The sequence below is a fragment of the Photobacterium sp. GB-50 genome, assembly GCF_003026755.1.
Classification (GTDB): Bacteria; Pseudomonadota; Gammaproteobacteria; order Enterobacterales; family Vibrionaceae; genus Photobacterium.
On record NZ_PYNX01000001.1, the window covers coordinates 173,015 to 230,685 of the forward strand.

At 40.1% G+C, this 57,671-nt stretch carries 48 protein-coding genes and 1 other annotated feature (1 of these 49 cut by a window edge); of the genes, 27 read left to right on the forward strand and 21 right to left on the reverse strand.

Annotated features, from left to right (window positions below; genetic code table 11):
* The 3 genes from serC to C9J41_RS21765 all read right to left on the reverse strand — a co-directional run.
* A protein-coding gene (gene serC, locus C9J41_RS00770; RefSeq protein WP_107287025.1) for a 3-phosphoserine/phosphohydroxythreonine transaminase crosses the window boundary here: on the reverse strand, positions 1-337 show its 5' portion. It extends 746 nt beyond the left edge of the window; only the first 337 of its 1,083 coding nucleotides appear in the window; the start codon lies at positions 335-337; its stop codon lies beyond the left edge, outside the window.
* A 434-nt stretch (positions 338-771) separates the two neighbouring features.
* A complete protein-coding gene (gene gyrA, locus C9J41_RS00775) occupies positions 772-3,438 on the reverse strand; it encodes a DNA topoisomerase (ATP-hydrolyzing) subunit A (RefSeq protein WP_107294092.1) in 2,667 nt (888 codons plus the stop codon).
* Positions 3,439-3,883: 445 nt separating this feature from the next.
* Positions 3,884-4,030 (reverse strand): hypothetical protein, encoded by a 147-nt coding sequence (locus tag C9J41_RS21765; RefSeq protein WP_158259261.1) that lies wholly within the window; start codon positions 4,028-4,030, stop codon positions 3,884-3,886.
* Positions 4,031-4,201: 171 nt separating this feature from the next.
* Here C9J41_RS21765 and ubiG point away from each other — a divergent pair, with 171 nt between their 5' ends.
* From ubiG to yfaE, 4 genes are all read left to right on the forward strand, one after another.
* Positions 4,202-4,912, forward strand: a complete 711-nt coding sequence (ubiG, locus tag C9J41_RS00780) for a bifunctional 2-polyprenyl-6-hydroxyphenol methylase/3-demethylubiquinol 3-O-methyltransferase UbiG (RefSeq protein WP_107205692.1) — start codon at positions 4,202-4,204, stop codon at positions 4,910-4,912.
* Positions 4,913-5,464: 552 nt separating this feature from the next.
* Positions 5,465-7,732, forward strand: a complete 2,268-nt coding sequence (gene nrdA / locus C9J41_RS00785) for a class 1a ribonucleoside-diphosphate reductase subunit alpha (RefSeq protein ID WP_107205691.1) — start codon at positions 5,465-5,467, stop codon at positions 7,730-7,732.
* 45 nt (positions 7,733-7,777) lie between these two features.
* Positions 7,778-8,911: a class Ia ribonucleoside-diphosphate reductase subunit beta gene (gene nrdB, locus C9J41_RS00790; RefSeq protein WP_107294093.1), complete on the forward strand. Its 1,134-nt coding sequence runs from the start codon at positions 7,778-7,780 to the stop codon at positions 8,909-8,911.
* Positions 8,908-9,219, forward strand: coding sequence for a class I ribonucleotide reductase maintenance protein YfaE (gene yfaE / locus C9J41_RS00795; RefSeq protein WP_107294094.1), 312 nt, complete (start codon positions 8,908-8,910; stop codon positions 9,217-9,219). The genes nrdB and yfaE overlap by 4 nt, the downstream gene beginning before the upstream one ends.
* A gap of 35 nt (positions 9,220-9,254) precedes the next feature.
* Here the strand turns inward: yfaE and adiA are convergent, their stop codons facing one another.
* From adiA to C9J41_RS00815, 4 genes are all read right to left on the reverse strand, one after another.
* The gene (gene adiA, locus C9J41_RS00800) at positions 9,255-11,549 is read right to left on the reverse strand and encodes an arginine decarboxylase (RefSeq protein ID WP_107205688.1); all 2,295 of its coding nucleotides are present in this window, start codon (positions 11,547-11,549) and stop codon (positions 9,255-9,257) included.
* Between the two features lie 66 nt (positions 11,550-11,615).
* The gene (gene potE, locus C9J41_RS00805; RefSeq protein WP_107205687.1) at positions 11,616-12,932 is read right to left on the reverse strand and encodes a putrescine-ornithine antiporter; all 1,317 of its coding nucleotides are present in this window, start codon (positions 12,930-12,932) and stop codon (positions 11,616-11,618) included.
* A 292-nt stretch (positions 12,933-13,224) separates the two neighbouring features.
* On the reverse strand, positions 13,225-14,064 hold the full coding sequence (locus tag C9J41_RS00810) for an META domain-containing protein (RefSeq protein ID WP_107294095.1): 840 nt from the start codon (positions 14,062-14,064) through the stop codon (positions 13,225-13,227).
* 235 nt (positions 14,065-14,299) lie between these two features.
* The gene (locus C9J41_RS00815; protein ID WP_107245488.1) at positions 14,300-15,520 is read right to left on the reverse strand and encodes a CinA family nicotinamide mononucleotide deamidase-related protein; all 1,221 of its coding nucleotides are present in this window, start codon (positions 15,518-15,520) and stop codon (positions 14,300-14,302) included.
* 424 nt (positions 15,521-15,944) lie between these two features.
* Between C9J41_RS00815 and tyrP the strand changes: the two genes are divergently transcribed.
* Positions 15,945-17,159 carry a tyrosine transporter TyrP gene (tyrP, locus tag C9J41_RS00820; protein ID WP_107205684.1) on the forward strand — a complete coding sequence of 405 codons (1,215 nt, stop codon included), beginning with the start codon at positions 15,945-15,947 and terminating at the stop codon, positions 17,157-17,159.
* A gap of 259 nt (positions 17,160-17,418) precedes the next feature.
* Complete coding sequence (locus tag C9J41_RS00825) at positions 17,419-19,386, forward strand: bifunctional diguanylate cyclase/phosphodiesterase (protein ID WP_107294096.1); 1,968 nt, start codon at positions 17,419-17,421, stop codon at positions 19,384-19,386.
* Positions 19,387-19,438: 52 nt separating this feature from the next.
* Here the strand turns inward: C9J41_RS00825 and C9J41_RS00830 are convergent, their stop codons facing one another.
* Together C9J41_RS00830 and cysB are read right to left on the reverse strand one after the other, a co-directional pair.
* Positions 19,439-20,629: a methyltransferase gene (locus C9J41_RS00830; protein ID WP_107294097.1), complete on the reverse strand. Its 1,191-nt coding sequence runs from the start codon at positions 20,627-20,629 to the stop codon at positions 19,439-19,441.
* Positions 20,630-20,746: 117 nt separating this feature from the next.
* The gene (gene cysB / locus C9J41_RS00835; RefSeq protein ID WP_006647019.1) at positions 20,747-21,721 is read right to left on the reverse strand and encodes an HTH-type transcriptional regulator CysB; all 975 of its coding nucleotides are present in this window, start codon (positions 21,719-21,721) and stop codon (positions 20,747-20,749) included.
* A gap of 392 nt (positions 21,722-22,113) precedes the next feature.
* Here cysB and C9J41_RS00840 point away from each other — a divergent pair, with 392 nt between their 5' ends.
* Both C9J41_RS00840 and C9J41_RS00845 read left to right on the forward strand, forming a co-directional pair.
* A complete protein-coding gene (locus C9J41_RS00840) occupies positions 22,114-22,875 on the forward strand; it encodes a DNA repair protein (protein WP_107205681.1) in 762 nt (253 codons plus the stop codon).
* Between the two features lie 90 nt (positions 22,876-22,965).
* Positions 22,966-23,745 carry a tRNA isopentenyl-2-thiomethyl-A-37 hydroxylase MiaE gene (locus C9J41_RS00845; RefSeq protein WP_107259484.1) on the forward strand — a complete coding sequence of 260 codons (780 nt, stop codon included), beginning with the start codon at positions 22,966-22,968 and terminating at the stop codon, positions 23,743-23,745.
* A gap of 102 nt (positions 23,746-23,847) precedes the next feature.
* On the opposite strand, the gene topA is transcribed toward C9J41_RS00845, so the two are convergent.
* On the reverse strand, positions 23,848-26,502 hold the full coding sequence (gene topA, locus C9J41_RS00850) for a type I DNA topoisomerase (RefSeq protein WP_107205679.1): 2,655 nt from the start codon (positions 26,500-26,502) through the stop codon (positions 23,848-23,850).
* 623 nt (positions 26,503-27,125) lie between these two features.
* On the opposite strand from topA, the gene C9J41_RS00855 reads away from it, so the two are divergent.
* Positions 27,126-27,374 (forward strand): YciN family protein, encoded by a 249-nt coding sequence (locus C9J41_RS00855; protein WP_107205678.1) that lies wholly within the window; start codon positions 27,126-27,128, stop codon positions 27,372-27,374.
* Positions 27,375-27,433: 59 nt separating this feature from the next.
* On the opposite strand, the gene sohB is transcribed toward C9J41_RS00855, so the two are convergent.
* Entirely contained in the window at positions 27,434-28,495 is a 1,062-nt protein-coding gene (gene sohB / locus C9J41_RS00860; RefSeq protein WP_107205677.1) for a protease SohB, read from the reverse strand.
* A 268-nt stretch (positions 28,496-28,763) separates the two neighbouring features.
* On the opposite strand from sohB, the gene C9J41_RS00865 reads away from it, so the two are divergent.
* Positions 28,764-29,537 carry a YciK family oxidoreductase gene (locus tag C9J41_RS00865; protein ID WP_107294098.1) on the forward strand — a complete coding sequence of 258 codons (774 nt, stop codon included), beginning with the start codon at positions 28,764-28,766 and terminating at the stop codon, positions 29,535-29,537.
* Between the two features lie 69 nt (positions 29,538-29,606).
* Here C9J41_RS00865 and C9J41_RS00870 read toward each other — a convergent pair whose 3' ends face one another.
* The 4 genes from C9J41_RS00870 to C9J41_RS00885 all read right to left on the reverse strand — a co-directional run bounded on the left by C9J41_RS00870 (position 29,607) and on the right by C9J41_RS00885 (position 33,628).
* A complete protein-coding gene (locus C9J41_RS00870; protein ID WP_107290433.1) occupies positions 29,607-30,491 on the reverse strand; it encodes a DMT family transporter in 885 nt (294 codons plus the stop codon).
* A 173-nt stretch (positions 30,492-30,664) separates the two neighbouring features.
* Positions 30,665-31,777 (reverse strand): 23S rRNA pseudouridine(2605) synthase RluB, encoded by a 1,113-nt coding sequence (gene rluB, locus C9J41_RS00875; protein WP_107290434.1) that lies wholly within the window; start codon positions 31,775-31,777, stop codon positions 30,665-30,667.
* Positions 31,778-32,117: 340 nt separating this feature from the next.
* Positions 32,118-32,738, reverse strand: a complete 621-nt coding sequence (locus C9J41_RS00880; protein ID WP_005370802.1) for an L-threonylcarbamoyladenylate synthase — start codon at positions 32,736-32,738, stop codon at positions 32,118-32,120.
* Positions 32,738-33,628 carry a PHP domain-containing protein gene (locus tag C9J41_RS00885; protein WP_107205673.1) on the reverse strand — a complete coding sequence of 297 codons (891 nt, stop codon included), beginning with the start codon at positions 33,626-33,628 and terminating at the stop codon, positions 32,738-32,740. Before C9J41_RS00885 ends, C9J41_RS00880 begins: the two co-directional genes overlap by 1 nt.
* A 175-nt stretch (positions 33,629-33,803) precedes the next feature.
* Positions 33,804-33,898, forward strand: a sequence feature (Trp leader region).
* A 79-nt stretch (positions 33,899-33,977) separates the two neighbouring features.
* Between C9J41_RS00885 and aroF the strand changes: the two genes are divergently transcribed.
* The 12 genes from aroF to gspS2 all read left to right on the forward strand — a co-directional run bounded on the left by aroF (position 33,978) and on the right by gspS2 (position 45,631).
* A complete protein-coding gene (aroF, locus tag C9J41_RS00890; RefSeq protein ID WP_107205672.1) occupies positions 33,978-34,991 on the forward strand; it encodes a 3-deoxy-7-phosphoheptulonate synthase in 1,014 nt (337 codons plus the stop codon).
* A gap of 11 nt (positions 34,992-35,002) precedes the next feature.
* Positions 35,003-36,583 carry an anthranilate synthase component 1 gene (locus C9J41_RS00895; RefSeq protein ID WP_369917455.1) on the forward strand — a complete coding sequence of 527 codons (1,581 nt, stop codon included), beginning with the start codon at positions 35,003-35,005 and terminating at the stop codon, positions 36,581-36,583.
* Positions 36,584-36,594: 11 nt separating this feature from the next.
* Positions 36,595-37,203, forward strand: a complete 609-nt coding sequence (locus C9J41_RS00900; RefSeq protein WP_107294099.1) for an aminodeoxychorismate/anthranilate synthase component II — start codon at positions 36,595-36,597, stop codon at positions 37,201-37,203.
* 24 nt (positions 37,204-37,227) lie between these two features.
* Positions 37,228-38,238: an anthranilate phosphoribosyltransferase gene (gene trpD / locus C9J41_RS00905; RefSeq protein ID WP_107205669.1), complete on the forward strand. Its 1,011-nt coding sequence runs from the start codon at positions 37,228-37,230 to the stop codon at positions 38,236-38,238.
* 2 nt (positions 38,239-38,240) lie between these two features.
* Positions 38,241-39,641 (forward strand): bifunctional indole-3-glycerol-phosphate synthase TrpC/phosphoribosylanthranilate isomerase TrpF, encoded by a 1,401-nt coding sequence (gene trpCF / locus C9J41_RS00910; RefSeq protein ID WP_107294100.1) that lies wholly within the window; start codon positions 38,241-38,243, stop codon positions 39,639-39,641.
* Between the two features lie 2 nt (positions 39,642-39,643).
* A complete protein-coding gene (trpB, locus tag C9J41_RS00915; protein WP_107245502.1) occupies positions 39,644-40,834 on the forward strand; it encodes a tryptophan synthase subunit beta in 1,191 nt (396 codons plus the stop codon).
* The gene (gene trpA / locus C9J41_RS00920) at positions 40,834-41,637 is read left to right on the forward strand and encodes a tryptophan synthase subunit alpha (protein WP_107205666.1); all 804 of its coding nucleotides are present in this window, start codon (positions 40,834-40,836) and stop codon (positions 41,635-41,637) included. Before trpB ends, trpA begins: the two co-directional genes overlap by 1 nt.
* 821 nt (positions 41,638-42,458) lie before the next feature.
* Entirely contained in the window at positions 42,459-43,664 is a 1,206-nt protein-coding gene (locus C9J41_RS00925) for a dicarboxylate/amino acid:cation symporter (protein WP_199194423.1), read from the forward strand.
* Between the two features lie 132 nt (positions 43,665-43,796).
* Positions 43,797-44,336, forward strand: a complete 540-nt coding sequence (locus tag C9J41_RS00930; RefSeq protein WP_107245506.1) for a septation protein A — start codon at positions 43,797-43,799, stop codon at positions 44,334-44,336.
* An 11-nt stretch (positions 44,337-44,347) separates the two neighbouring features.
* Positions 44,348-44,746, forward strand: a complete 399-nt coding sequence (yciA, locus tag C9J41_RS00935; protein WP_107205663.1) for an acyl-CoA thioester hydrolase YciA — start codon at positions 44,348-44,350, stop codon at positions 44,744-44,746.
* A 164-nt stretch (positions 44,747-44,910) separates the two neighbouring features.
* Positions 44,911-45,210 (forward strand): YciI family protein, encoded by a 300-nt coding sequence (locus tag C9J41_RS00940; RefSeq protein WP_107294102.1) that lies wholly within the window; start codon positions 44,911-44,913, stop codon positions 45,208-45,210.
* A gap of 19 nt (positions 45,211-45,229) precedes the next feature.
* A complete protein-coding gene (gene gspS2, locus C9J41_RS00945; RefSeq protein WP_107205661.1) occupies positions 45,230-45,631 on the forward strand; it encodes a type II secretion system pilot lipoprotein GspS-beta in 402 nt (133 codons plus the stop codon).
* Positions 45,632-45,706: 75 nt separating this feature from the next.
* On the opposite strand, the gene sbmA is transcribed toward gspS2, so the two are convergent.
* The 4 genes from sbmA to C9J41_RS00965 form a co-directional block, all read right to left on the reverse strand.
* Complete coding sequence (sbmA, locus tag C9J41_RS00950) at positions 45,707-46,717, reverse strand: peptide antibiotic transporter SbmA (RefSeq protein ID WP_107294103.1); 1,011 nt, start codon at positions 46,715-46,717, stop codon at positions 45,707-45,709.
* A gap of 278 nt (positions 46,718-46,995) precedes the next feature.
* Entirely contained in the window at positions 46,996-47,934 is a 939-nt protein-coding gene (locus tag C9J41_RS00955; protein WP_107290449.1) for a class I SAM-dependent methyltransferase, read from the reverse strand.
* A gap of 80 nt (positions 47,935-48,014) precedes the next feature.
* Positions 48,015-48,284 (reverse strand): hypothetical protein, encoded by a 270-nt coding sequence (locus C9J41_RS00960; RefSeq protein ID WP_107205658.1) that lies wholly within the window; start codon positions 48,282-48,284, stop codon positions 48,015-48,017.
* A gap of 149 nt (positions 48,285-48,433) precedes the next feature.
* The gene (locus C9J41_RS00965) at positions 48,434-49,129 is read right to left on the reverse strand and encodes a TIGR01621 family pseudouridine synthase (RefSeq protein WP_107245509.1); all 696 of its coding nucleotides are present in this window, start codon (positions 49,127-49,129) and stop codon (positions 48,434-48,436) included.
* A 288-nt stretch (positions 49,130-49,417) separates the two neighbouring features.
* On the opposite strand from C9J41_RS00965, the gene cls reads away from it, so the two are divergent.
* Entirely contained in the window at positions 49,418-50,869 is a 1,452-nt protein-coding gene (cls, locus tag C9J41_RS00970) for a cardiolipin synthase (RefSeq protein ID WP_107245511.1), read from the forward strand.
* A gap of 81 nt (positions 50,870-50,950) precedes the next feature.
* Here the strand turns inward: cls and yiaY are convergent, their stop codons facing one another.
* Entirely contained in the window at positions 50,951-52,099 is a 1,149-nt protein-coding gene (gene yiaY / locus C9J41_RS00975) for an L-threonine dehydrogenase (protein ID WP_107259463.1), read from the reverse strand.
* 515 nt (positions 52,100-52,614) lie between these two features.
* On the opposite strand from yiaY, the gene C9J41_RS00980 reads away from it, so the two are divergent.
* Positions 52,615-53,409, forward strand: a complete 795-nt coding sequence (locus tag C9J41_RS00980; RefSeq protein ID WP_107205654.1) for a M48 family metallopeptidase — start codon at positions 52,615-52,617, stop codon at positions 53,407-53,409.
* 54 nt (positions 53,410-53,463) lie between these two features.
* Here C9J41_RS00980 and C9J41_RS00985 read toward each other — a convergent pair whose 3' ends face one another.
* The gene (locus C9J41_RS00985) at positions 53,464-54,330 is read right to left on the reverse strand and encodes a LysR family transcriptional regulator (RefSeq protein ID WP_107294177.1); all 867 of its coding nucleotides are present in this window, start codon (positions 54,328-54,330) and stop codon (positions 53,464-53,466) included.
* Positions 54,331-54,427: 97 nt separating this feature from the next.
* On the opposite strand from C9J41_RS00985, the gene C9J41_RS00990 reads away from it, so the two are divergent.
* The 3 genes from C9J41_RS00990 to C9J41_RS01000 all read left to right on the forward strand — a co-directional run bounded on the left by C9J41_RS00990 (position 54,428) and on the right by C9J41_RS01000 (position 57,622).
* Positions 54,428-55,039, forward strand: a complete 612-nt coding sequence (locus tag C9J41_RS00990; RefSeq protein WP_107294104.1) for a LysE family translocator — start codon at positions 54,428-54,430, stop codon at positions 55,037-55,039.
* 330 nt (positions 55,040-55,369) lie between these two features.
* Entirely contained in the window at positions 55,370-56,596 is a 1,227-nt protein-coding gene (locus tag C9J41_RS00995; protein WP_199187004.1) for an NRAMP family divalent metal transporter, read from the forward strand.
* Positions 56,597-56,812: 216 nt separating this feature from the next.
* A complete protein-coding gene (locus C9J41_RS01000; RefSeq protein ID WP_158259664.1) occupies positions 56,813-57,622 on the forward strand; it encodes a S9 family peptidase in 810 nt (269 codons plus the stop codon).
* Positions 57,623-57,671 lie beyond the last annotated feature (49 nt).

Here is a 57,671-nt window from a genome sequence, read left to right on the forward strand (position 1 = left end):
ATTTCTTTGCTTCTTCAATCGCACTGTGCGCCCAGAAGCCACCATCCATATAATCAGCGGTTTCTGCATCACCCAATAAATTTAACGGTACAGCGGCAAACTGTCCACGTGCACCACCATGGCAGAACAGCACATGGTAGTTAGCAGGAATATTCAAAAGATCGCGTAAATCTTGTTCTGATTGTGCAGCAACAGCAAGAAATTCTTTACTACGGTGGCTGACTTCCATCACAGAAGTACCTAAACCATTCCAGTTAATCAATTCTTGTTGAGCTTTAGCGAGAACATCTGCGGGGATCATTGCGGGTCCTGCGCAAAAGTTATAAACCTTATCCATAATTTTGACTTTGCTCCTGCTTGGGGAAATAAAATAAATGCCTATTGCTTCATAAAGCTAATAACACCAAACACATAACGTTTTTAGCATTATAAAACAACATAAGAGAAAACATTGCCACGACAGCAAATGTCAATCCTTTGTTTTTACACCTTTATTAAGCAACTTAAAAGTTTTTATTATAAATTGCTAGCTTGATGAATAAACAAAGTACAAAAAGCCTACCAACAAAAAAATGATGCGCAGATGAATATTTGGAATAATTGAATTTTCCTGAAATATTTCGAATACGACAACGTAGATTTATTCAAAAACTCACGTATTGAGCGTTTTAATAACTATATTGATACATTCTTAATAAAAGCAAAATACGAGATAAAAAAATGGCGACTACTCTAGGAGTAATCGCCATCTCATCAACAAGTTAAGATAACTTATTCTTGTTCAGTTGAATCATCAGAGCTGGTATCAGTTGCTGGCAGCTGCTGTGCATTTTCTACAGCTTCGCCTTTAACTAATTCCGCATCTTCAATTAATTCTTCTTCTGGTTCATCAATACGTTGAAGGCCAACAACTTTCTCGCCTTCAGAAGTACGAATAAGCGTTACACCTTGAGTGTTACGACCAACACGACTTACTTCAGAAACACGAGTACGAACTAGCGTACCAGCGTTAGTGATCATCATGAATTCATCGCCGTCTTCTGCTTGAATAGCACCAACAACGCTACCATTACGCTCAGAAACCTTAATCGATACAACACCTTGCGTTGCGCGGCTCTTCGCTGGGTATTCAGCCAGTTCTGTACGCTTACCGTAACCGTTTTCAGTTACTGTTAGTACATCACCATCGTTATGAGGAACGATAAGTGAAATCACTTTATCGCCTTCAGCAAGCTTGATACCACGAACACCTGCGGCAGTACGGCCCATACCTCGAACACCGCCTTTCGCGTTGCCTTCAGCATCAATCACAGGACTTTCGTAGAAGCGAACAACTTTACCAAATGCAGAGAACAGCATGATGTCGCAGTCACCGTCAGTAACATCAACACCGATCAATGAATCACCTTCACGTAGATTAACGGCAATAATACCGGCACTACGAGGACGACTAAAGTCAGTTAATGGTGTTTTCTTCACTGTACCGTCAGCGGTTGCCATAAAGACGAACTTGTCTTCTGTGTATTCACGTACTGGAAGAATAGCGGTGATACGCTCATTTTCTTCAAGAGGTAGAATGTTCACAATTGGCTTACCACGTGCAGTACGGCTTGCTAATGGTAATTGATATACCTTCAGCCAGTACATACGGCCACGACTAGAGAAACATAAAATCGTATCGTGAGTATTAGCAACTAACAGACGCTCAATGAAGTCTTCTTCCTTCATACGCGTTGCAGCTTTACCTTTACCACCACGACGCTGTGCTTCATAGTCGCTTAAAACTTGATACTTAACGTAACCTTCATGAGATAGCGTTACAACAACATCTTCTTGAGTGATTAAATCTTCTAAATCGATGTCGTGGCTAGCAGCAGTGATCTCAGTACGACGTTCATCGTTAAACTGCTCTTTAACTAGCTCTAGCTCTTCACGGATCACTTCCATCAAGCGCTCAGAGCTTGACAGGATGTACATTAGTTCCGCGATTTCATCAAGCAGTGCTTTGTACTCTTCTAAAATCTTCTCGTGCTCAAGCCCTGTTAGCTTGTGTAGACGAAGATCAAGAATCGCTTGTGCTTGCTGTTCAGTTAAGTAGTACTGATTATCACGAATACCGAATTGCTCTTCCAGCCACTCAGGACGTGCAGCATCTGTACCAGCACGCTCAAGCATTGCTGCTACATTACCAAGATCCCAGCCACGTGCAATTAAACCAGCTTTCGCTTCTGCAGGTGTTGGTGCACGGCGGATAAGCTCAATAATTTCATCAATGTTAGCCAAAGCAAGAGCAAGACCTTCAAGGATGTGTGCACGATCACGCGCTTTACGCAATTCGTAAATAGTACGACGTGTTACCACCTCACGGCGGTGATTCACGAAGCACTTCAGCATTTCTTTTAAGTTAAAGATTTTTGGCTGACCGTTATCCAGTGCAACCATGTTGATGCCGAATGTGGTTTGTAGCTGAGTTTGTGCATAAAGGTTGTTAAGTACAACTTCACCCACAGCATCACGCTTACATTCAATAACAATACGCATACCATCTTTATCAGATTCGTCACGTAGTGCACTAATGCCTTCAACTTTCTTATCTTTAACAAGCTCTGCAATCTTCTCGATTAAGCGAGCCTTGTTAACTTGGTACGGAATTTCGTGAACAACAATGGTTTCTTTACCATTCTTCTCAACTTCAATCTCCGCTTTGGCACGCATGTAAACTTTACCGCGGCCAGTATGATAAGCGTCAATAATCCCTTTACGACCGCTGATCATTGCAGCTGTCGGGAAATCTGGGCCTGGAATATATTCCATTAGCTGATCAATGGTGATGTCTTCATCATTGATGTAAGCCAAACAGCCATTGATCACTTCACCTAGATTGTGTGGCGGAATATTTGTTGCCATACCTACAGCAATACCAGAAGAGCCATTCACCAATAGGTTAGGGATCTTTGTTGGTAATACTGCAGGGATTTGCTCTGTACCATCGTAGTTTGGTACATAATCCACAGTTTCTTTATCTAGATCAGCAAGTAGTTCATGTGCGATTTTAGACATACGAACTTCGGTATAACGCATCGCAGCGGCTGAATCGCCGTCGATTGAACCAAAGTTACCCTGACCATCTACGAGCATGTAACGCAACGAGAATGGTTGGGCCATACGTACAATTGTATCGTACACAGCACTATCACCATGTGGGTGATATTTACCGATAACATCACCTACCACACGGGCAGATTTTTTATATGCTTTATTCCAGTCATTGCCTAGTACATTCATCGCGAATAAAACGCGGCGGTGTACTGGCTTAAGGCCATCACGCACATCAGGAAGAGCACGACCAACGATTACTGACATCGCATAGTCGAGGTAAGAGCTTTTCAGCTCATCTTCAATATTTATGGGCGTGATCTCTTTTGCAAGATCGCTCATGGAGCCAATATCCCTCAGGTAATTTCTGTCGTATTTTTATACGTGCAAGGCGTAAGAATATAGCATATTACAGCCCTAATAGGCACACCTTTCACGACTTATGTTGTGAGTAATTTAGCGGAAATGAAATAAAACAGAAATAAACGATGTCACAATTGTGAATTGAATATATGCACCTGTTTATAAATTACACACTATTGGAAGAACAACTCAAATCATAATGTAACTATTTTAACTTACCGAATATGTAACGATTTGTAAAAACTAGAGTGATAACTTAATTTTTTACTGTATGCGTTGCAATTGATTAATGAATCATAAGATTGAGAGTTGTCGCAACTTTTACGCCCCCAATACCCATTAAGATAGTGTGGTTACTAAACCAATATACACAATATACAATAGATAGGCAGGTTTTAGGTCAAAAATCTTATTATACGCCTACTTAATGGATGTATGAGGATACGCTGATGGGTACAGCAATAAATATAATTGGACTATCAATAGTCATTGGAAAATACATATTAATGGCAATACTCGCGACACTCACTTTTCTTGGTGGCTCTGTGAGCCCAGAGCTTATTCCTGCCACCTTAACCTCCTTTAATGATTAGTTTTGCTATCAATACATAATCAAATAGCCAAACACATCTCGTTTGGCTATTTCTTTTCTGAATCAATCACCCTTTATTTTACCGCTTTGCAACCATTCAATTATTTCGCATAATGCACAGTATCAATTAAGGAAAATGGCATCAATGTAATGAGCAAACCACTAAATGTTGATCCAGCAGAGATCAGTAAATTTGAAGATATGGCCTCTCGCTGGTGGGATCTAGAAGGTGAATTTAAACCTCTCCATCAAATTAATCCCCTTCGTCTAAATTACGTTATTGATCACGCTAATGGCCTCTTTGGCAAAAAGGTACTCGATGTCGGTTGTGGCGGTGGCATCTTAGCTGAAAGTATGGCAATTGAAGGTGCTGAAGTAACTGGTCTCGATATGGGCAAAGAACCATTAACTGTTGCTCGTTTACATGCATTAGAAACAGGGACAAAGTTAGACTACATTCAAGCAACAGCAGAAGAGCATGCTGATGAGCGTCATGGATATTATGATGTTATTACATGCATGGAAATGCTAGAGCATGTTCCTGATCCAGCATCAATAATTGCAGCCTGTGCGAGAATGGTTAAGCCGGGCGGCCACGTTTTCTTTTCAACCTTAAACCGTAATCTCAAATCTTACCTTTTTGCTATTGTTGGTGCTGAGCATGTGATGCGTATCGTTCCCAAGGGAACACATGATCATAATAAGTTCATTCGCCCTTCTGAATTAATAGCAATGATTGATAAAACAGAATTAGAAGAGCGTCATATTATCGGTTTACATTATAATCCTCTAACAAATGCTTATAGTTTAGGCTCCAATGTTGATGTGAACTATATTGTTCACACCCAAAAGCAAAGCTAACCTACATAAATGACGCTTTTAGCTTCAACATTGCGTATTCAATGTTGAAGCTCCGCTCTTGTTATTCCACCTTATGCATTTCAACTCTTCTATCAATAAACATCTCAATAACATTAGACCAATAAACTGTGTACATAGTCACTCAAAAATATCTTGTCATATCAAGGGTTACTTAGTATTTATTGATATCACTCACAACAATTTTTGAACTCCTAAAACCACTAAATTTCAACAAAAAAATATTTTTTTTCTCACTAAAATCTCACCATCCAATATTGCAATTTGCTATCTAATTGATGGCATTAGCGAGTTAAGTAAGTAGGCACTGACTTTTTTATAAAAATCCCCATCTTATCCACAGCTGGTCAAAAAATGTCATCTTGCAAAAAAAAGAAATCACCACTATCTTGTAATCACTTTGACAGCACACCCCAACATATAGTGTTTTTGTCTTACAAGAATTTTTATCAAAGATCACATTCTTTGCTAATCTACTTATAGAAAGTTGCAAAAAAAGCTCATATGCAAGGAAAACTGGGAAACTAACTAAAAATGACTCAACAACTAACAGTTACCAAGCGCGACGGCCGTACTGAAAATATCGATTTAGATAAAATCCACCGCGTAATTGAATGGGCTGCAGAAGGTTTAGAAAACGTTTCTGTATCTCAAGTAGAACTAAAGTCTCATATCCAGTTTTACGATGGTATCCGTACTGATGATATCCATGAAACAATCATCAAAGCTGCGGCGGATTTAATCTCTGAAGAGACTCCTGATTACCAATACCTTGCTGCACGCTTGGCGATTTTCCATCTACGCAAAAAAGCGTACGGTCAATTTGAGCCACCAAAGCTATATGAGCACGTTAAAAACCTTGTAGCTAAAGGTAAATACGACAGCCACTTGTTAGAAGATTACACCGCAGAAGAATTCGCAGTGATGGATACTTTTATCGATCACTGGCGCGATATGAACTTTTCATACGCAGCGGTTAAACAGCTTGAAGGTAAATACCTTGTTCAAAACCGTGTATCAGGTGAAATTTTTGAAAGTGCCCAATTCCTATACATCCTGATTGCAGCAGCTTTATTTAATAAGTATCCAAAAGAAACACGTCTTGATTACATTAAGCGTTTCTATGATGCATCATCACTATTTAAAATTTCACTACCAACACCAATTATGTCTGGTGTTCGTACGCCTACACGTCAATTTAGCTCTTGTGTACTGATTGAATGTGATGACAGCCTTGATTCTATCAATGCGACGGCAAGTTCTATTGTTCGTTACGTATCGCAGCGTGCAGGTATTGGTATTAATGCCGGCCGTATTCGTGCACTAGGCTCTGAAATTCGTGGTGGTGAAGCTTTCCATACAGGCTGTATTCCATTTTACAAATACTTCCAGACTGCTGTTAAATGCTGTTCTCAAGGCGGCGTGCGTGGTGGTGCAGCAACACTGTTCTACCCTATTTGGCACCGTGAAGTTGAATCACTGTTAGTGCTTAAAAATAACCGTGGTGTTGAAGAAAACCGTGTTCGTCATATGGATTACGGCGTTCAAATCAACAAACTGATGTACACCCGTTTGATCAAAGGCGAAAATATTTCTCTGTTTTCTCCTTCTGACGTACCAGGAATGTACGATGCATTCTTTGCTGATCAAGACGAGTTCGAGCGTTTATACCTAAAATATGAGCAAGATAGCAGCATTAAGCGTGAAACAATCAAGGCAATTGATTTGTTCTCACTACTGATGCAAGAGCGTGCGTCAACAGGTCGTATTTACATCCAAAACGTTGATCACTGTAATACACACAGCCCATTTGATCCGGCGGTTGCTCCTATTCGTCAATCTAACCTGTGTCTTGAAATCGCACTGCCGACTAAGCCACTGAACAACGTTGAAGATGAAAACGGTGAAATTGCACTGTGTACGCTGTCTGCATTTAACTTAGGTGCTATTGATAGCCTTGATGATTTAGAAGAGCTAGCAGAGCTAACTGTTCGTGCGCTTGATGCGTTATTGGATTACCAAGATTACCCACTTCCAGCAGCGCGTCGTTCAACGATGAACCGTCGTACATTAGGTGTGGGTGTGATTAACTTTGCTTACTACTTAGCGAAAAATGGTGTGCGTTACTCTGACGGCAGCGCAAATAACCTGACACACGAAGCCTTTGAAGCAATTCAATATTACTTATTGAAAGCATCTGTGAGTCTGGCTAAAGAGCAAGGTGCTTGCCCTGCCTTTAATGAGACAACCTATGCACAAGGCATTCTACCTATTGATACCTATAAAAAAGATATCAATAATATTTGTTCTGCTGAATTACGCTACGATTGGGAAACATTACGTGAAGAGATCAAAACACACGGTCTACGTAACTCAACCCTATCGGCATTAATGCCATCAGAAACATCGTCGCAAATTTCTAATGCGACAAATGGTATTGAGCCACCACGAGGTTTCGTTTCAGTTAAAGCGTCAAAAGATGGTATCCTGAAGCAAGTTGTTCCTGATTACGCTAAGTACAAAGATAACTACGAGCTACTATGGAATATCGGCAGTAACGATGGTTACCTACAACTTGTGGGTATCATGCAGAAATTTATCGACCAAGCGATCTCGGCTAACACCAATTATGATCCAAGTAAGCAAGCTGGCGGTAAAGTTCCAATGAAGCTGCTACTTAAGGATCTACTAAATGCTTACAAACTTGGTGTAAAAACCCTTTACTACCATAACACTCGTGATGGTGCCTCTGATAGTCAGGGTGATATGGCAGCGGACGATTGCACCAGTTGTAAAATTTAATTATTAAATGGGAGCCTCATGGCTCCCCTTTGATTTGAGGAAATCATGGCTTATAGTACTTTTTGTCAAACACGTAATGATCAATTAAAAGAGCCTATGTTCTTTGGTCAATCAGTGAATGTTGCTCGCTACGATCAACAAAAATTTGAAATTTTCGAAAAACTTATCGAAAAACAATTATCATTTTTCTGGCGTCCAGAAGAAGTGGACGTTTCTGGCGATCGTATTAATTACAATAACCTGCCAGATCATGAAAAGCATATTTTCATTAGTAATCTAAAATACCAAACATTACTTGATTCGATTCAAGGCCGTAGTCCTAACGTGGCACTATTACCGATTGTTTCTCTTCCTGAATTAGAAACATGGATTGAAACTTGGTCGTTCTCTGAAACAATTCACTCACGTTCTTATACGCATATTATCCGCAATATCGTTAACAACCCTTCAGTGGTTTTTGACGATATCGTCGAGAATGAGCATATTATTAAACGTGCTGGTGATATTTCTAGATACTATGATGATCTAATTACTGCTACGAATGACTACCACCGCTTTGGTGAAGGTAATCATTCTGCTAACGGTATACCATTCACAGTTAGCCTTCGTGAACTTAAGAAAAAGCTATACCTATGTCTAATGTCTGTGAACGCACTAGAAGCGATTCGTTTCTACGTAAGCTTCGCATGTTCATTTGCTTTCGCTGAACGCGAACTAATGGAAGGTAATGCAAAAATCATCAAGCTAATTGCACGTGATGAGGCGTTGCACCTAACTGGCACCCAGCACATTCTGAACTTACTACGTAATGGTCATGACGATCCTGAAATGGTCGAAATTGCTGCAGAGTGTGAGCAAGATTGCTTTGATCTTTTCAAAGCAGCAGCAGAACAAGAAAAGGAATGGGCGGACTATCTATTTAAAGATGGTTCAATGATAGGCTTAAATAAGCAAATCTTGTGTCAGTATGTAGAATATATTACCAATTTACGCATGGTTGCTGTGGGTTTACGCCCAGCCTATGAAGGCGCAACACAAAACCCAATTCCATGGATTAATTCTTGGTTATCTTCTGACAACGTACAAGTTGCACCACAAGAAGCTGAGATCAGTTCATACCTTGTGGGTCAAATTGACAACGATGTAAGTGCTGATGATCTTGGTGACTTCGAACTATGAGTCAATTAACCATTAAGGTTAATGGTGTGAAGGTTCATGGAAATACCCATGAGCCTTTACTCAAGCAACTAGAGCAAGCGGGGATTCAACCTGAATACCAGTGTCGAAATGGTATGTGTGGTGCTTGCCGTTGTAAGTTAAAACAAGGTGCTGTTGATCAACATGACGCACTCGCTTTTATTGCACCAAATGAAATATTAACCTGTCGGTCAGTCCCTAAATCAGATGTCGAAATAGAATTTGATTACCAAGTTACAACAAAGCAAGAAACAACAAAGCAAGAAACAACAAAAAAGGTAGCTCAATAATATAGAGCTACCTTTTCTTTTAGTGCTAAATCACGTTACTTATTTTTCACACACATTACGTGGTAAACACCGTCTTCAACTTCTGTCCCTTCTGTCTCATGCTCAAAGCCTGGGAATTCTTTGTCCCATACTTCAAGGCTATGAAGGTAACCAATCTGCGGGCTACTATCATCACCAAAGTTCTCACCTGACATCAACATTGGAATACCCGGTGGATATGGGATAACCGCATTGGCTGCAATACGACCTTGTAGCTTATCAGAAGGTACCATTTCAACATTATCATCAACTATCGCTTCAAACGCAGCGCGTGGCGTAATATCAGCCTTAGGTAAGGTTGAATAAGCCGCATTTAGCATTTCCGATGGCGTATGTTGTTTCAAATAGCCAAACATCTTATCACCAAGATCTTTTAAGCCTAAATGCCCATACACATCAGGATGAGCAGCAACAAGGTCCGGTAAAGCATTTTTCAGTGGCGTATTATTATCGTAGTGTGTTTTAAAGCTCAATAAGGTATTAACAAGCGTTGCCCACTTACCTTTAGTGATCCCCATTGAGAATAAGAACATAACTTGGAAGTCTGTCGTTCGAGTTGGCACTATGCCAAATCGAGTAAGATATTGTGTAACCAACGCTGCAGGTACACCTGTATCCAATAACTTACCATCATCTCCCATACCAGGTGCTAAGATGCTGACTTTAATTGGATCGAGCATACACCAATCAGCAGGCATATCTTCAAACCCATGCCATTTATCACCAGGCTTCATCACCCAGAAATCTTGATGCGTTGCTAAAAGCTCTGCCGGCGCATCTTCAAAATCATAGACTTTACCCGTATCAGGATCAGTGATCGTTTCTGCATTCCATGGTTTGAAGAACCACTCACCATCAGCAGCAAATTCTTTATGTAAACGCCCCATCGCCTGACGATAATCAATCGCTTCTTTAATTACTTCATGAGTTAAAGATTGACCTCGAGGACCATCCATTTGTGATACAGCGATATCGTTAGATGCACTAATTGCATATAACGGTGATGTTGTCGCATGCATCATGTAAGACTGATTAAAACGCTCAAAATTAATATGATCTTTACCATAGCGTACATGGATCCATGACGCCTGTGACAATGCGTTTAATAATTTATGCGTTGAGTGTGTCGCGAACACTGTTGGTGCATCAGGATCTTCTATTGGCTCACCACGCATCGCAAAGTGATCGGTATAAATAGGATTAAAACGCGCATAGCCATACCAGGCTTCATCAAAGTGAATACGATTACTACTTTCTGCTAATATATCTTGCGCACGCTTAGCGTTATAACACAAACCATCATAAGTACAGTTTGTCACCACTGCATAAGTTGCTTGTGTTCCGGCTTTAGCTTTCGTGAGTTCGCTACTTTCTGCTGATTTCTTTAAACCTTCTGGCGACATTTGATCTGGATAAATAGGACCAATAATACCGTAACGATTTCGAGTTGGTACCATGTAAACCGGTAATGCACCAGTAAGCATTAATCCCTGCTCAATAGATTTATGACAGTTTCGATCACAGATAGCGAGAGTATTTTCACGCATACAAATTTGCATAATGGTACGGTTTGCACCTGATGTACCAGTGACTAAAGAATAGGATTTATCTGCACCAAAAACTTTTGCCGCGTATTCTTCACTCTCACCAAACGCTCCCGTATGATCCAATAACGAGCCTAAAGAACCTCGCTCGATCCCCATATCAGAGCGGAATAGACCTTCCCCATAATAGTTATAGAATCGTTGACCCGCCGGTGTTTTACGGAAACCGACACCACCTTGGTGTCCAGGTGCGGCCCAAGAATACTCATGAATATCATCATATTTCATCATCGCAGATGCGAGTGGCGGCAGTAATTGCTCTCGATAACGTTCCATCGCCGCTATGGCACGACCAGCAATAAAGTCAGCCGTATCTTCTAATATCCACGCAAACTCATCAACCTGAGACATTAACTCGCGGTTAATAGTCAAGGTCACTTTTTTTCTTTCTGCCAGTAAAAATACGGGAACCCCTTCTTGGCGTTGATTTAATTTTTCAATCAACGAAAAGAACATATCGTTTTCTTCTTGTTGCTGCCCTGTCATACTTGAGGTCAGCATTAAGCAATCAATTGCTAAATTAACATTTAGAATAGAATAACAATCATCATAAGAAGAGGCGCTAAGAACGGTAATCGATTCATTTTTAAATTGTTCGACTAAACGATCAATTGCATTCGCAATAACCCCAGTTTTTTGCGAGTTATCAAAAATTAAAACTCTCTTATGTTTTCCGTAATTAAGCATATTCTGGTCCTGTTATAATAAAATTCATTTCGATAGATCATTTGTGTTTAAATTAAATGTCAACATTTATGTTTTATTAGGAACTGCATCTCGGCTAGCGATGAACCCATAGAAGAAATAACCAAATAATGTAATAACGGCGCCATAGAATACGGCTTCCTCACCTGTAGAGTACGCACCATAAATACTGTAAATAACAGCAACAGATCCGACTAATATGCCCGTGTTATATTCTTTCTGACTTACATTAGCCTGCTTCATAATTATACCAAGAGCTGTAAGTGATAGAATATATGGCACCATATTGATAAACACGGCTAAATTAACCAAGACGTTAAATTGTTTTAATAAGGTTGGGGAAATAGTCATCACAGCCAGCGATAATTCTAAAGCTAGCATAATCATCATGCCTTTAAACGGCGCATCATGCTTATTTACATCAGAGAAAATCTTTGGAAATAATCGCATATCAGCAGCAACTTTCGAGACTTGGGCATTGGTGAACTGCCAACCAAGCAGTGAACCAACACAGGCCAGAATTGCCATTGCAGTAATAATCTCCCCAACGAATGGGTTAAACATCTGAGCAAAAACAAGACCAAAAGGGGAATCTGATTTAGCTAAAATATCGTTAGGAATAATACCTTGAATAACAGTTGTAGACGCAATATAAGTTGCTGCAGAAAAAACGGTGGCGAGCATACAGGCAAGAGGCACATTACGTTTAGGGTTTTCAACAGTACCTGAGTTAGCCCCTGCTGATTCTATTCCTAAGAAAGCCCACAGCGTTAACGCCATACCAGAATAAACAGCACTACCGACCGAGACACCATGCGGGTTCCAAGCTTCCGAGAAAATTTTCGGGTCGAACCAGAACCAACCAATAAGTGATAAACCAAGTACGGGAATTATGATCCCCCATACAGTAACTGTAGATATTCGCCCTGTTATTCTTGCACCTCTAGCATTGGCAAACATAGTGATAATTAAAATAGCAATAACTCCAAAAAAAGTATGAATTGGAGTCTCTTTTAACCACGGGATAAAATACTCTAAATACCCGACACACGATACAGCAATCGCAACCGCACTAATAACTAAACACACATAGTAAGTATAAGAAGCAATAAAAAAACTGGATTTACCATGTGCTTTTTCAGCATATGCGGACATCCCGCCATCATCCGTACAATACATTCCACACTTTGCAAAAGCATAAGCAATTGCAAGTGCACCTAATGCTGTAACAACCCATGCTAATAGGGCTATACCTCCTGTTACAGCAAGACTTGATGGTAATAATATTATCCCGGATCCCATCATATTAACGGTGACAATGGTTGTTAAACCCATTAACCCCATTTTGTTACTGGTAGAACTCATAAAATAATCAACCTTCTAAGTTATTAATTATATTAAAATTTAAGTTTAAATTATTTATATAATCCTTTAATTAGTAATGAGTAAATTTAAGGTAGTACAAATAAACATAATAATAGAATAGATGTATATTCTTAGAATGCCTAAAAAAAATAATAAGTTTTTATTACAGTCTTACTTAGGATATATGACAGTGATTTATATCACATAATAAAAAAGCGCGTAAATGTAATTAGTAATTACAATTTACGCGCTCTATCAATCTATTAAGTTTTAATATTTATTATATTAAGTCTTACTTACCTTTTTTAAAGGTCGCAACCTGATTTCCTTGCTTATCTTTCACTGTAAGTACATTATCAACAATTACATAGCTTGCAAAACTAGGCATAGTTTCTAAAAATGACTTTTCTAGCTCCATACCATCCATACACATTTTACGTGTTGCAGCTGCAGGCCCCATCGTTAGTGTGCCATTAGATGTTTCAAATGAGCCTTGGAAGTTATTACAGCCAGAAAAACCATGAGCCGATTTATTATCCATATCAAATTGGATAAATGCCACATTACCACCAGCACCAGGTTTTACAGTTTCACCTTCAAGCGTCACTAAATCCCATTTATGACCAACTAACGGAGTATTCTCTGTTGTTTCATTTGGCTGATGAGCAACACGGTCTAATTTAATCTCTATAGGCTGTTTTACGTCTGCTGCAAATGGGTCAATGCTTGTTGTTGAAGTCATGACTAGCTTATCACCAACCTTAATGGTTGCACGTAAGCTATAGCGATGATTATTTTGAATTTTCGCAGCGTCATATTGAAGTGCTACAGGGTATGGCGGCGCACCGGCAACGTCCATTGATTCACTTGTAATTGTCGTTGAGGGCGCATCAGCAAGAGACACATCTTCTAATGCAACTTTTAACACAGCACCTGGTGGTAGCATACGGCGATCAAGGTAAATAACATTAACATCTAATGATTTCATCTCAGCTTTCTCTGTTTTAGCCGTTGATTCTGTTTGCTGCTGGTTGTGATTTGCCGCAGTGTCAGCATCATTACAAGCTTGTAGCATGAATGCAGAAAGTACAACTGAAGTGGCTAACGCTAGCTTTTTTAATTTAAAAGTCATTTATCTTCTATCCTTTGCGATTTTCAAATCATAACCATAGCAACGAAATATGTTACTCAGTTAACTTCACTATCAGAAAGATAGGATACTGATTTGCAATTATTTTCTCTTAATATAACCTAATAATACAGCATTCAAAATAAGGCGCAATCTTTATAACCTATGCCAATATTATGCTTGCATTTTACTTGTCAACGCTATGATTCATAAACTGTAATATAGGTTAACCTAGCAGTTATAGACTATGTTTTTTCAATCTTCTATTTAACGATTCATAGTGACCAAAAACGTTAATCCCTTCCAGTTGACGACGAAGCATATCAAGAAGCACTGTGGCAATAATCGCGCGTTGATCGTTATATGTGTATTCACGCTTAAACTGTAATTGTTGGATCCACCGACCTTCCAAAGTGATTATCCCTACAGTAAAACAATCTTCTACTATAGCGCCAGAATACAAGCCAATATCAACCTTTGAGTGGCTATAAATGAGAGACAGTTGCTTATCTATTTCACTCACTAACGTTTCTAAACTGTTCTCTTCTTTCATAGCATTATGGTTGACGGTGGCAGATACAATGTATTCGCTTAACTTACATTTTTGATTAAGCCAATTGACTACAAAACCGCCTGTTGAACACTCCGACAAACCCATTTTTTTCTGCTTTTTTTCAATGAGATATTCAAGGTTATCAAGTAAGCTCAAATTTTTTCCCACAATGTTATCGCCTAGCAATCGTTCCATTTTATTTAATAGTTCTAGTGCATAGCGATCATTTGATGGTGCGAATAGTTTCACCTCAATAAAGGGTAATGAAGAACGGTACCCCAATTCATAACCGTGCGGTAAAACGATATGCTTCAAGGTGTCACTTATTCCGGACTCTGACAAACCATAGGTAAATAATCGATGACAGTGCAACGATTGGATCTGAGGATAGTGTAATTGTAAATATGGCAGTATTTTCTCTTTAACCATAAACTTAAATTCACTGGGAACGCCTGGAGTAAAACATATCCAAGCACGATTTAATTTAATCGAAAAGCCACAGGCAGTGCCAACAGGGTTATCGATTAATTCAGCCCCTTCAGGTAGCATTGCTTGCTTCAAATTAGCCACAGGCATTTCTCGATTTAGCTTTTTATATTTTGCTTTCATCTCCGAAACCCAATGCTCAGATTGCTCCAAACCAACATCAGCAGCCATTGCCGCCGCGGCAGCACTTAAATCATCACTTGTAGGCCCTAGTCCACCATTAACAATAACAATATCGCTATTAAAACTGCATGACTCAATTTCTTTTGCTATTCGCTCACAATGATCACCAACAGTTATTCGACGTGTCATTGGAAAGCCATGTTGAAAAAAAAGACGAGATAACCACGTTGCATTAGTATCTGTTATATCACCCAGTAAGACCTCTTCACCGGTACTTATCATTGTAATTTCAAGCATCCTATCCCTCTGCATCATCCACCGAATATTGACTGTTATTAGTCTATGCTTTAGAACATTTGTTATACAGCCTTCCTTTCATCAATCACACAATTAATCTCCATACCAATCAGTGTAAATATTAATTTACATTAATTAAACTAATGTTGACAGAAGAGATATCTATCGTTAATGTGACCTTGTAGTGAAATACGCTATTAAAATCAACACACCCACTAGTAAAGAACAGTTAGAGCAAATTTAATGAAGTATACCTCGACAGCACATACCTATCGATAGCCACAGTGGCTATTATCAAGATGTAATCAAAACTTTACACTCATCTCGATACGCCTCTGTGGCCTCTATTTTCATAGTGAGCAACGATAGGTGATCAATAACGACCACCTCCCGATCTAATTATTTACCTCTGGGAGCAACACAAATGGCTTTAAATAAAACACTCGGCAGTATGCTTATTATTGCTGGTACAACTATTGGTGCAGGCATGTTAGCCCTTCCTCTCGCCTCTGCTGGACTTGGGTTTACCACCGCATTAGTTGCCATGTTCGGCATGTGGGCACTAATGACTTACACCGCTTTATTGATGATTGAAGTTCATCAACATTCAGATACCAATGCGACATTAAATACTTTGGCTCAACAACTTCTTGGTCGCAAAGGACAAATCATTGCTAATTTTGCCATGATCTTTCTGCTTTATTCTTTATGTGCAGCCTACATTGCAGGTGGTGGTGGTCAGTTAAGTGAGAAGTTAAGTGGCTGGTTTAATACATCCATTCCGCCACAATTAGGTGCATTATTATTTACACTTTTAATTGCCGCGATAGTTTCTGTTGGTACTCATACTGTTGATTTAGTAAACCGCTTACTTTTTGCTGCAAAAATTATTGCGCTAGCTGTCATGCTGGGGTTATTAGTTCCGCATGTTGAAGGACAACACCTTGTTGAAATGCCAGTACAAAAAGGCTTAATTTTATCAGCATTACCTGTTGTTTTTACCTCTTTTGGTTTCCACGGCAGTATTCCATCGATCGTGCGTTACATAGGCATTGATATAAAAACGTTAAAGAAAGTCATGATTATTGGCTCAGCACTGCCTCTTTTTATCTACGTTTTATGGCAATTAGCAAGTCAAGGTGTAATGAGCCAACCAGAGTTAATGGCAAGCACAACATTGGGCAGTTTTATTGCGAGTTTAAGCGATTTACTCCATAACCCTATGGTGAGCCAATCTGTCTCTATTTTCGCAGATCTTGCACTAGCAACATCTTTTTTAGGTGTGAGTTTAGGGTTATTTGACTTTATGGCAGATAGCTTGAAACGTTCAAGTAGTGCCAGTGGTCGAATGCAAACGGGCATGATCACCTTCTTACCTCCCCTTGCTTTTGCTATCTTTTACCCACAAGGCTTTATTATGGCGCTAGGATACGCAGCCATTGCTTTAGTTATTTTGGCGATATTTTTACCTGTCGCAATGGTTAGATCTCAGAGAAAAAAGCATAATATATCTAATGAAATTTCACCTTATAAAGTGAAGGGTGGTAATTTTGGCTTAATTATTGTGACAATGGCGGGTGTTTTAATTATATCTGCACAGGCCTTACAAATGGTCGGCTTAATTCCAGCTGTTGGATAATCACTAAATGAACTTGGATAATAAGAAAGTAATGTTGTTACTTTCTTATTCCTTTTCATTTAAAGAATATAATTAAACAGTAAAAACATTTTATTACAATAAGTTAAATCCGCCTAAAAGCGACTTATTTGTTATACAAAAGCTTGCATGCAAAGCATAATTTCGTGGAGTAATATCACGTATTTATAGAAAATTTTATATTCTGTTGTTTGTATGTCAGTTAAAATCACCTCACATAATAATTAAAAAGATATTGGTGATGGATATTTACTCGCCTTTTAATCATCTTCAAAGTCCTATTTGGATTTTTGATTTTGACCACAAACAAATCATTTGGGCTAACGACAAAGCACTTCCTTTATGGGAGTCTTCCTCTCACGACGAACTTCGATCGCGCGATCTTGGCAAAGATATGTCAGCCGCAGTAGAAGCAACATTAGAAGAGTACCGCGAAACATTTAAACAAAATAAAACAATCAAAACCTGGTGGCATTTAGATCCAAGAAAGGTAGGCAAAAACTTGCTTTGCATTTTCTCTGGTATCAATTTGCCTGATAAACGTATTGCAATGCTTGTGGAGGTGGTTGGTGATGAATCAAGTATTCGACGTGAACTTGCTTTTTCTGATTACTCTAATCTAGCGCTGCTATTTAATGAGCAAGGTAATTTGGTGAGTGCCAATACCGTGTTTACCAAAAACTATGGTTCAGATCTCAGTAACTTAGCATCCTTTGTTGGCGACATTGATATTGCCCAACAATGGATATCTGACGCAAAAAATAACCTAAACCTTAAACATAGCCGATTATGTTGGACAGGAAAAAGTCATATTTGGTTTAACATTGAAACTAAATGGCTATCTGATAAATCTCAACTCCTACTTCAAGTTGTTAATATTTCAAAAGAAAAAGAGAATTTACAGCGCGAACGTTATAATGCTGAGCACGATTTTTTAACTGGGCTGATGAATCGACGCGGTATTTCTACGGCACTAAAAGCTAGCCATCATTCTTCATTTCCGTACCATTTATTATTTCTTGATCTCGATAGCTTTAAACTGATTAACGATACTTATGGTCACGCTATTGGTGATAAGTTATTAAGAGCAGTTGCAATTAGGTTATTAGATACAATAAGAGGACGAGGGCTTGTCGCCCGTTTTGGTGGTGATGAATTTATAATCCAAGTTGAAGATCGATATATCCCTAATTTAGTTCAACTAACCCAAGAGATAATTTCGGCACTAAACAGCCCTTTCTATATCAAAAATATTGGTGAAATATCAATTGGATGCAGTATCGGTACTGCGCAATACCCTAAAGATGCCAATAGTTTTGAAACCTTAATTACTCAAGCTGATATGGCAATGCATTGTGCTAAAAAGCATGGTCGCAACTGTAGCTATCATTTCCAGCCGCATTTGGCAGAAACGCTGTATCGTAAAAATGCACTACGCCATCACTTATCTCAAGCACTTGAAATTAAAGACTTTGAATTGTATTACCAACCTATCATTGATCTTAATACAATGTTGTTAAAAGGTTTTGAAGCGCTTATTCGCTGGCATGACGACTCTTTAGGTCATGTCTCTCCTGCTGAATTTATTCCATTGGCAGAAGAAACTGGGCAAATTATCCCTATTGGCTCTTGGGTGCTGAGAAGCGCTTGTAAACAATTGGAAGAGTGGAATCAACAATACGATACCAAGTTAATCATGAGTATTAATTTATCTCGTGCACAACTAAAAATGTCTCTTTTAGATGAGCTAAAGTTAATTATTGAAGAGTATAATATAGACCCAGCTCAAGTAGCTTTAGAAATAACCGAATCTGCCATGCTGCAAGAATTCAGTGAGGCTATGTCGTGTTTAGATGCTATTGCTGCACTGGGCTTTGAGCTTTACCTTGATGATTTTGGAACTGGGTACTCATCGTTATCACAATTGCAAAACCTTCCAATCAGTACTGTTAAACTAGATCAAAGTTTTGTTCAAAATGAGCACGACAGTGGGAAAGCAATCGTTGAAGCAACAAAAGCCATTTGTAATAAGCTCAATCTTAAAGTGGTCGCTGAAGGGGTTGAAACGAAAGAGCAGCTAGAATATATCCAAAGCTGTAATTTCAATTATTGCCAAGGCTATTACTTTAATAAGCCCCTCTCTGTTAGCGAATTAGAGAAGGGAATTCTTTCGACTCTACTGACGAAAAAACAAACTCAGCTTCACTAATATCAGTAATACCACCGTGATTTCACGGTGGTATTATATTGCCCATAAAACATTAGCAACGTTCTGCGTGAATCAATAAATTTCTTGGTGTCATTTGTTTTTCGCAGAATGTCCCTAACGATACGTCATAGCCAAATTCTTCAAGATAGCAAACACGATCAAGCACTAACCATAATTCTAATGGTCGACGAAACAATTGACGGACTAGCTCCATCCGCTCTGTTATCGCAAAACGTTGTTCGCCCTGTTGCTGCCAATAATCGAAGTCAATGTTAGCGGGTAATACAATCCCTTTCTGATCTGCAGCCCAACAACAAAAAGATTTAAAACCTTCACCTAATAACGCTTTTTGTACATTAGGGACAGGTAAGTAAGTACTAGATTGATTAATTTTTCGCTGTAATAAATCAAACCCTAACCGAAAACTAACCTCAACAAACCGAAGTTGCTTAACGCGATTTCCTGCCGTTACTGTCTCTTGCAGCGGTAAACGTAAGTCATGCTTAGATAACTGTAGCTGGCTCGATTTTGCAACCGTTGATAACGGCTGATAATGTGAATCTTGGATCAAGTGATAGCAACACGGAGATAGGCTCACCGCCTTTCCTTTTTTTGCCACAACTTGTTTTATGAGCGACACATGCAAGTCACCACATGCATGCAGTGCAACAGCATGTTGCTGCTCTTTAATATATTGCTGGCTGCTTACATCAAACGCATCGCCTTGAACAAAATGGATATCTAAGCCCAATTGTTTCGCCGCAGCTTCACCATCTACACATAATTGCGGTTGCCATTCTAAACTAGTGACAGGCTGTTGGTGGGTAATTGATAATACGCGCCCTAGAAAGCCTTTTCCCGCGCACCATTCAAGCCACGGTACATTCAGGCGTGGCAATACATGATTAAATGCGGTGATTTGTTGCCATTTACGCCCAGGAATACCTGTATCAAAATTTTTAGGGTACGCATATTCTGTTTTTAGTAACGACGGCGTTTTCGCTAAATCCGCTAAAATTTTGGCATCAGGGATCCAGGGGGCAAACGCTGCTAATAGTGCGTCATGATCTTGATTTAACTGCTGCAAACTTTGATCATCAATAAACTGTAACCATTGACAAAATTCAGGGTGTTGCTGTTGCCATGTAAACCCCTCATCAGCAAAAGGAACAAACTGCCAATATTGTCTATTTTTCGTCAATAACGTATCTAATTGGTGAAAAGTGTTGGCATAGCAAGTCATAAAGTAACAACTTCAAGGTACATAAAAACAAGGGGCGTTAGTGTATACCTAAATACGCCTTCCCATAAACAACAAAACCGCCAAGAGTGGCGGTTTTAAAAATAGATAACAAAAAAGTTATCTTACTGGTAAGTCAAAAGAAGCAAACATTGCTTCAATTTCACCATTAGTCTTTAATGCTATTGCTTGATCAACCACATTACGTGTCAAGTGAGGTGCAAAACGTTCCATAAAGTCATACATATAGGTACGCAAGAATGTACCTTTCTTAAAGCCTATCTTGGTCGTACTCGCTTCAAAAATATGACTGGCATCAATGGCAACTAAATCTTTATCTGTTTCAGGGTCCATTGCCATGCTGGCGATGACACCAACACCAATGCCTAAACGTACGTAAGTTTTAATGACATCCGCATCTGTTGCCGTAAATACAATCTTAGGCGTCAAGCCTGAACGATTAAACGCACTATCAAGCTCTGAGCGTCCAGTAAAACCAAAAACATACGTCACAAGAGAATAAGCGGCTAAATCGTGAATAGTAATATTTGTTTTGGTTGCTAATGGATGATCACTACGAACCACGATTGAACGATTCCAGTGATAACATGGCAACATGATCATATCTTGATATAAATGCAGCGCTTCTGTCGCAATCGCAAAATCTGAACGACCTTTACCAACGGCATCAGCAATTTGAGATGGCGTTCCTTGATGCATATGTAATGATACTTTCGGGTATCGTGCTGTAAAACCTTGAATCACCGATGGCAAAGCATAACGTGCTTGGGTATGGGTTGTCGCGATGTTTAGCGTTCCCATTTCAGGGTGAGTATGTTCACCGGCTACCGCTTTGATACTTTCCACTCTTGATAGAATATCACGTGAAATACGAACAATTTCTTCACCAGCAGGTGTTACTTGGGTTAAATGCTTACCACTTCGTTCGAAAATCTGAATGCCAAGTTCATCTTCGAGCAATCGAACTTGTTTACTAATACCGGGCTGAGAAGTATATAAACTCTCAGCCGTCGATGAAACGTTAAGGTTGTGATTAACCACCTCAACAATATAGCGTAGCTGTTGTAATTTCATGGTACCGCCTGCCTACTCAATAATCCGTTACCTTTCACACCACATCCATCAAGCCCTTATGGTATTTAATGAGACAGGTATAAGAATGCAACCATGTAATTAACATTTTATATATTGAAACCAGTTAATTTCATAGCATTTGTTTGTTTTTTAGTTACCTAACTCAATGTTTTGACAATAAATCAAGGCTGGTAAAATATCTCAACATTTCAACAAGCACACATAATAAGCAACTTTCGGGAAATTTTGTTACGCCTAAATTTGCCGCACAGCACAAATTACATATCGATTTGAACAAAGCTCCTATTTAATAATCATCTCACTAGGCTGTTTTTTAGAGATAGTGTATCCTGCAATATTCAAGATTAATGCATGGAAGATAGATATATCTTATGAGTATTCCTTTAGTTATAGGCCTTGTTGGTCTGTTACTTGCGCTTATTGTTGGCTACAACGTTATTATTCAATATCGCCAGCGTTTAGAGTCGATCAAGCAACAAGAATTGGCTAAGCATATTGCGATTATTGATGCGACTGAAGAGTTAATCGGTAATGCGCATCATCTGCCTTACAGCAAAGAATTATTGGTCTGCTTAAACCAACGTATTGTTGATGCTTTACAACAAATGTCTGAAGCATCACCTAATGATCGCTCTTTGACTCACCGTATAAAAAATGTCAGTGAGCAAATTACCCATTTAGAAGCTAACTACAGTAATGCCGACATTACCCCTTTTAAAGTGCCGAATACGGACAAACAAGCGATTGGTATGCTACAGCTTGTCAAACGTTTGAAGACAGTGATCAAAAGTGAGCACAGTAAGGGGCGTATGGGTACTCAGGCATTTGTTAATGAGAATGCCCGTTTAGAGTCGATTCAACTGCGTATTAATATTGAAAATGTCGTTAAGCGCGCGAATGAAGCACGAATTAAAGGACAAATTGGTACAGCAAAGCAATTACTTAAGAAAGGCATTGATGTACTTTCAGCTAAAAATGACAACTATGCTAACCAAGCACGAGAAAAACTGCAGCTGATGCTTGATGAAATTGATAACAAGCAATCAATGAACTATGAGCAAGAACGTCAACAACAGCTCGATAAAGACCAAGACGATCTCGATGTCTTATTCCAGCCAAAGCGTAAATGGTGATTTGATTTACTTTGGCTTAAAATAGCTTCATCTACCAAGGTCGCAGTAGCGGCCTTTTTTACGTCTTATAACAATAAAAAGATACGCCTTATGGATAACACACAACAGATGATCAATGAGCTACTAACGCCCATTAAACAATTTCTTCAATGTGAAACGCCTGATAGCTGGATTGAAGAGGCACGTAAACCAGAAAACCTAACGGCATTGTTAGTCGATCACTGTAACTGTGAACTAAAAGCCAGCCAAACGGCGATGTTCATGGTACGTAAATACGCAGTTGATAAAGCCAGTGGTGAAGTACTACTTGCATGGGCAAAGCCTTATGAAGATTTCGTTTACGGCGGTGCAAATCGCTCTACTGCGCTATTTCATAGCAAAAAAAATGGCTTGTCTGCACCATTGATCGCGCGTCCTGACTTTCCTTATGGTGAAGAACTGATTGAAAAAATGGTGCGGTTAATTAAAGAAGAATTTCACCATTTTGAGCAAGTGTTAGAGATCATGGAAAAACGTGATATTCCCTACTCTAACTTGCATGCGGGGCGTTACGCCAAAGGTTTAATGAAAGCAGTACGTACCCATGAACCAGCAACATTAATCGATAAGCTCATCGTTGGTGCGTACATTGAAGCGCGCTCTTGTGAACGTTTTGCCAAATTAGCGCCTTATTTAGACCCTGAACTCAAAAAGTTTTATATCTCGCTATTGCGCTCAGAAGCTCGCCATTATCAAGATTATTTAACGCTTGCTGAAAAAATTGCAGGTCAGGATATCAATGAGCGTGTCAATGCGATTGGCGCAAAAGAAGCAGAGCTCATTCAAGCGCCTGATAACACTTTCCGTTTCCACAGTGGCGTACCTGAATAAGCTTATATTTACACTCATCACCACTATTTGATGTTTTGTTCGCTAAAAACAAAAACGCGATCAGCTTTCACTGATGGCGTTTTTATTAGCGAGAAATAAAGATTACTTTGTCTCTTTTTCTGCTTTCTCTTTCTTTGGCTTTTTACGCTTGTCCGTGATTTCCCACTTACCATCGACGTAAAGTGCAGTCCAACCTGAAGGCTTACCGTCAATCTCAGAACGCACGTAGTTTTCTTTACTCTTACGAGCAAAACGAACCACAGTTGGTAGACCATCTGGATCGGCCACTGGCGCTTCAGTTAGGTAAGTAAACTTAGGCGATAGACGATCTTTAAAACGTACTAGCTCTTCCACTAACGGCGCACGTGTTTCACGTGATTTAGGGAACGTACTTGCTGCCATAAACAAACCAGACGCACCGTCACGAAGTACAAAGTAAGCATCAGTATCTTGCGTGCAAGGTATTTCTGGAAGATGTACTGGATCTTCTTTCGGTGGCGCAACTTCACCATTTTTCAGGATCTTACGCGTATTCTTACAGCTTTCGTTAGTACAGCCCATGTATTTACCGAAGCGACCGTTTTTCAGTTCCATATCAGAACCACACTTGTCACATTCGATAACAGGACCTTCATAGCCTTTAAGCTTGAACTCACCTTTTTCAACAATGTAACCTTCACAGCTTGGGTTATTACCACAAACGTGTAGTTTACGATCTTTGTCGATCAGGTAGGCGTCCATTGCGGTACTACAAATCGGACAACGTTTTTTGGCACGTAATGCCGCTGTTTCAACATCTTCTTCAAGAACGTTAACAATGCCGTCTTCGTTACCTAAATTGATCGTTGTTTTACAACGCTCTTTAGGTGGTAGCGCATAACCTGAACAACCAAGGAATACACCCGTTGATGCGGTACGAATACCCATTGGGCGAGAACACGTTGGACATTCAATATCGGTTAATACGATATTGTTAGGCTTCATGCCGCCTTCTGATTCATCAAGCTCAGCTTTTTCAAGCTCAGTGGTGAAATCAGAGAAGAACTCATCAAGCACTTTCTTCCAGTTTTTCTCACCTTCAGCGATTTTATCGAGATTACCTTCCATACGGGCAGTAAAATCGAAATCCATCAAATCAGGGAAACTACCATCTAAGCGATCAGAAACAATCTCACCCATCTTCTCAGCATAAAAACGACGCTGATCAACACGCACATAACCACGATCTTGAATCGTTGAAATAATAGATGCGTAAGTTGATGGTCGACCAATGCCACGCTTTTCTAGCTCTTTAACCAATGCTGCTTCTGTAAAGCGCGCTGGCGGCTTAGTAAAGTGTTGCTTAGGCTCGAGTTGTTCTAGTTTCAATACGTCGCCCACGTTAACCATAGGCAGCGTAGTGTCTTCATTTTTACCCGATGGACGCTGTACTAGTGTCCAACCTGCAAAACGTAACGTACGACCTTTCGCTTTTAAGCTAAAGTCACCCGCTTTTACCGTAATCGTGCTCGAATCGTATTTCGCTGGCACCATCTGACATGATACGAATTGACGCCAAATTAAGTCGTATAACTTAACCGCATCAGCTTCCATACCTTCAAGGTTTTCAGCTTTCATTTCTACATGAGAAGGACGAATCGCTTCGTGCGCTTCTTGGGCATTTTTCTTACTGCCATAAACATTGGCCGCTTTTGGCAAATATTCATCGCCATACTCACTACCAATAAACTCACGTGCTGATTCAACCGCTTCTTTAGAAAGGTTGGTTGAGTCGGTACGCATGTAGGTAATGTGACCCGCTTCATATAAACGTTGCGCTAAGCCCATTGTACGCTTAACACCATAACCTAAGCGCGTACTCGCCGCTTGTTGCAGTGTTGAGGTAATGTATGGCGCTGATGGTTTACTGCTAGTTGGACGATCTTCACGATCAATCACTTCGTACGCTGCTTTTTCAAGTAACGCTTTTGCAGCCATGGTGTCTTTTTCATTAACAGGACGGAATGTTTTACCCGCCTGTTGAGCCACCATTAAACGTAACGCATCTTTACCAACTGTTAGTGTGTCAGCGTGGATATCCCAAAACTCTTCAGGATCAAAAGCATTAATTTCGCGTTCACGTTCAACGATTAATTTCACCGCTACAGACTGAACACGACCTGCAGATAAACCACGAGCGACTTTTTTCCACAATAATGGTGAAACCATAAAGCCAACAACACGGTCTAAGAAACGACGTGCTTGCTGTGCGTTTACACCATCAATATTAAGTTCACCAGGCTCTTCAAAGGCCTGCTGAATTGCATTCTTCGTAATTTCGTTGAACACAACGCGCTTATAGCGTGCATCATCGCCACCGATGATCTCACGAAGGTGCCACGCAATGGCTTCTCCTTCGCGGTCCAAATCGGTTGCGAGATAAACATAGTCAGCATCTGCTGCTAGTTTTTGTAATTCACTAACGACTTTTTCTTTACCCGGAAGCACTTCGTAATGCGCGTTCCAATCATCATAAGGATCAACCCCCATTTTACTGATCAGCGCTTTACGGTCTTTCTCTTGCTTGATGCGTGCTTTTTCTTCAACACTCAACCCTTTGGTCGATGTTGCCGCGGCTTTCTTGCCATTACTACGTGCACCTGTTGGTAAATCACGAACGTGACCAACACTTGACTTAACAATGAAATCCTTACCCAAGTACTTATTAATCGTTTTAGCCTTGGCGGGGGACTCCACGATAACGAGAGATTTACCCATAATGACTCTATTACGTCCTCGTGCTCGCTAAATATAAAAATAAAAAATTGCTACTGTATTACGGAGTAATTCAGCAACATTCAACCAATCTCATTAAGTCACTAATCATAAAAAGATAGGAGCAGTGAATTAATATGATTGCCTATGATCTTTTTCGTAATCAAACATTTTTGCAATGAAAAATTTCATTGCCGCTACGTAAAATTCTATTTACATATTGGGCTAGAATACAAGAAGGTCAACTGCTTTTTAACGAAATCTGTCTGTTTGGTTGCACCTTCCCCAATTGTTAACAAAATGTGTAACGTAAATGCAATGTAACAAACTGTCAAATAACAGTTTGATTTAAAACGATATAGTCGAATAATAATGTTGTTTTACAAAAGCAATTCGCTACCACAAAATAAATTGGGTATGAATTTACGCAGATCATTACCATTTATCTAATATCACTGACTAGCGTAAAAAAATTTTTTATGTCTTTGGTCACACAATTAAAGACATTAAAACAAAACAAACCTTAATATTGATTAAATAATAAACACTCTACACTTTTGTTTATTTGTTTTATTCAATTAAGTTAAATAGACTATGCAGGCTATTCGATTGTTTGAGACTTTACTATGAGTGATAAAAAACCAATTTCATCAACTGATTTACTAATGATTGCTAACCAAATCATTCAAGATCAAGAGTCTTATATTGACGGGATGCGTGCAACTTCTGTAGAAGAGCGCGATGGTGTATTAATTTTCAAAGGTGAATATTTCCTTGATGATGAAGGATTACCAACACCAAACACCACTGTTGTTTTCAATATGTTCAAAATGCTCGCACACAAACTCTCTCCTCAGTTTACGCTAGCAAGCTAAAACGGATGAGAATAAAAAAACCCGCATCAAGCGGGTTTTTAATCTACGAATATAAATACTTACATAAATGGACGCTGACCGCGCGCAACCCACTTCATCAGTAAACTATCCGCAGCTTCGCTTGATGCGCCTGCTAGTTTCTCGGTAAGCTTCTTACGACGTACGTATTTTACTTTAAGTACTTCACGGTCTTTACATGCTTCAGTGATCAAATCATCACTGGTTGAGATCTGATCAACCAAGCCTAATTCAAATGCTTGTTGGCCGAACCAATGCTCGCCCGTTGCCACTTTTTCAAGATCGAGATCTGGGCGGTGAGCGGCAATAAAATTCTTAAATAAGCCATGAGTTTCTTCGATTTCCATCTGGAATTTTTCACGTGCTTTATCAGTATTCTCACCAAACATAGTTAATGTACGTTTAAACTCACCAGCTGTGATTTGCTCGTAGTCAATATCGTTCTTTTTCAATACCTTATTAAAGTTAGGTAATTGAGCGATCACGCCAATTGAGCCAACAATTGCAAACGGTGCTGAAACAATTTTATCAGCAACACATGCCATCATATAGCCACCACTTGCTGCTACTTTATCAACTGCAATAGTCAGCTTAATACCAGCCGCTTTTAAACGATCAAGTTGAGATGATGCTAAACCATAACCATGTACCATACCGCCGCCCGTTTCTAAGCGTAATAGCACTTCATCACCTTCGATAGCAACCGCCAGAATTGCCGTGATCTCTTCACGTAATGACGATACTTCACGCGCATCAATACTACCGTGGAAATCAATAACAAATAAACGAGGATCACGTGATGTTTCTAAGCTGCCATTTTTAGCCGCTTGTTTCACTTCTTGTTGGCGTGCTTTATCTTTTTCTTTCTCTGATTTCTTATCCGCTTTATCGCGAGCTTTTAATAACGCTTTATCAAATAAGTGAGATTCAAGTTGGTTTACAGTGTCTTTGTATTGTTCTGTCAGATCGCTCACTTCCAGTTCACCTTTCTGCGAACCATGACGACCATTCAATGCTTTTACTAGTACCAATACACCAACAATCGCAACAACCACTGTCGCGATTTTGGCGAAAAATAGTCCATAATCAAATAAAAATTCCAATATCCAATCCTCTTTGTTGGCAGTAAAAAGTGCCAACCGTTATTGTAACTGTGTTATCACGTTTATCGCTATCTTCTCTTTCAGAAAAATGTAATGAATCGGTTTATAGATCACGTCTTAAGATGAAAGGAAATTTAATCAGCGAGTAAATTCTGATATGTTTTGTTTAGTAGTAATCTATATTGTTACCAAGCTCAATACTTGGTGGGGTTCTTCGGCGAAAAATCAGCCAAAAAACAAGAAAAATCAACATTAGAAGGATGCTAACGTGGAATACCATAATGCTGCTGATTCTCTTAAAGATCGTGTCATTTTAGTAACAGGTGCCGGTGATGGCATTGGACGCGAAGCCGCTATTCAATATTCAGCCCATGGTGCAACGGTTATTTTACTCGGTAGAACAGTCGCAAAACTTGAAGCTGTTTATGATGAAATTGAAACTCTGGGCTACACAAAGCCAGCGATTATCCCTTTAGATTTAATGGGTGCGACTAAACAACACTATCTCGATATGGTGGATACCATCGAGCAACAATTTGGTCGCCTAGATGGTGTATTACATAACGCAGGGATCTTGGGCGTACTTAGCCCACTAGAACAAATTGAAGAATCGACCTTTGATGATGTCATGCAAGTCAATGTGAAAGCCCAGTTTTTATTAACTCAAGCTGTTATTCCGCTTATCAAGAAATCGTCCGATGGCAGAATTATTTTCACAACATCAACCGTTGGTCATAGTGGTCGTGCATTTTGGGGAAGTTATGCTATTTCAAAATTTGCAACCGAGGGCATGATGCAAGTCCTTGCTGATGAATTAAGCAACACCAATGTAAAGGTAAATGCGATTAATCCTGGCGGAACAAGAACAGGAATGCGAGCCAAAGCCTTCCCAGCAGAAGATGCAAAGCAGCTTAAAACACCAAAAGATATCATACCGCTATATGTATATCTAATGGGCCCAGAAAGCCACCATGTTTCTGGTAAATGTATCGATGCTCAGCCTAAGCGAACATCGTCTTACAGTCATTGTGAAGAAGAATAAATCTGCTCATTGATGATATAAACAAAAAAGCCGACGCAATTGTCGGCTTTTTTACAGCTAAATCTAGTGTTAGTGACTTTGTATTTTAAGTTGTTTTCGCCACTGCCAAGCAAATAAACAAGACAAGGTCAGTACCACAACCGCTGAGCCTAATAACACATTGTCTGTCGGTGTTTCACCAATGATCAACCATACCAACAACGGACCAAAAAGCACTTCCAGTAACAAGATCAAACTGGTTTCAGCTGCGGGTAAATAACGTGGCCCATGTGCAATCAAATAGAAAGACAATGGGATCACAACACCACCGAGTAAGAACATATAAATAGCATGTTGCATATCCAGTGCGAACGGTTTAGCGCCAACAGAAAGCGAAATAATCGATGTAAATACACCAGCCAGAATTATATAAATCGAGCCTAATTGCCCTTGGGTCTTACGAAGTGCTACAAGATAGACAGCTATCGCAACAGCAGAAACCAAAGCAAGCGAATCGCCTCTCAACTCGTCAACGGTGGGATGATAGCCGAACACTAACCCTATCCCACCCACAGCAATAATGATCGCAAAGATCGTTGCCTTATCTAACTTCTCTTTTAAGAAGAAGAAACCAATCACAGCCGTAAATAAAGGTGCTGTATTGGTAATAACTAACGTACTGGCCACTTGGGTATTATTCAGTGACAACACAAAACAAATGGTCGATGCGCTAAATAGTCCAGCAGTAATTAAAGTTAAAAGCGATGGACGCAGTAAATGTTGCGTGATCAGTTTTTTATCTGAAAACCACTGCACAATAAACAACATGGCAGCAGGTAAGAAGCCACGCCAGAAAATTAATGTCCATTCATTACTATCAATTAAACGCACAAGTAGCGTATCAAAACTTAATACCATCACGCCAAAGACCGTGATCAATCGTCCCCGTTGTTGCTCTTTCAATGCATCTAACATTGCTATACTCACTGGCTATTCGTTATATGTTTAGCATCCCTTCACAGAAAAGTGCACCACAGCAATATTCACACTTTTTACTCCGTTGCTCTTTGAGTTATACCACGTCATTTACCGGATACAAAAAAACCGACACTAGGTCGGCTTTTAATTATTCATTTAGTCTAAACCAATTACTTACGAGTACGTGGCTTAGCAGGCTTATTGGCTAAAGGATTACGGCGATTTGCTGCATTTCCTGAAGGCTTACGCTTACCTGATGTTTGTGGGCGACCTGCTGATTGTGGCTTACCGTTATCGCGACTGTCACGATTATCACGACCTTTTGCTGGTTGTGAACGACCATTACCACGATGCTCGTTTGATTGAGCTTCAACTTCAGCATTACGACTAGAGCCAGGGTTACGACGATCGTTACCACGACCACGACGACCGCGAGCACCGCCCGTTTCTACACGCTCTTCGTGACGACGAACAGCACGACGGATCTGACGAATGCCTTTTTTACGCTTTTGACCTTCAACAGTTAATGCTGTTTCAGTCTCAGGCGGAAGCTCAACTGTTGCACGAAGTTCATTCACTTCTTTTAGTTCAAGCTCACTCCAACCACCACGAGGCATATCTTTCGTTAGGTAAACATCACCGTAACGAACACGCTTAAGACGGCTAACAGTAACACCTTGCGAATCCCATAAACGACGAACCTCACGGTTACGACCTTCAGTGATCACTACGTAGAAGGTATGGTTCATACCTTCACCACCAGCGTAAACAACATCTTCAAAACGTGCTAAACCATCTTCTAGTTCAACACCTTTAACAACGTTCTTTACCATTTGCTCAGTCACTTCACCAAATACACGAACCATGTATTCACGTTCAACCGTGCGGCTTGGGTGCATTAAGCGGTTAGCAAGTTCACCGTCTGTTGTGAACAACAATAAACCTGAGGTGTTCGCATCAAGACGGCCTACTGATACCCAGCGACCTGTGTTTAAGCGAGGAAGACGATCAAATACAGTACGGCGGCCTTCAGGGTCGTGACGAGTACATAGCTCACCTTCTGGCTTGTTGTAAGCAAGAATACGGCAAATTTCTTCATCAGAAGAGATCAGCTCAATGTTATGACCATCAATACGAACACTTACTGATAAATCTTCAAGACGATCGCCAAGTTTAGCAACGACACCATCAACACTGACTCGACCGTTTTGGATCATTAATTCGATTTCACGACGTGAACCTTGGCCAGCTCGTGCCAATACCTTCTGTAATTTTTCACTCATTATAGACAAACCTTTGTCGCCTTCACAGGCGTCGAAATACTCATCAAAAGATTCCGGATAATATTTTCCAATTTAAAATCAGACTGTTACTTAACCAAAACCATTTATGCGAATAGCATTAATTTGGATTCTGTGTGAGGCATTAGCAACTCACTTTTTATCAGAATGTGGGCGCGCATTATGCCAAAAAACGGCAAAGTTAGCTATAAAAAGATAGTCGATTGCGAGGTTAGTTACAGGGAAATCAAACCAATAAAATAAGAATAAAAACAAAAAAGCAAACAGCTAGAAACTAACTATTTGCTTTTATTAGATTTACCTAGGTTTAAAACGTTCTAGATCATTCAAACGGTGTCACATCACCTGCACCAACTCGCACAATATTAATTTCACCTTCACTGAAATCAATCACTGTTGTTGGCTGCTCACCTAAGTAACCACCATGCATAATCAAATCAACAGCATGTTCTAACTTATCGCGAATTTCATCGGGATCCGCTTCTGTTGTTTCATTACCCGGTAAAATAAGACTGGTTGACATCAGTGGCTCACCTAGCGCTTCAAGTAACGCCAGTGCTATCGCATTATCAGGTACACGAATACCAATCGTTTTACGCTTAGCATTCATTAAACGGCGAGGTACTTCTTTTGTTCCTTTAAATATAAAGGTGTATGCGCCAGGGGTGTTATTACGTAAAAGACGGAAAGCGATATTATCAACACGGGTGTACAAAGATAGCTCAGATAAATCGCGGCATAACAAAGTGAAGTTGTGCTTTTCGTTTAAACGACGGATCTGACAAATACGCTCTAATGCTTGTTTGTTTTCTAACTGACAACCAAGGGCATAACCAGAATCTGTTGGATAAACGACAACGCCGCCATTTTTAATAATTTCTACCGCTTGTTTAATCAAACGCGTTTGGGGTGTTTCTGGGTGAACATAAAAAAATTGACTCATTATTCCTCCTTTGAGGCAGCAGGCTCAGCCTGAATTTCTACCTCTACTCGCTTTTTCTCAACTTCCCAATCATGCCAAATCGCTGGAACATCTTTAGGGAGCCACAAATTACGTCCTAATTCCGTCCAAGGTGATTGGTAATGAAAATCGGACCCTTGTGAAGCAAGTAAATTAAATTGTATGGCGTAATCCCCTAAGGTACGTCGTTCTTGCGGCCCTTGCTGAGGCTGTGATACTTCCATACCGTCACCACCAGCTTCAATGAAATGCTGGATTAATCGCTTAAGCCATTTTGCCGTCATATTATAACGGCCTGGATGGGCAATAACCGCTTTACCACCAGCGGCATGAATCACATCAATAGCATCGGCGATAGTGCACCAGTTTGGTGGTACGTAACCCGGATTTCCGCGTGTTAAGAATTTCTTAAACACCGCCTGCATGGTTTTCGCATAACCTTGTTCAACAATCCAACGGGCGAAATGTGCACGAGTGATCGATGCATCACCCGCAAGTTTAGCCGCGCCTTCAAATGCCCCTGGCATTCTGTTTTTTTCAAGTCGCGCACCAATTTCTTTAGCACGTTCAAGTCGACGCTCTACTTGCTGTTCAATAAACGTCACTAACGTTGGATTTTGTGGGTCTATATTAAGCCCAACAATATGAATATCAAAGTTTTGCCACACGGTAGAGATTTCAATACCGTTGATTAACGTAATAGGCAAAGCTTCTTGCTCTATCACAGTATGCGCTTCATGTAGGCCAGCAACCGTATCGTGATCAGTAATTGCCAGGATGTCGACCCGCATATCTACGGCTCGTCGAACTAATTCTTGCGGCGTTAAGCGACCGTCAGACGCTGTAGTATGGCTATGTAAATCAAACAACATAAGTTTTATTCTTGACTTTATAATCGTGAACTAGTTTACTAGTACGCAGATACCAAGTATCCAATACTTACTTGAAAGGCATCACGTACATTTAGCTGATAGAAAAAATGTAACTAATACCTAATAGGACTCTTACATGTTACAGCAAATTCAAAATCAACAATGCGTTTTCTTCAATAATTGGTGGTGGCACTCCTACTTACGGGCGGTGTGAATTGCTGTAACTCAGCAAAATAGCAACGAGCCCGCCATCAATGCGGGCTTTTTTATAACGCCGAATTTAACTAAATAAAAAATAAAACGAGCACTGCACCTAGCCTTCACTGCGACCATTAACAAGGATGACCTCATGATTATTGTCTTAAAACCGCAAGCAACAGAAGCTGATGCCAAAAGCCTACTAGCTCAAATCGACAGTGTCGGATTAAAACCGCTATATATGCCTGGCAGTGAACGCATTGTTTTAGGTGCATTAGGTGATGAACGTGTTTTACAACGCTTAAATATCGAAGCGAACCCTTTAGTTGAAACGGTAAAACCCATTTTAACTAAATACAAATTAGTTAGCCGAGAAGTCCAAGCCCACAACACAGTGGTACGTTTTGGCTCTGCTGCGGTCGGTGGCGATCGTTTTGCTGTTATTGCAGGCCCTTGCTCTGTCGAATCAGAGCAACAATTATTGTCTGTGGCTGAAATGGTGAAGTCTCATGGTGCTATGGCACTGCGAGGTGGAGCATATAAACCTCGCACCAGCCCTTATGATTTCCAAGGATTAGGTATTGAAGGGTTAAAATTGTTAAAAAAAGCCAATGACATGCTCGGTATACCTACCGTATCTGAAGTCATGGATGTGAGCCAAGTTGAAAAAATGACTCAATATATTGATTGTTTTCAAATTGGTGCGAGAAATATGCAAAACTATGGCTTGTTAAAAATTATCGGTGAAAGTAAAAAACCGATCTTGCTCAAACGCGGACTTTCAGCCACTATCGAGGAATTGCTGCTCGCTGCTGAATATATATATGATGCCGGTAACCCAAATATCATTTTGTGTGAACGTGGTATTAGAACGTTTGAGACAGCAACCAGAAATACATTGGATCTCAATGCTGTCGCTTATTTAAAGCAACATACCCATTTGCCCGTGCTGGTCGACCCAAGCCATGGAACAGGTATCCGTGAGTTAGTGATCCCACTCTCACGCGCAGCAGCTGCTGTTGGCGCTGATGGCATCATTGTCGAATCACATTTAAATCCATGTGAAGCCTTATCTGATGGTCATCAAGCATTAACCGCACCAATGTTTGAACAATTAATGCAGGAATTAAAACCGTTTGTGGAAGCGGCAGGGAGAACGCTGTGAATACTCACTCAATAGGAAATCATCCACTAGGGCAAAATACATTAGCGGCTAATGAGATCAATCTTCTCAGCCTTGATGTACCTTATGTTGCCGATCCCACTGAACTGTACTTTTCAGTTTGTGGCGATCGCCCGCACAACCTTTTATTAGAATCAGCAGAAGTTGATTCTAAGCAAGATTTAAAGAGCTTAATGCTTGTTGATGCAGCAGTACGTATTGTTTGCCGCGGTAAAGAAGTCACGTTGGAAGCACTCACCAGTAATGGTGTGAATGTCATTACGCATTTACAAAGCCAACTGCCTAACGATATTCATGCAGCACTAGATGGAAAAACATTAACCTTGGTATTTCCATCCCACGCTCATGATATTGATGAGGATAGCCGCTTACGCCAAACTTCATCATTCGATGCTCTACGTTTGATCCAACATGCCTTTGATACCAAGCACCACCCAAAAGAAGCCTTATTCTTAGGTGGTCTATTTGCCTATGACTTAGTCGCTGATTTTGAGCCGCTACCAGAAGTGAAGCAAGACAATAACTGTCCTGACTATATTTTCTATATTGCCGAAACCTTGTTGATTATCGATCACCAACGTCGTAAAGGCACGCTGCAAGCAACTTTATTTGGTGGCGAGCACTACACCAATAGCTATCATGATTTGAGTCGTCGCCTGCAAACGATTAAAGAGATCTGTTTAAACCCTCAGCCTGTGCCACCTGCACAAGTATTAGACAAATGTGAGCCAGAGGCGTCTATTAGCGATGAAGATTTCTGCCAAACCGTTAACGATCTTAAACAATACGTTATCAATGGCGATGTGTTCCAAGTCGTGCCGTCACGCCAATTTACTTTGCCATGCCCTTCAACGCTCGCAGCATATAAAGCATTGAAAATTGGTAATCCAAGCCCTTACATGTTCTTTTTACAAGACTCAGAATTTACCCTGTTTGGCGCCTCTCCTGAAAGTGCACTGAAATATTGTTCAGATTCAAACCAAGTAGAGATATACCCGATTGCTGGTACTCGACCACGAGGCAAAAACAGCGACGGATCAATTAACCTTGATTTAGATGGTCGTATTGAATTAGAGCTACGTTGCGATAAAAAAGAGAATGCTGAACACATGATGCTAGTGGATCTAGCACGTAATGATGTTGCAAGGATCAGTGAAGCAGGTAGCCGCTATGTGGCAGATTTACTGAAAGTTGATCGCTACAGCCATGTCATGCACTTAGTTTCTCGTGTAGTAGGCCAATTGCGAGGCGATCTTGATGCCCTTCATGCATATCAAGCGTGTATGAACATGGGCACATTAACAGGGGCACCGAAAATCCGAGCTATGCAGCTTATCCGTGATGTTGAACAACGCCGTCGTGGCAGTTATGGAGGTGCTGTCGGTTACCTTACTGGTCACGGTGATATGGATACTTGTATCGTGATCCGCTCAGCTTACGTTGAAAATGGTATTGCAAGTGTTCAAGCTGGTGCTGGCGTGGTTTACGACTCCATTCCACAAGCAGAAGCCGATGAAACGCGTGGCAAAGCGCAAGCAGTCATTAACGCTATTCGCACAGCACATCAAGGTTAAGGAGAACCACAATGACAAACGCAACCCCAGCCCATATTGTGCTACTCGACAACTTTGATTCGTTTACTTACAACCTTGTTGATCAATTTCGTTCTCTCGGTCACCCAGTAACGATTTACCGTAATAACTTAACGGCAGAGCAAGTAGAAAAGGCACTTAGTGCTAAAAGCAATCCCGTTTTAGTGTTATCCCCCGGTCCTGGTGTACCAGCTGATGCGGGATGTATGCCCGAACTGATCCAACGCGTGAAAGGTAAAGTACCAATGATTGGTATTTGCCTAGGACAACAAGCGATTGTTGAAGCTTACGGCGGTAAAGTTTCAGGCGCAGGTGAAATTGTCCATGGGAAAGCTGCAATGATGAGCCACAACCAACATGCAGTGTTTGGCAATTTACCGAATCCTCTCTCTATTGCACGTTACCATTCATTAGTTGCTACAGAAGTGCCAGATAGTCTAGAGACTATCGCCGATGTCAATGGCTTAGTCATGGCTGTACTGAACGAAGAAGATAAGGTATGTGGCTTTCAATTCCACCCTGAGTCAATCCTAACGACACAAGGGGCGGAGCTTTTAACACAGACCTTAAATTGGGTAACAACCTCGAACGGAAAAGAATAATTCAAAGCATTAAGGACGATGATTATGGATAACAAAATTTACGATATTGCCAATAAACTCTACGATCAAAAATCTCTGAGCCAACAAGAGAGTCACACCCTATTTGATGCCATTATCAAGGGTGAGGTCGATCCCATTATTCTGTCGGCCGTTTTAACATCGTTGAAAATTAAAGGTGAAACACCCCAAGAAATTGCTGGAGCCGCGAGCGCTTTAGTCGCTAATGCCAACGCCTTCCCAAGCCCAGATTATGACTTTGCCGATATCGTAGGAACAGGTGGTGATGGTGCCAATACCATCAATATTTCAACCACTGCGGCATTTGTAGCTGCAGCGTGTGGTATTAAAGTGGCGAAACACGGTAACCGTGGCGTTTCAAGCAAATCTGGCTCTTCAGATCTGCTTGATAAATTTGGTATCAACCTTGCGATGACACCAGAAAACGCGCGTGGCGCATTAGATGAACTTGGCGTGTGTTTCCTATTTGCGCCTGAATATCACGGTGGTGTACGCCACGCTATGCCTGTACGTCAAACATTAAAGACTCGCACCATCTTCAATGTACTTGGGCCTTTAATTAACCCAGCAAAACCTAACATTGAACTTATGGGTGTTTACGACAATAGCCTCGTTCGTCCGATTGCAGAAACCATGGCTACCATGGGCATGAAGCGTGCGGCTGTGGTTCACGGTAGTGGTTTAGATGAAGTGGCAATTCATGGTGAAACCCATGTTGCGGAAATCATTAATGGCGAAATCACCGAATACACTCTCACTCCTGCTGATTTCGGTTTGGATACCTACCCGTTAGAGGCGATTAAAGGCGGCGAACCTGAAGAGAACCGCGCCATTATCACTAACATTTTAACCGGTAAAGGTACACCTGCCCAAGTTGGTGCAGTAGCAGTCAACGTAGCCCTGCTATTACGTTTATTCGGTCAAGAAGATCTTAAACAAAATACGCAACAAGCTATTGAAGTCATGCAATCAGGCAAAGCTTTTGAATTAGTAGAAAAATTGGCAGCACGAGGATAATCATGGAAACAGTATTAGCAAAAATTGTTGCTGACAAAAAAATTTGGGTAGAAGCACGTAAAGCATCACAGCCACTTGATTCATTTATTCATGATCTCATCCCAAGTGATCGCGACTTCTACCAAGCGTTATCATCCAATACTGATAATGGTGTAGAGCGCCCTGCATTCATTCTTGAATGTAAAAAAGCCTCACCATCAAAAGGCTTGATCCGAGACGATTTTAATCTTGATTACATTGCGAGCGTGTACAACAACTATGCGAGTGCGATTTCAGTTCTAACCGATGAAAAATACTTCCAAGGTAACTTTGAGTTTCTCCCTCAAGTCCGTGGTCAAGTACGCCAGCCCGTACTATGTAAAGACTTCATGGTTGATACCTATCAAGTCTATTTAGCTCGTCACTATCAAGCTGATGCTATTTTGCTTATGTTGTCAGTCCTAAATGACGAGGAATACCAAACCCTTGCTGCTGTTGCCAATCAATTAAATCTTGGCATTTTGACCGAAGTGAGTAACGAAGAAGAGCTTGAACGTGCGATTAACTTAAAAGCGAAAGTTGTCGGTATTAACAACCGTAATTTACGCGACTTAAGTATTGATTTAGACCGCACTAAACAGCTTGCACCGAAATTATCACCAGACACAATTGTGATTTCAGAGTCTGGCATTTATAGCAATCAAGAAATTCGCCAGTTATCTCAATATGCCAATGGCTTTTTAATTGGCAGCTCGTTAATGGCAGAAGATAACCTCGATCTTGCGGTACGCCGTGTGTTACTTGGTGATAACAAGGTCTGCGGATTAACCGAAGCGAAAGACGCCACCATCGCTTACCAAAATGGTGCCGTTTACGGTGGTTTAATTTTTGTTTCTAACTCCCCTCGCTGTGTTGATATCGAGCAAGCACGCCATGTGATGACAGGCGCCCCACTCGATTATGTTGGTGTATTCCAAAATGCAGAGCTTGAAACAATTGTCGATACGGCAAAACAACTTGCACTCAGTGTTGTGCAGCTACATGGCACAGAAACGCAGCAATACATTAATGAGCTAAAAGCACAACTTCCTGCTCAATGTAAAATTTGGAAAGCGCACGGGGTATCAGATGCTTTACCTGATTTATCAGCATACCAAGTTGATAAACACCTTGTTGATAGTAAAGTAGGTAATCAAAGTGGTGGTACAGGGACAAGCTTCGACTGGTCGTTGATCCAAAGCGGCGATCGCAAAGGTATATTATTGGCTGGTGGCTTAAATGCAGACAACGCACAACAAGCGGCAGCATTAGGATTTGATGGCCTTGATTTAAATTCTGGTGTGGAAAGTGCGCCAGGCAAAAAAGACTCGAATAAATTGAGTGCGGCATTCGCGGCAATCAAAAATATTAAGGACGATAAATAATTATGAGTAAATTAGATGCCTTTTTTGGCGAATTTGGTGGTCAGTATGTACCACAAATTTTAGTACCTGCATTAGACCAATTGGAAGATGCGTTTATTGAAGCCCAGCAAGATCCAAGTTTTCAACAAGAATTTATTACACTACTTAAAGAATACGCTGGTCGTCCAACCGCCCTAACGCTATGTCAAAACTTGACGAAAGGGACGAAAACAAAGCTATACCTCAAACGTGAAGATTTATTACACGGTGGCGCGCACAAAACAAACCAAGTTTTAGGTCAAGCATTACTCGCTAAGCGCATGGGTAAAAATGAGATCATAGCGGAAACAGGTGCCGGTCAACACGGTGTTGCAACTGCGCTTGCTTGTGCACTACTCGGTCTTAAATGTCGTGTTTACATGGGTGCTAAAGATGTTGAGCGTCAAAGCCCTAACGTATTTCGCATGAAGTTGATGGGCGCAGAAGTTATTCCTGTCCACTCAGGCTCTGCAACCTTAAAAGATGCTTGTAATGAAGCAATGCGTGATTGGTCTGCCAGTTATGACAAAGCACACTACTTGCTAGGCACAGCGGCGGGTCCTCACCCATTCCCAACGATTGTACGAGAATTCCAGCATATTATTGGTGAAGAAACTAAAGCCCAGATCGTAGAGAAAGAAGGTCGCCTACCTGATGCAGTTATTGCTTGTGTCGGTGGCGGTTCCAACGCAATTGGTATGTTTTCAGATTTCATTGAAGAAACAGATGTGAAACTGATTGGTGTAGAGCCTGCCGGTAAAGGTTTAGATACCGATATGCATGGTGCACCTCTTAAACACGGTACATTAGGTATTTTCTTTGGTATGAAAGCACCACTGATGCAAGATAAACACGGTCAAGTTGAAGAGTCTTACTCTGTATCAGCAGGTCTTGATTTCCCATCTGTCGGTCCACAACATGCTCACTTAAATGCAACAGGTCGTGCTGAATACGGCTCAGTGACTGATGATGAAGCACTAGATGCATTCCAATTGCTCGCACGTAAAGAAGGGATCATTCCTGCGCTTGAGTCTGCTCATGCATTAGCTTATGCCATGAAACTTATTCATGCAGAGCCAGAAAAAGAACAATTGCTAGTAGTTAACTTATCAGGTCGTGGTGACAAGGATATCTTTACTGTTCACGATATTTTGCAGGAAAAAGGAGCATTATAATGGATCGTTATCAACAATTATTCAGCACATTAGCTGAGCGCAATGAAGGCGCTTTTGTGCCTTTTGTTACCATTGGCGATCCGACTCCAGAGCAATCAATGAAGATCATTGATACATTGGTTGAATCTGGCGCTGATGCTTTAGAATTAGGTATTCCATTTTCAGATCCTCTCGCTGATGGTCCTACAATTCAAGGCGCAACCATCCGCGCATTAGAATCAGGCACCACACCAACCTTGTGTTTTGAGTTACTAACACAAATTCGTCAAAAATACCCTGACGTGCCAGTCGGGTTATTGATGTACGCCAACCTTGTGTTTGCCGCTGGCATCGATAACTTTTATCAGCAATGTGCAAAAGCTGGAGTTGATTCAGTATTAATTGCAGATGTTCCCGTTAATGCATCACAAGAGTTTCGTGATGCGGCAAATAAATACGGTGTTCACCCTATTTTTATTGCGCCACCTAATGCTGATGATGCAACACTACAAGCTGTCTCTGAACTCGGTGGTGGTTACACTTACTTGTTATCACGCGCAGGTGTAACGGGTGCTGAAACTAAAGCAGGAATGCCAATCGATCACTTGTTATCTAGCCTTAAAGCACATAACGCGCCGCCAGCTATTTTAGGATTTGGTATTTCTTCGCCAGAGCAAGTTAAAGAGGCGATCACTGCAGGTGCTGCAGGCGCAATCTCAGGCTCAGCAGTCGTGAAAATTATCGAGCAAAATCTTGAAAACAACACTGTAATGTTAGAAAAATTATCTGCATTCATTTCATCGATGAAAGCAGCAAGTAAATAACGCATTCTAACGAATGTAATAAGCCCATACATTTCAGCTTACTTATGCTGTTTATGTATGGGCTTTTTTATATAGCTATCGTTAACGAAAAAGAGTGCTTTAAATCTATCACCAATAATAAAGACAGTAACATTGAAGACATACTTGATGACAATATAAGAGAATTCTCAATACCGTTAATAGCGCGTTATTGACGACCTATACACAACTCACACTAAGCTTAAAAACAAAAGCAAGGAAAAGAAAAAAGTTAACGACAAGGCAAATGTTGAACAACAAACGAATGCGATTAAAGAAACTTGTAATCGTGTAGTACAAGAAAACAAGGCATATCAATGTGTAAGAAATTGATGTCACATGAGACACTTTATTTAAATAACACACGCTTGGTAAATGATTAATAATTGTTATCGTATTGAAAACGATAATAACCAATAACAGAAATGCTTGTCCCAAACAGAGTATCAGACCCATTTTTCCATAGTGTTGAATAAACGCCTTGATTGATAAGTATTTCATTGATGCCTCCAGATTAAGAAATAAGAAACACTATAAAGAAAGGGTTCATTTTAACTTAACCATGCAATAAAAAGCCATCAAACGATAAGCAATTACTCTAATATATGCATATTGCTACCACTCTTTTTCAACGATCAACAGAAAACCTCAATCCTCGTGATTGCGAACAATGATCATTGCATGTAAAGACACACCCAATACACATTCGCGTAACGATTAAAACCAAATAAACACAACTATGCTTACTACACTTTTGCATCAATACTTTAGAGGTCGATACTGTGCAAAATAATGGAAGTTTAATGAAAAATATTGGCGTACAAGTTGTTATTGCCATGTTCGTTGGCGCATTTGTTGGCGCGATGATGGGGCATTCGGCTTCAATGTTTGCGCCGTTGGGCAGTATTTTTATCCACCTAATCAAAATGTTAGTTATTCCATTGGTCGCTGTTGCTATCATTTCAGGTGCCGCAGGATTAGGTAACAGTCAATCTGCTGGTAAAGTTGGAATAGCGACTCTGTTATTTTTTACATTAACATCCGCTATTGCTGTCGTACTTGCATTGGGGATGGGACATATTTTCAAACCCGGTATCGGTATTGATCTTAATGCGGTGTCAGGCCTCTTTGCTAAAACCTATGCCGACAAAGGCGAGCTGCCAACGTTTTGGAATACCGTATTAGGGATGATCCCGACTAACGTATTCCAGTCTTTAACCGAAGCTAATATTTTACAGATCTTAGTGTTTTGTCTATTTTTTGGTATCGCTGTTTCTAAACTAGAAAAAGAGCGACGAGAACCTTTAATCAACGGTATTAATGCCATCGTTGATGCTATGGTATGGATGATTAACGTTGTGATGAAAATAGCACCGCTGGGCGTATTTGGTTTAATGGCAGATGCGGTCGGCACCTTTGGTTTTGATGCATTGATGGTGGTCTTTAAACTGTTTATTGTTTATGTTGCCGCCATTGCTATCTTCGGTTTTGTGTTCTATCCCCTGCTAGTAAAAATATTGAGTAAAACCTCTGCACTCAGATTTTTATCCGCCATGAAAAAGCCACAGATTGTAGCCCTTTCAACCGCTTCTTCTATGGCAACATTACCGGTTAACATGGAAACGTGTGAACAAGAATTAAAGGTCAGTAACGCTACCGCATCATTCGTTCTGCCATTAGGGGCGACAATTAATATGAGTGGTAATGCCATTTACTATGGTTTAGTTGCAACTTTCTTTGCTCAAATATTCCAAGTTGATTTAACCATAGGCGCCTATGTCGCCATCATTTTGACATCCACTTTAGGCGCAGTTGGACAAGCAGGTGTCCCTGGCCCATCTTTCCTTGTGGTTGCCGTTTTGCTTTCAGCTGGCATCCCCATTGAAGGTCTACCACTGTTATTTGCACTTGATCGGATCTTTGACATGATAAGAACAGCACTTAATATCACTGGTGATGCTGCTTGTGCGGTGATTGTTGATAGGCTTATCGATCAAGAACCTACTTAGTAATAAAGCACTACTATCCTTTTCTTAGCAACGCCCATCTAACAAAAATAGGCGTCGCTTTTTCTTCGCTCTTTTTCATTCACCATACTAAAAGGGTATACTCTTATTAATTATTAGAAATGAGTTGTTGTAATGAAACAATTATTAGATTTTATCCCCCTTATCATTTTCTTTATTTTATTCAAAACGAGTGGCATTTTTATCGCCACAGGCGCTTTAATTGCAGCAACAGCGGTTCAGGTAGCGTTGACTTGGTTTATCTATAAAAAAGTCGAAAAAATGCAACTGGTTACTTTCGTATTGGTGGCTATTTTTGGTGGCTTGACCATTTTCCTCCATGACGAAAACTTCATAAAGTGGAAAGTCACCATCATCTACACCATCTTTGCTCTAGCATTACTTATCAGCCAATTTATGGGTAAACCACTGATCAAAAGTATGCTTGGGAAAGAAATTACCTTACCTGAATCAATTTGGTTACGTATTAACCTTGCTTGGAGTGTGTTTTTTGTTGTCTGCGCTATAGTAAACATCTATATTGCATTCAATTTCCCGCTAGATATATGGGTAGACTTTAAGGTATTTGGGCTATTAGCATTAACGCTGCTCTTTACCTTCCTCACCGGTGGCTACATTTATCGCCACTTACCGAAAAGTGACAATAACCAGTAAAGTTGTAAATCATGAACACTAAAAATAATATCCCTCGCGGACAGCTTCTGCTTCGCACGCTTGCCATGCCAGCCGACACCAACGCCAATGGTGATATATTTGGTGGTTGGATCATGTCCCAATTGGACTTAGCAGGCGCGATCCTTGCCAAAGAAATTTCTGGCGGGCGTGTTGTGACTGTCTCTGTTGATAAAATAGAGTTTAAAGCCCCTGTTAGTGTTGGTGACGTGGTTTGTTGTTACGGTGAGTGTAAACGCATTGGCAATACATCCATGAGCATAGGTCTTGAAGTTTGGGTAAAACCTGTCGATGTTGAGACTGTCGGTGATCGATACCGTGTATGCGAAGCAACATTTAATTATGTTGCAATTAATAGCGAAGGTCGTCCGCGCCCAATTGTAAAAGCGTAATAAGACAAGGCGCTATTTCGCTAACAAGTACAACATTAACCGACAAAAAAGCACTAACGCCTAGTTAGTGCTTTTTTTATTGGTTACTATGGGGAAATAGAACAACAAGATAGCCAGCGATACCTTAGTGCTATCACTTCTGATATTTATTAGGGAGAACAATAATGTGGTACGTCATTTTTTCTCAAGATGTTGAAAATAGCTTAGAGCGACGTATGAGCGTTCGTGAAAAACACCTTGCACGTTTACAAGATTTACAAGAACAAGGTCGATTGTTAGTTGCAGGGCCTATGCCTGCTATTGATAGTGAGACCCCAGGTGATGCCGGATTTACAGGCTCTACTGTTATTGCAGAATTTGCTTCTTTAGAACAAGCACAACAATGGGCTGACGCTGACCCTTATATTGATGCAGGCGTATACGCTAACGTGATTGTGAAGCCATTCAAAAAAGTGCTTCCATAATTTATTTAAGGGCGAGATTGTGAAATTAACTATAAGCAAAGCGCTAATCACCGCATCATTAGGTTTATTACTGCTTAGTGGCTGTGCTTCTCATGAAAAGCAACAAATTGCAGAAACATTAGCAAAAAGCCGCGCGGCAGCAATTGATAGTAAAGCACCTTATCCAAAAATTGATGCCTATCAAATAACCCAAGCCTACGCGTCAGGAAATACCGTTAAAATTAATGTTCTTTATGGTGGAAAAAGTCGTGTTTCGCCATCCAATGCTGCCAAAACGGCTGCAAGAAACTACTGTAATAACAAAGAAATACAACCTTTATTTGATAGCGGCGTAAATTACCTAATTACGATCAAAGATATCAGTGGTCGTACAATGGCGCAGCAAGCAGTATCTAAAGACTCTTGTGAAGAACTGAATTAATATTCATTTCCATAGCGATAAAAAGCCCGTACCAATAATCATTTGGCACGGGCTTTTCAATATTGATAGGTATATTTAAATTTGCTCGTCTATCGTTACTTCTGAAGCCGCAATGGCCTCGTTTATTTGTATTTCAAATGCTTTCAAACGCTTATAAATCGACATCAATTCAACAATAGTCTTCCAAGAATGCACCAAATATTGGAATGATTCTTCTACTTTACTGAAAGCATTAGAAATTTGTGTAAAGAGCCCTAAAGTCAGTGCACCGGAAACAATAGCAGGTCCCATCGCAATGAGAGGTATAATCATTGTATATTGAAGATAAGAAAACTTAGCAATATCAAAATACAGATAATGCTTGAACAATGTGAAGTAATTTTTCCTAACGTTTGAATACAGTTCTTTAAGTGTTTCAGGCTGCGCTCGCTCCAGATGATCCTCACCATGTACAAGCTCTTTACGATACGCGGCTTCAACTTTTTGATTATTAAACTCAAGCCCCGGAAGTTTAACTCCTACAATAGCGAGAAGCCCTGTTCCAAAAACAGAAATAATGATGGCTAAATAAACCAGGGAATGCTCAACGGGCCCTATCCAAGGTAGTTCTTTGATATTCTCACTTAACGTCCACAATAGAGGTAAAAAAGCAACAAGCAACATGACTGAACGTAAAAAACTAACCCCTAATGTTTCAAGGATCGCTGCCAACCTCATTGTGTCTTCTTGTACACGCTGTGATGCCCCTTCTATATGACGGATCTTATCCCAATGAGAGGTGTAATAATCATTCATTGCTGTTCGCCATCTGAACACGAAGTGCTTAGTAAAAAACTCTAAGAAAGCGGCAATAATGATATACAAAGACACTATGTTGAAAAATTCTAAGGTTCCCGCAAGTATTTCTTCAAACTTCACTGAGTTTGGCGTTGTCATTGCCTTTTGAAGTAAATTGTAAAAAGATCCATACCATTCATTGACTTCAACTGTAATTTGTACACTATACCAAGTACCATAAAGTATTAATACGCTTCCCAAAATCGACCATAAAAACCAGCGTCGTTCGAGAAAAAAAGACTTAAACATAATGACTCATCCTTAATCGATGTTTTGTTATGTGGCTACCCTAAACGAACTAACAATCCTACGTTTTTATTTTTATATGCTGTCTTTTCAGTATTTGTCAGCAGCTGAAAAATTGCAACATTACCTTAATTATGAACAAGTTAGTAAGGTTGAATATATGGCTATGTGGCACTTTATCCATTTTTATCACTATAAGCGTAGCAATTAGATATAAAAAATCCCTTATATTTAAAACATAAGGGATAAGATAATGGTTATCGCTATTTTCTATTTTTCAATTAGTTGCGTTGGAATACCAATGCCTTTAAACCACCTTCTGGCTCAATATCTTTAAACTCGGGTGGATTATCAAGACGTTTTTCAAACACGAGCTCTGGTGCTTCTGCTGCCATACCTTCAATTAAGAAAGTTGAAGTAATACTAGGATCATTCACACACGCTAACACTGTACCGTTTTCGGTTAACAATTCAGGTAAGCGACGTAAGATCTTTTGATAATCTTTCGTGAGCGCAAAGCTACCTTTTTGAAATGATGGTGGATCAATAATAATGAGATCGTATGGGCCATATTTGCGTACCTTACCCCATGATTTAAATAATTCATGGCCTAAGAAACTAACTTTCTTTAAATCATGTTTATTTAAATGGTGATTATCACGACCACGGCTTAATGCCGCTTTTGCCATATCAAGGTTCACAACATGCTCTGCGCCACCAGCAATTGCAGCAACCGAGAAACCACAGGTATAAGCGAATAAATTTAACACGCGTTTACCCGCTGCTTGCTCACGAACCCAATCACGACCAAAGCGCATATCAAGAAATAAGCCGTTATTTTGCTTACGTCCAAGATCCAGCTTGTACACTAAGCCACTTTCAATCACATCTTGATATTCAGACGTATCACCCCACATCACGTCCATCGGAGATCCTTCGCGATCACGATGTTGAAGCAATAGCGATGTCGCACCACTGTTTTGCCATTCTGCTGTTTTAGTCAGTTTATTCAGCAAAGTGGTAAGTTCAGCTAAGAACTCAGGAGATGGCTCTTTAAACAAGGAAACAAGTACTTGACCTTGTAGCCAATCAACCGTTATTTGCTCTAACCCTTGCCAGCAACGTCCACGGCCATGAAAGAGTCGGCGAACTTCATTTGGCGGTGAAGACAAGGCTGTGAGTAGATGAGCTTCTAAAGTGGGTAATGCACTTATTTCCATAATTTCAAACTATATAGTGAATTAAGGGCGCTATTTTAACCACTGGCCACAAGAATACCAGTTTCCATGTCTTATATTACTCAAGCCGCTAATAATAGAGCCGTTGGCAACACTGAAGTAGTGATTTTTTTAGGTAAACAATGCGGTATAAATGCAGGATAATTACGGTAAATTAAATGCGATGATAATTGAAAAATACCATCGTTAGTCTGTTTTAATTCAGGGAGGTAAGGGAAATAAAACGTAGCATACTTTAATTGAAAAAACTGCTGAGCCCGATACCGACAATGTCGAAGTTGGCGTTGATTACGACGTTGTTTTCTATGAGCTCGTGAGCGGACAATACGCATGTTTTTTCTCTTGCTAGGTGATCCTAGACAGCCATTATACGTTAAGCTTATTGATAGTTATAGCACCAAGAATATGTGCTGATGCTAGTTGCTGAGGATTTCTACAGTTCTAAATAAACTGCAGAAAAACACAGCATCCATACAAAGATTTATACACTCGCCTTTTTATAAGCTAATGTTGGCCACTCTAATTGCCATGGCTGATTCCAATCGCTTAACGCCTGTTGTGTCTCAGCGACTTGCCACAATTTACCGTCTGTTGGTGGACAAATAAAACGCTGTGTTTCGCCCTTATAAGGAAAAGACAGTGCATAAGCATGTAAGTAACCACGATCTGACGTTTCAGTGCCATAAATATCATCGCCAGTAATACCAGAACCCACACTACGTAATGCAACACGGATCTGATGCGTTTTTCCTGTATGCGGCTTACAGAGAAATAAACGTCGTCCTTCACCTGCAGCTGTTGAGAAAAACTGAGTAATGGCTGGATTTTCCTTCGTACTTTCTAATTTCCAACTACTGCGACGTGAGCGAGTCATATCACCAATCACCACACCTTGTTTTTTCTTTGGCTTTTTGGTGCCTATTGCTACATAAAACTTTTCGACCACCCGCTCAGCAAAATTTGAAGATAGGATCGATGCCGCTTCTTTATTACGTCCAAGCAGAAGTAAACCTGATGTCATTTTGTCTAGACGATGGATCAAATACAGCTTTTCATCGCCGGTGTGTTCAGCAACAGCTGCGAGTAACGGCTGATCATTGTCATCTTTATGAACACTGATACCTGGATGCTTATCAATAACTAAAAAATCAGGGTGTTGGTAAATAAGAGTAAACATAGGGCAGCCTTACAACAAAAGAGCGAGCGAGTATACCAGCACAATATCAAAGGAAAAGTCAGGGGGTGAAATTAACACCGGAGAAAAATGGTATATCTCTATCTAATAAATGCTTCTCTTTATAATTTTCAATAATTAATATTTGGTCCAATTTATATATTTAATTAAACAGTTAAAAACTGATATCTCACCCAATTTTTGTTAATAAACACCCTAAATACTAGGTTTTTTTCACTTTTCAATGCACTATATATCTATAACGTATTATTAAAGCAATGAAGTCATTTGATGGAACAATTTTATCAAGTCTTAACGTGGATTGGCGTTTTCGCCTATTGGTTACTCATCGCATCGGTTACTGTTCGCGTCGTATTTAAACGTCGTGTAGTTGGAGTATCACTAGCGTGGATGATGATCATTTACATCGTACCTATCGGTGGGGTAATTGCATATTTATTATTTGGTGAATTAAATCTTGGTAAAAAGCGAGCTGAGCGTGCACGTGAAATGTTTTTGCCTTTTGCTAATTGGTTTAAACAACTCAATGATTGTCCAGGACATCAACCTCAGGAAATGAGCCTTGTTGCTAAGCCGATCAGTGATTTATGTGAAAATCGCTTAGGTATACCTGGGCTTATTGGTAATGATCTTTCCTTGCAATCATCGCCACAAGAAATTTTACGCTCATTGGTTAAGGACATAAATAATGCACAACACTCAATCCACCTTGAATTTTATATCTGGAATCCTGGTGGGCTTGCTGATGAAGTGGGCGTTGCTTTAATTCAAGCGGCTAAACGTGGTGTTAGAATTCGCTTGTTACTTGATTCTGCGGGCAGTATGCGCTTCTTTCGTTCACATTGGCCTAAGTTAATGCGTGGTGCTGGCATCGAATTAGTTGAGGCCCTAGCAGTATCACCGTTTAGGATGTTCTTCCGTCGTCTTGATTTACGTCTACACCGTAAAATTGTCGTGGTAGATGATCATATTGCTTATACAGGCTCTATGAACTTAGTCGATCCTGCATTCTTTAAAGTCGATGCGGGCGTGGGTCAATGGGTCGATGTCATGGTGCGAATTTCAGGCCCTACCGTCTCGGTTTTAAATTGTATTCAAGCATGGGACTGGGAGGTAGAAACAGGGAAACGCTTTTTACCCCCACTGCCTTCCTGTACCTTTGATACTGCGCACAAAGACACAGTACAAGTCATACCATCAGGGCCAGGTATGCCCGATGATATTATTCACCAAGCGTTGCTACTAAGTATTTACCAAGCACAAAAATCTGTCGTTATCACAACCCCTTACTTCGTGCCGAGTGAACATTTACTGCATGCCATGAAAGGAGCAGCTGATCGTGGTATTGCAGTACATATTGTTATTCCGCGTAAAAATGATTCGATAATGGTGGAATGGGCAAGCCGATCATTCTTTAGTGATTTACTTGAATCTGGAGTACATATCCATCGTTTCCACGGCGGGTTGTTACACACAAAATCAGTAGTTATTGATGATAGCCATTGCTTAATTGGCACTGTAAATCTTGATATGCGAAGCTTATGGCTTAATTTTGAAGTGACAATGGCGGTCGATAATATCGTTTTCACCCAAGAGCTCAGCCAATTACAACAACGTTATATTGCTGATTCCGACGAAATCGATCGTGAACAATGGAGTAAACGTTCCATGAAGAATAAATTTATCGAGCGCTTTTTCTATATGTTTAGCCCACTGCTTTAACGCAATTAAGCTTGTATAAAAGTTAACCATTAAAAAAGGCAATCATCTGATTGCCTTTTTATTATCTCAGTACTTTAGCAATTACATTGCAGCCATAAAGATCTGTGAAATCTCTTCATGGGTTGCCTGTTTAGGGTTAGTGAAACCACAAGCATCTTTCAATGCATTATCAGCCAATAATGCGATATCTTCTTCTTTCACACCCAGTTCTTTTAAACCGAGTGGAATGCCAACATCTTTAGATAGCGCCACAATCGCTTCAAGTGCCGCATTAGCGCCCTGCTCTGCTGTCATGCCTTCAACATCAACACCCATTGCTTTAGCAACATCACGTAAACGCTCAGATGATACTTGTGCGTTATAACGCTGAACATGCGGTAGTAATATCGCATTACATACACCATGAGGAAGATTGTAGTAACCGCCTAACTGGTGCGCCATCGCATGTACATAACCAAGTGACGCGTTGTTAAATGCCATACCTGCCATGAACTGCGCATACGCCATTTGCTCACGAGCATTAAGGTTTTGACCTTCTTTCACTGCGGTACGTAGGTTTTGTTGAATTAACTCAATCGCTTTAATCGCCACAGCATCAGTAATTGGTGTCGCGGCTGTTGAAACATACGCTTCGATAGCGTGAGTTAATGCATCCATCCCTGTTGCAGCGGTTAGTGATGCAGGTTTCGCTAACATAAGTTGAGGATCATTGACTGACATTAACGGCGTGGTGTTCTTGTCGACAATCGCCATCTTAATATGACGCTCTTCATCAGTAATGATACAGAAACGGGTCATCTCCGATGCAGTACCCGCTGTGGTGTTAATCGCAACCACAGGTAACTGTGCTTTTGCAGAACGATCAACACCTTCGTAGTCACCGATTTGACCACCGTTGGCAGCCAATAGCGCAATACCTTTCGCGCAGTCATGAGGCGAACCACCGCCCAATGAAATTACAAAATCACATTGGTTTTCTTTTAGTAACGCTAAACCTTCATCAACGTTTTTAATGGTTGGGTTGGGTTGGGTGCCATCGTATACCACAGAGTCAATATCACGCTCAGTGAGCAATACAGCCACTTGAGTAACCACACCAATTTGGTTCAATACTTTATCGGTAACAATGAGTGCTTTTTTAAAGCCGTGAGATTTAATCGCATCAGCCGCTTGAGTTAAACAGCCTGCGCCCATAAAGTTCACAGTAGGAATATAGAATGCACTGCTCATAATATTTACCTTAATTTAAATAATATTAATTACCAAAACACTCTGTTAAAAAATGCTTTCGTAAATAACACAAGAATAATCAAATATCTTTTTACTATTGTTTTACCTACTTAATGATTTATTTATTTGATCTAAAACAAACAAGATCACGTCATAATAAAGATAAATTTTTAAATTGATAAAGGTCTCATTATTTGATTTTTATTATCTATTAGATGAAATTTATATTTTCAATAAAGAAACAAAATAAAAAATAAATGGCAAGACTTTATAATTAATGTGACATATCCCGATGAAAAGTCGAATCAATCATGATATAGCCTTAAAAACATTAACTTAGTAACAAAAAGAACAATTAAGCCACCTAGTTACAACAAGAAATACCAAAAAGAAATAACATTATTTTTTCATTATGTGCATCGCACTTTTATACTCTTACATTTGCCTGTCATTACTCTTAATTGCACTATTTTTCCTATTTATGATTTTAATTAACTGATAAAAGGAATTATTTAATGAACGTTTCTTCGTTACGTCATCCTAAAGAACATCTTTATAAAATGTTATGCATTATTATTGGTGGATTAATTTGGGTTGGATTATTACTAGGCACATTTTTTAGTATTCTTATTTTTCTTATTCCAGTCGCATTCTTTATTTGGCTATCAAGTAAATTCTTTCAAGCTAGTATTTTTGGTAATGCCGTTCACGTTAATAAAAACCAATATGCAAACTTAAATAATATGGCTGACGAAATAGCCACTGCGCTAGATATGAAAGAAAAGCCTGAAATGTTTATTGTAAATTCTCATGGTTTAACCAATGCATTAGCGGTGAAATTTCTATCTCGTAAATACACGCTACTGTTTAGCGATTTAGTTGATTTATTATGGGAAGAGAAAAAACAAGATCAACTGCGTTTTGTCATTGCTCATGAACTTGCTCACCATGCTGCAGGTCACGTAAATTTCTGGATTAACTTATTAATGAAACCAGCAATGTTTATCCCTTTCTTAGGTTCAGCTTATAGTCGTGCGTGTGAATTGACCTGTGATCGCATTGCTGCTGAAATAATTAATAATAAATCCGCCAGCATTAATGCCCTCATCACGCTGGCATCTGGAAGCCGCGAACTGGTGACTGCGACCAATAACGACAGTTTTGTACAACAAGAGCTGGGTGTGCCTGCCGTGTTTGGCTTTTTACAAGAAATTACATCAAGCCATCCACGTATGACAAAACGTGTTATCGCGATTAATAACTATCAGCTTGGTGATCAGAAATCGACTCTAATCGCTCGTGAAGCCTAACAAAATCGTTGCCATAGCTAAAAGCCGTTTTAAATTGCGGCTTTATTCATTTTATCACTTCGGTATAGCCTGCGATAAATTATCCACTAACCAATCAGCAAACTGTTTTTCTTCACCGACTAAATGTGCTTTATCACTCATCAGAATATAATCACACCCCGACGGCACAAAACCAAATGGCGCGACCAACACACCTCGTTTGATGTCATCCATAACAAAAGGATATGACCCCATTGCAGCCCCTAGTCCATCAATAGCCGCTTGAATACAAAAATAAAAATGACCAAATGTCTGCTGCGAGTGGTGAGTAAAATCAGTTGCTGTACCGCTCATTTGCTGCCAGTTTTTCCATGCGCTAGCTCGAGTTGCACTATGAATCGTCGTGATACTGCCTAGATCGTGCTTCACTTTTTCCCAATAATCTGGCGAGAAAACAGGCCCCACCCACTCTTCAACTAAGGACGTTTTGTAGTAATCACGATGACACTCAAAATCATCACGACGTATCGCAAGCGATAAGCCATTTATCCCTAATTGCACAGCACCACCAGCTGTCGATAAACGCACATCAATACCTGACGATTCATAAAAGCCACTTAATCGAGGCATTAACCAACGCATGGTTAATGTTGGCTCACATGACACCTCTAACGTATGAAGCCTTGACTGTCGCAACTCATTGACAGTGTTTTCCAATACGTTAAATACTTGACGGGTAGACACTTTTAACTTTTCACCTTCCTGCGTTAAAAAGACGTTACGCCCTTTTTTATAAAAAAGCGCAACGCCTAAATACGTTTCTAGCGTCTTGATCTGTTTGCTCACTGCACCATGCGTAATGTTCAATTGCTGTGCCGCTTCACTAAAACTAGAACACGACGCTGCTACATCGAATACATGAAAAGCTTTAAGATGTCTCATCTGTGAATTTTTCTCACATGTTATTTCACTTATTTTCGATTTAAACATAGCCATCGCACACATACAATATCGCCATAAAAACTTGCTGGAGAGACAAATGGAACTAATTAGCTTAGTTATTTTGGGATTATTGATTGTAATAAGTCCCGGTGCTGACTTCGTATTAGTGTTAAAAAACAGCCTCAATCACGGACGTTACGCGGGGATCTGGACTGCAATCGGTATTAGCCTTGCGATCACCATACACATTTCTTACTCATTATTGGGGATCAGTTACCTTATCTCACAAAATGAAATGCTATTTAATGCCATTCGCTATGCAGGTGCTGCCTATCTAATTTATTTAGGGATAAATGGGATCTTTTTTTCTGACAACAAAACCGATCTACAAGGTGCAACTAAGCCGAGTAAAAGTAGCCAACACTTTCTAGCACAAGGCTTTCTTTGTAACGCGTTAAATCCTAAAACCATGCTGTTTTTCTTAAGCGTGTTTAGCCAAGTAGTATCGACAGACGCAAGCGATAACCACATTGCCTTGTTATATGGTGGTTACATGATTGCGATGCACTGTTTATGGTTTAGCCTTGTTGCGATCCTATTTACATCAAAAGCACTGCAAACACGTTTATTGAATATGAAGAAACGACTAAACCAACTCTGTGGCGTAGGACTGGTTACCTTCGGTACTGTACTGGCATTAAAATCTTAACGCTTCAAACTCAACGTCGCTGATCATCATTCAGCGACTTTCTCTTTATCGCTTCCAATATTTCGACAAAATCTAACTGACTTAGTGAAAAGTTCTCACTAAACATTCCTTACGAAAATAAATATCGCACAAATAAGTAAAATCTAATTTTTATTCTAATTTTTCGTTGACAGCTTTACCTCATGTCACTAATATCCGCGTCGAAGCAAACGATTACATTTCGTAACTATCTGTTTTTACGTTTTTTTTCTTTTCTTTGAGTCAGCTGATCTCGGTCAGTTGTCTTTCTTTTTTCTATATAAAGAGAGAGACAACATTTTAGAGATCAACATGACAACGATGACTTCTGCAGCACCTACCAGTACTCAAGACACTTCTTGGCAAAACAAAGCAATTTTAAGTGTAGCTTTCCTAATGGCTACGACCTCTGTTGGTCCGGGATTTTTAACCCAAACTGCTGTTTTTACTAACATCTATAAAATCGACATGGCATTTCCTGTTTTTGCATCCATGTTTATCACCTTCGGTATTGTGATGAACTTGTGGCGCATTGTGGGTGTATCTGGCTTACGTATCCAAGACATTGCGAATCGTGTTACCCCGGGGATGGGCTATGTTGTTGGTATTCTACTTGCGCTTGGTGCAGTGGCGTTTAACTTCGGTAACGTCAGTGGTGCAGCATTAGGTATCAATGTTCTGACAGGTGTCGATACGACATGGGGCGCATTGTTCACAGGTGTTGTCGGTTGTTTACTGTTTGTCGTTCATAATGCCTCAAAACGCATGGATCAAATGGCGCGCTACCTTGGCTTGTTTATGATTGTGCTGATTGCTTATGTGGCAATGACTAGCCTTCCACCTATGGGTGAAACACTAAAAGCGGCAGTGATACCAACAGATATGAGTAACCTATTACTGCCAACGTTAACCATTGTTGGTGGTGCTGTCGGTGGTTACTACACAGGGGCGCAGCGCTTAGTTGATGTTGGCTTGCAAGGTAAAGAAAACGTAAGCGTAATTGAAAAAGCAGCATGGGCTGGCATTTCCATCGCTGTTGTTATTCGTATTCTGCTGTTCTTAGCAGTATTTGGCGTGATTGCAACAGGTGCGGTATTAGAGACCTCAAACCCAGCCGCCGATGCGTTCCGTCAAGGTGCAGGTGACATAGGTTATTTTATCTTTGGTTTGGTGTTATTTGTTGCTTCAATTACCTCGGTGGTTGGTAACTCTTACATGGCAATCTCGCTAATTAAAACCCTATTCCCTGTGGTTGCGCGCAATGAAAAAGCATGGTGTGTGGGTTTTATTATCATCACCAGCCTTGGCACCGTGACCATGAACATGCCTATTCTACTGCTGATGTTAGCCGGTCTTATTAACAGTATTATTCTGCCAGTGGTATTAGCCATGGTACTTGCCGCTACTCGCCGCAAAGACATCGTCGGTGATTACAAGCATCCAATGTATCTAACCGTTACAGGTGTATTGATTGTGGTGGTAATGGCTGCGGCTAGCCTTTCAAATATCAGCAACTTTATGACAAAGTTTATGGGATAAGCCCAATACTGGGTTCAACCCAATAAAGGTCTAGTGATGGCGCTAGACCTTTCTGCTTTTTATGACTCATGATTTGTAATAGACATCTGATTTTTAACTTTATTGTCAGATAGATAAACTAAATCAATTTAGAATAACCAATATATCATTCATTTTTAATCTTTAATCATGTTTAAAAAATATATCATCCCTTCGTTACTATTAAGTTTTTCTAATATGGCCCTTGCCGACGCTCAGCAAATCTCTCTACATAATGGCAGCTATGATATTCCAGCTATCTTCTCGGTACCTGATAAGAAAATAGATGAACAGATACCTGCAGTGATCATGCTCCATGGAACAGGGACACAAAAAGATGAAGTGGGTAATTTATATAAATCTCTCAGTGAAAAATTAGAAGCATTAGGTATTGCATCTATTCGTCTCGATTTTGCAGGCAGTGGCGACAGTAAAACATCAGACTTAGCATACTCTTTATCTTCTGCTGTTCTCGATGGACAGACCGCTTTTAACTACCTTCAAGCTAACCCACAAATAGATAAGCATCGTATTGGAGTTATCGGCTTTAGCCAAGGCGCATTAATTTCACAATTATTGGTCATCGAAGAGCCCAACATTAAATCACTCGCTGTCTGGTCTCCAGCTGTTGGTAATGGCATTGCGCCAATGAAAACCTTTTTTAAGCAATACTATGATGAGGCAAAAAAGAATGGTTACGCATTAATTAAATATGATTGGCGTTCACCATTTAAAGTGAACCTAACATGGTTTGAACAATTAAAGGCACAACAATCACTCACATTGATGAAGCAATTTACAGGTTCTCTATTAGCGATTTCAGGTACTAACGATACCGTTTTACCTTGGAAAAATGCGAATACACTGATCACCGCATCAGGCAGTAAAGACGCTACAGCTGTTATCATTAAAGATGGTGATCATATCTTTAATGTCTTTGATCCACAGGCGCATCAAAGTAAAGAGCTACTAGAAATAACAGCCAATTGGCTAAATTCGCGTTTATAAGGCTCCATTTACGCCAAACGTAAAAAAGCCGCTAAGGGTTAACTTAGCG

What these genes read in the sequence shown, in the direction of transcription:
- topA (WP_107205679.1), bottom strand. Translation starts at nt 26,502, where the DNA reads ATGGGTAAATCTCTCGTTATCGTGGAGTCCCCCGCCAAGGCTAAAACG.
- C9J41_RS00870 (WP_107290433.1), bottom strand. Translation starts at nt 30,491, where the DNA reads ATGTTAGATGCATTGAAAGAGCAACAACGGGGACGATTGATCACGGTC.
- C9J41_RS00960 (WP_107205658.1), bottom strand. Translation starts at nt 48,284, where the DNA reads ATGCGTATTGTCCGCTCACGAGCTCATAGAAAACAACGTCGTAATCAA.
- C9J41_RS00840 (WP_107205681.1), top strand. Translation starts at nt 22,114, where the DNA reads ATGAGTATTCCTTTAGTTATAGGCCTTGTTGGTCTGTTACTTGCGCTT.
- gyrA (WP_107294092.1), bottom strand. Translation starts at nt 3,438, where the DNA reads ATGAGCGATCTTGCAAAAGAGATCACGCCCATAAATATTGAAGATGAG.
- C9J41_RS00880 (WP_005370802.1), bottom strand. Translation starts at nt 32,738, where the DNA reads ATGAGTCAATTTTTTTATGTTCACCCAGAAACACCCCAAACGCGTTTG.
- ubiG (WP_107205692.1), top strand. Translation starts at nt 4,202, where the DNA reads ATGAGCAAACCACTAAATGTTGATCCAGCAGAGATCAGTAAATTTGAA.
- cysB (WP_006647019.1), bottom strand. Translation starts at nt 21,721, where the DNA reads ATGAAATTACAACAGCTACGCTATATTGTTGAGGTGGTTAATCACAAC.
- C9J41_RS00900 (WP_107294099.1), top strand. Translation starts at nt 36,595, where the DNA reads ATGACAAACGCAACCCCAGCCCATATTGTGCTACTCGACAACTTTGAT.
- yiaY (WP_107259463.1), bottom strand. Translation starts at nt 52,099, where the DNA reads ATGAGCAGTGCATTCTATATTCCTACTGTGAACTTTATGGGCGCAGGC.
- trpD (WP_107205669.1), top strand. Translation starts at nt 37,228, where the DNA reads ATGGATAACAAAATTTACGATATTGCCAATAAACTCTACGATCAAAAA.
- rluB (WP_107290434.1), bottom strand. Translation starts at nt 31,777, where the DNA reads ATGAGTGAAAAATTACAGAAGGTATTGGCACGAGCTGGCCAAGGTTCA.
- yciA (WP_107205663.1), top strand. Translation starts at nt 44,348, where the DNA reads ATGAACACTAAAAATAATATCCCTCGCGGACAGCTTCTGCTTCGCACG.
- C9J41_RS00925 (WP_199194423.1), top strand. Translation starts at nt 42,459, where the DNA reads ATGAAAAATATTGGCGTACAAGTTGTTATTGCCATGTTCGTTGGCGCA.
- C9J41_RS00965 (WP_107245509.1), bottom strand. Translation starts at nt 49,129, where the DNA reads ATGTTTACTCTTATTTACCAACACCCTGATTTTTTAGTTATTGATAAG.
- cls (WP_107245511.1), top strand. Translation starts at nt 49,418, where the DNA reads ATGGAACAATTTTATCAAGTCTTAACGTGGATTGGCGTTTTCGCCTAT.
- trpB (WP_107245502.1), top strand. Translation starts at nt 39,644, where the DNA reads ATGAGTAAATTAGATGCCTTTTTTGGCGAATTTGGTGGTCAGTATGTA.
- potE (WP_107205687.1), bottom strand. Translation starts at nt 12,932, where the DNA reads ATGAGTTCTACCAGTAACAAAATGGGGTTAATGGGTTTAACAACCATT.
- C9J41_RS00990 (WP_107294104.1), top strand. Translation starts at nt 54,428, where the DNA reads ATGGAACTAATTAGCTTAGTTATTTTGGGATTATTGATTGTAATAAGT.
- C9J41_RS00930 (WP_107245506.1), top strand. Translation starts at nt 43,797, where the DNA reads ATGAAACAATTATTAGATTTTATCCCCCTTATCATTTTCTTTATTTTA.
- C9J41_RS01000 (WP_158259664.1), top strand. Translation starts at nt 56,813, where the DNA reads ATGGCCCTTGCCGACGCTCAGCAAATCTCTCTACATAATGGCAGCTAT.
- nrdB (WP_107294093.1), top strand. Translation starts at nt 7,778, where the DNA reads ATGGCTTATAGTACTTTTTGTCAAACACGTAATGATCAATTAAAAGAG.
- trpA (WP_107205666.1), top strand. Translation starts at nt 40,834, where the DNA reads ATGGATCGTTATCAACAATTATTCAGCACATTAGCTGAGCGCAATGAA.
- tyrP (WP_107205684.1), top strand. Translation starts at nt 15,945, where the DNA reads ATGGCTTTAAATAAAACACTCGGCAGTATGCTTATTATTGCTGGTACA.
- trpCF (WP_107294100.1), top strand. Translation starts at nt 38,241, where the DNA reads ATGGAAACAGTATTAGCAAAAATTGTTGCTGACAAAAAAATTTGGGTA.
- C9J41_RS00810 (WP_107294095.1), bottom strand. Translation starts at nt 14,064, where the DNA reads ATGACTTTTAAATTAAAAAAGCTAGCGTTAGCCACTTCAGTTGTACTT.
- C9J41_RS00845 (WP_107259484.1), top strand. Translation starts at nt 22,966, where the DNA reads ATGGATAACACACAACAGATGATCAATGAGCTACTAACGCCCATTAAA.
- C9J41_RS00955 (WP_107290449.1), bottom strand. Translation starts at nt 47,934, where the DNA reads ATGGAAATAAGTGCATTACCCACTTTAGAAGCTCATCTACTCACAGCC.
- C9J41_RS00995 (WP_199187004.1), top strand. Translation starts at nt 55,370, where the DNA reads ATGACAACGATGACTTCTGCAGCACCTACCAGTACTCAAGACACTTCT.
- C9J41_RS00980 (WP_107205654.1), top strand. Translation starts at nt 52,615, where the DNA reads ATGAACGTTTCTTCGTTACGTCATCCTAAAGAACATCTTTATAAAATG.
- C9J41_RS00830 (WP_107294097.1), bottom strand. Translation starts at nt 20,629, where the DNA reads ATGACTTGCTATGCCAACACTTTTCACCAATTAGATACGTTATTGACG.
- C9J41_RS00855 (WP_107205678.1), top strand. Translation starts at nt 27,126, where the DNA reads ATGAGTGATAAAAAACCAATTTCATCAACTGATTTACTAATGATTGCT.
- aroF (WP_107205672.1), top strand. Translation starts at nt 33,978, where the DNA reads ATGATTATTGTCTTAAAACCGCAAGCAACAGAAGCTGATGCCAAAAGC.
- C9J41_RS00885 (WP_107205673.1), bottom strand. Translation starts at nt 33,628, where the DNA reads ATGTTGTTTGATTTACATAGCCATACTACAGCGTCTGACGGTCGCTTA.
- sbmA (WP_107294103.1), bottom strand. Translation starts at nt 46,717, where the DNA reads ATGTTTAAGTCTTTTTTTCTCGAACGACGCTGGTTTTTATGGTCGATT.
- adiA (WP_107205688.1), bottom strand. Translation starts at nt 11,549, where the DNA reads ATGCTTAATTACGGAAAACATAAGAGAGTTTTAATTTTTGATAACTCG.
- C9J41_RS00825 (WP_107294096.1), top strand. Translation starts at nt 17,419, where the DNA reads ATGGATATTTACTCGCCTTTTAATCATCTTCAAAGTCCTATTTGGATT.
- nrdA (WP_107205691.1), top strand. Translation starts at nt 5,465, where the DNA reads ATGACTCAACAACTAACAGTTACCAAGCGCGACGGCCGTACTGAAAAT.
- C9J41_RS00985 (WP_107294177.1), bottom strand. Translation starts at nt 54,330, where the DNA reads ATGAGACATCTTAAAGCTTTTCATGTATTCGATGTAGCAGCGTCGTGT.
- yfaE (WP_107294094.1), top strand. Translation starts at nt 8,908, where the DNA reads ATGAGTCAATTAACCATTAAGGTTAATGGTGTGAAGGTTCATGGAAAT.
- C9J41_RS00940 (WP_107294102.1), top strand. Translation starts at nt 44,911, where the DNA reads ATGTGGTACGTCATTTTTTCTCAAGATGTTGAAAATAGCTTAGAGCGA.
- C9J41_RS00815 (WP_107245488.1), bottom strand. Translation starts at nt 15,520, where the DNA reads ATGCTTGAAATTACAATGATAAGTACCGGTGAAGAGGTCTTACTGGGT.